This window comes from Prochlorococcus sp. MIT 1303 (assembly GCF_001631965.1).
In the GTDB taxonomy this organism is placed as follows: domain Bacteria; phylum Cyanobacteriota; class Cyanobacteriia; order PCC-6307; family Cyanobiaceae; genus Prochlorococcus; species Prochlorococcus marinus_D.
In genome coordinates, this window is the sequence record NZ_LVHK01000028.1 from 1 (window position 1) to 40904 (window position 40904).

Sequence of the window (40904 nt, forward strand, 5' to 3'; positions counted from 1 at the left end):
CATCAATCTTGCGAAAGAGTTGTTGATTTACCAAGAAAAAGCCACCCCTGCGGGTGGCTTTTTTGATGTGCAAGTCAGTGTGATTTTTAAAGAAGATAATCAAATAGACACCAGAGCTCTTTGATTGGCTGGCGCTAGCGTTATTAGCAGTAGATGAATGTCAAGCGTGGAGCTTCGTTGGAAACGTTGGGCTAGATGGTTGGTCGCAAGTTTGTGGCGGGCTTACCTTCGCTGGATGCGTTGTGATTGTGTAGATCTTAGTGCTGCTTTTGCTTATTACACGTTGCAGTCATTTTTCCCAATTCTGTTGATCTCGCTGTCTGTGGCCTCTTGGTTTCTTGGCCGTCAGCATGGTCTTGATCAGCAAATTGTTGACTTTACTGCGCAGGTTCTCCCACCTTCTGTTGTTGGTTTGGTGGAATCAACATTGGTCAAACTTGTCAAGCAAGGCTTTGGTGCAGGATTGCTCGGAGCTGTGTTTCTGATGGTGACTGCTGGTAACGCCTATTTAACTTTGCAGCGTGGTGCTGATCGTCTTTGGCGAGACCTGTTGCCCCTGCCTTCAACACCTGCACCAGTTGTTGTTCAGCTAACCCGCTTCCTGCGTGCTCGAATTGAGGCTTTTGTGGTCGTAATCCTGGTCGGGCTGCTTGTTGTTGTTGATCAGGTCAGCGTCAATGTACGCATGATCCCAGGTGCTGTTTGGGATGAGCTGATTAGCACGACACCATGGCTTGCCGCTTTGTTGTCTCGAGTGCCTGTGCTTCAGGTAGGTCAGTTCGTTGTGCCATTACTTGGCCTCTCTGGGATGGCGTTGTTGTTGCAGGCTTTGCTACCTAGTAGACGTGTCCCACTGCGACCCCTTGTGCCTGGGTCTTTTTTGATTGGTACGCTTTTGACGATCCTCAACCTTGTCGTTAGCCGCAGCATTCTTTCGCTGGGCACGCGTTATCAGGCTTATGGCTTCATCGGTGGTGTTCTGGTGCTCACCTTTTGGGTTTGGATGGTCGGTGTGATCCTTTACTTTGGGCAGTGCTGGAGCGTGGTTCTTGCCAGTAGGAGTCGGCATCAATGGGGAGAACCGAACCCGCTAAAAAGCTGATTTCACAACGTCTTCAGTCAGCATAAAATTGATTTTTAATTGATTGTTGTGCCTTCTCTGATGCGAGCACGCTCTGCCCGGTTGCCGCCGGCCTTTGCAGGCATGGCTCTATTGAGTATGGCGATAGGTGCGGTTGTGCTGATTACAGGTCTTACTCTTTTGGCCGTGCCTGTAATGCTGCTGATCGGATTTGTGGTAGCCCTGGTTGCCGGACTCTTTTTTGGAGGCTGGGCTTTGATCGAAGTCTTAGCAGCCTTGGAGTCTTGGATGGAGCGGGATGCCCGCTTCCAACGTTGAAATGGCCAGGCCTTCTCCTCTGATTTGGTTGGCCCTTCTGCTGATCTTGCTGTTGCCCACTGCAGCCGGGCGGATTTTGCTTGATCTCGCTGGTGGGTTAATGCTTGTTGCTTTGGTCTTACCGTTTTTGCTAGCTGGCTTTGGTTGGTTGGGTTGGCGTGTTCTTCAGTCCCGCATGGTGACTTGTCAGGCTTGTGGAGTGCGCACTTTTGGGAACTCTGGTCAGTGTCCTGTCTGTGGTGCAGGGCTGTCTGATACTTCAGAGTTAGGTGATTTTAAAGATGATGGAGGGATTTCTACCCCTGCTAGTGCGGCCACAATTGATATTACGGCTGAAGATGCTGGTTCAGAGGGTTGATGATCTTTAAATACTAATCAGTTTGTCTATCCGCTCCTATTTAGGAGCGGGCTTTTGTTGAATAGGAGGTTGAAAAAATAAATTAGAGCTATCAACAGTGTATTTCTAGTTCTCGGCATGATTTCCCATTTCTTGGAGCCGACGTTCACGCAGGAAGAGAAATAATGGTGCGGCAAATGCGAAGGCAATTGTGATGCTACTTAAAAGCACGATCCATAGGTGCCGCATTTGAAGTCGTCGACTCTCTACAACGATCCAGATGGTTATAGCACTAGCACCTATGATCAGATCTCGGGATAAAGATTGTGCTGCAGGATTTGCATTCGATAGTGCTACAAATAAGCTGATATCAAAGTCTGGACCGTATTGCTGCATAAAGTCGATGTTGGCTAGTGTAGGAAGGATTGCTCCAGTGATTGCCAGGATCAAGTAGACCCATTGCAGCAAACTATTTGGTGCTTTCATGCCACTCGTGAGGTGATAGTCTCAACGCTAGTGAAGAAGCCATGTGAAACCACTGATTAGTTGTATATGTATGATTACTGATCTGAGTGTCGCCAGTGTCTTCATAGAGGCGAACTGCTGTTCAATGCGCTGGGCCTGAAGAACAAGTGGCAAAGTCTTGGAAATATCCTTTTTGCTTTGCTTGAATAATGGCCCTAAGATAACCAGCCATCACCTTAACGAATAGTGGTAACAATATATGGCTTTGAAGTGGTTAGAGCTGCTTGTTATTTTGGAGTTTCAATCAAGTTAGGGTAGATGCTTTTTGTCAATTGTCTTTATGGAATTGAAGTTGGCATTTAGATCATATTTCTCTAGTTGAATTTTGGCTGAAAGATTTTCTTGGCCCATAATTTTCAGCGTAAACAGATGACTTTCAATGATTACAGATGTCTGTTCTCGATGGCTAAACTCAAAGCGAATGCTGCCTCATGATTATGTTTTTAAATGGCGTTGCCAATCAAAGCAGAGATCGAATTGTCTTTGATTCTCAGCAGTCGTTAACGAAAGGCATGAAGTTGTTTCTTTACAGGCCTAAACTTGAAGGCTGGCTGATGAGTGGTAAATCGATGAAGCAGGCAATTGCTGAGAGAACAGCAGAGATGATGAGCGATCGGGTGGCGAATGTTGTACGGCCACTATTTCTTTGTAAGTCGAAGGCCTTGTTATTTGGAAATAATGGTTGGCAGCACCAACCTGCTACCAGTGCTACAAATGGCCAACTGATAAATGTCAGGAGTATGTAGTTGAGAACCATGCCCATTGATTTGCTTCGGCTGAAACCATTGTAGCGATACTTTATAGGTACTATTGATTTTGACATTTAAGAATTTTTGAGTGAAATAATTTTGAGCAAGATTTTCTTGATAGAATCTGTTCCTTGCTAGGTGCAAACAGCATCATTGGAGTGATAGTCTCTAGTGCTCGTCAAGGCATTTAGATCGTTTCTGATTTGAACAGATGAGCAATCATGCCAGGCAATGGGAAGCATGATTCATTGGCGATTGCTAGAAGTTGGCTTCAGTGATTGTGACTAGCCTTGTTAAGGAATCATGTCTTGGCTTATGGCTAAGTGCGTAACTGTTACCTCTTCAAAGTATTAATAATAGTTTTTTATTTCCGAATTATTCCGGGCCGTCTCTGACGACAGCCTTCAGTAATTGCAGGCTAGTCAATTAGTGATTTACTGAGGCATTGTAAGCATTGATACGCGATGTTCACTTTCTAGGGCTCCAATAGGTGCTTCTAATGCGATTGAATTTAAGCCTACAAACCCATCAGATAGCCTATTGCTGCTAGTTGATGATATGGTTTTGTTTGGCTTTATTGGTGATGCGTTGATTGATTGTGGGTCGCATGTCGCTTGCTCCCGTATTAGGTTTTACTCACAAGACATCATTTGCGGAATCAGTTTACTAAGCTAGTCGTAAGACCTGTGGGGAAATGTTAGTTTTCTCGAGCACGTGAGAACTCGTTCTTGAGCCTCGCTTTTTTGATTGGGTGGTGATTATTCCTGGCTCTTGCTATACTAAAGGCCATGGAATATGCATCATTAAGTCTGATCTCCCAGGTTTTATACGGATCAGTTGCTTTAAAGATAAGAGAGGACACTGGCATACTATTCGCATCGCTTGATGCATAGCTCCAAAGGGTAATATTGTGGCTGTTGAATCAGCTCCATTGGGTCGGGGATGGACTGGAATTTATAAGGTCAAATTCTTAAGAGATCGCAATAGACTTGTAATTTCTTTGGGTCATTAGGCTCTAGAAACTTGGACTCAAGACTTGCCTAAAGTGTAAACTGCTGATGAATTATGTGTCTGAATTAGGCTTTAGGTTGCTCGCGTCGAGCTGCAGCACGCTTTGTTCGACGGTATTAAGCAGTGATTCACAGTGCTCAAGGTAGACCTTCCCTTGTAAGTAGTGTCTTTGGAGATCTTCTACAGGAACGCTGTCATTCTGTAATTGAGTAAGGAGTAAATCGAGAGCTTGCAGAGATTCTTCGTAGCTGAGTGATTTCGCATCTTGGCGCCATTCTTTCAGCATGCTATCTAGCGTTGATTGCGCAGTATTGATGGCGTGCTTTTGCTGTTTAGAGCCGGAATCTCTCGGCGTCTTCTCAGATGATGAAGTGGCTTTTATCATGTCGAGGGCCTTTGCTGATTAATTTCTTCTGCGGTGGCATTGATCTGGCCATCACTGAGTTGGATGGTCAAATTGTCGAGCAGAGATACATCACCCACGCTTCGCAGAGTTTTGCCTTGCTTGTTCTTCACGATGGCAAAACCGCGCATCAACCAGAGTTCTGGTGATAGAGCTTGGAGCAGCTGATGCTTCTGGCTTAAGTGAATGCGCTGAAGCTCTATCTGTTTCAGCGGTTGTTGACACTCCAACGCTTTGCCTCGATCTACAAGCCGCTCACGTTCTTTGCGAATGAGCCAATTGCAGTGGTCTTTAAGTCGATGACGGCGTTGGATCAGCACATTTTGAGCTGACTCCCGACTGGGCAACAGGGCCACCATCGCTGCTGTTGGCGTCGCGGCTCTATGGTCAGCAACCAGATCAGCCACTGTTTGGTCATCCTCATGCCCTAGTCCAGTCACCACCGGTATTGGGAAACTGGCCAGGTCACGGCACAGGTCTTCATCATCAAACACCATCAGGTCTTCACGACTGCCACCTCCTCTGGCCAGCACGATCGCTGCAATCCTCAGCTCATCATGCTGATTAGCCAGAGAACGTAAAACGGATTGGATTTGTTTTGCTACACCACCTTGGACTGGAATTGGAATGATCAGCAATTGAGTGAGAGGCCAGCGCTCTTTTGCTGTACGCAGCATGTCTGCTAGGGCGGAACTGGGCACGCTGGTCAAGATGGCTACAACCTCTGGATATTTTGGTAACGCTCTCCGTTTCGATTCGTCGATGATGCCCTCTTTCAGTAGCAGGGCTTTCACAATTTCGAACTGACGTAACACCGTCGATAGGGACGGACGCAGGTCTATGACCTGCACGGCCAGGCTTGCTCGGGTTGCCCAGAAGTTGAGCTTGCCGACAATCGTTACCCCATCCCCTTCTGCAGGCCTGTAGGTGAGTTGCTGCAGCTTGGAAGCCCAAGCCACTGCCGTGATACTTGCGTTGCCGTCAGTCAGAGTTAGCCAGAGATGCCCTTTTTTGATCTGTGGCTTGGAGACTGACGCTTCCACCAGAAAGCGAGGTGCAAAGCCACGTTCCAGCAGAGTGCCAATAGCCGCGTTGAGATCGCGGACTGAATAGTTGGGAAGGGATTCAGCGGTCAAGGCGTCGGTAGGCCATGCCCCAGTAGAGGCAGATCACGACGCTAAGCGCAGCAACAGCTTGCCCCCAGGCATGATCCAGTTGGGTGGATGCGATTGTGAAAATCACCAGGGCGCTGCTTAGCAGCCTTGCGCCATCGCGTCGGTTGTTGACGAAGAGTGGGGGCAAGTTAATCACTCCAACGTTTCTCTACTGTGGCCCATCGTTATTGCAGGGCGCGCTTTACGCAAACTTTGTCGATTTACAGTGATCACCTCATATGGCTGCTACTGCTTGAAGGGTTGCAATGAGATTCAGCCAAGGCCCATCTGAGAGAGAATGCTTTGGCCGGTCAGAAGTTCGGTGCTGAGGCCGATGACGACGCCCATCATGGCTAGACGGCCGTTCCAGGTTTCTGCGAAGTTAACGAAGCCGAAACGGGGCTGATTTTTGTCGGCCATTTGTAACTCCAAGTTCTCATCAATGTAACAAAGCATGGAGATGGCTTGACCGTCTCCATGGCAATAGATTCCCATTTTTTAGGCAATTTCCCCCTTGTAGTCATCTCATCCGCCCATGCGCTTTTTGATGCGGGCGGTTGCTTGGGCTTCTCGCGGGTTCTCTGGCCAGGGATGCTTCGGGTAGCGACCGCGCATTTCGCGGCGCACGTCCTGATAGCTATCACTCCAGAAGCCTGCTAGATCTTTTGTGAGCTGCAGAGTACGCCTTGCTGGAGAGAGCAGTTCAAGGGTCACGGGAAGCTTGCCATTGATCAGTTTTGGACCGTCTTCGCAGCCAAACATTTCTTGAAGCTTCACCGATAATTTCACCTCTCCATCGCCATAGTTGAGTACAGCAGACCGACCAGAGGGAATGGTTAGCTGGTTTGGCAGCAGGATGTCTAGTTTCTGGCGCATCTCCCAGGGAAGCTCTCCCCAGAGAGCTTCTATTAGCCCTTCTTCACCCAGCTCATCCAAGCTATGGCAACCCAACAGCGGTTGATTGAGCCATGAACTTGGCTGATGGCCAAGGAATTTAAGGTCGCGAGGTGGCCAGGGGGTGCCTAGGTGGCGGTGGGCGAGTTCCAGGCGTGCACGCAGTTGTTGGCTGCGACGGCCCCAGGGGAGTTGCCCTAGACCCTGATGGCACAAGACATCGAGCAGGATCTTGCGGCAGTGTTCTGGTTCGGGCTGTGGCAGGCGTTCCCTTTGGATTAGTAGTTCGCCGATCTTCAACAGTCGCTCTGCGCGTATTCGCGAGCTTTTTTCATCCCAGCTCACTGATTCACTCCATTCCCCATCTGTTTGGCTCAGCGTCTCTACCCATTGCATCGGGAGGGGGATTGCGAGCTGGATGAGTGTGTTGGCCTGGCCAAGATCCACCCTTGCAACTGCTAGGGCAGGAGAAGATCTGAGAGGGTCATGCTGGCGGAGAATGGCGCCGCGTCCTTGTCGCAATCGATAGTGTCCGGCTTTTCCTGGTCGTTCCAAGGCCAACCATTCCGGGAAGGCTGTGGCAATGAGTTGTGCAGCGAGGGCATGTTCTGAGAGGTCTTTATTTGTTTGTTTGCTGTATTGATCGTCTGGCCTAATGGTCTTGAGTTGACCAAGCAGCCTTTGACTGAGACGGCGCATCTGTAGATGGCCTTGTCTGGCAGATCGATGAATGTCTCGCTGGTCCTGACGTAACCAATCCAGACGAGTCCTCAGGTCTGAGCCAACCTGATGGCTGTTGAGGGGATCTCGATCACCAAGTAAAGCGGCTAGTTCGGCTCCCAGGGCTTCGCATCCCCATCCTTTGGCTTGGAGCAACAGGATCCCTAGCCTGGGGTGTATGCCTAGTTTGCAGAGATGGCGGCCTAGAGTTGTGATCCGTCCGTCATGGGTGAGGGCGTTCAGATTGATCAGTTGTTGCCTTCCCTTCTGCAACGCTGATTGAGGTGGGGGGTCGATCCATGGCAGGGTTTCTCCTAAGCCAGCGCCCCAGGCCGCGAGCTCAAGCACCACGGGCATTGGATCGGCAACAAGTACTTCTGGAGGGGCATGTTCGGGCTTGCGCAGTTGTTCTGCTAGCGACCAAAGTCGAACGCATTGGCCTGGACCTTGGCGTCCGGCTCGCCCTTGGCGTTGATTAGCGCTTGCCAGGCTGGATGGCACTGTCTCAAGCCCCTCCATGCCAGTGTTGGGGTCAAAGCGACTTTGCCGACTCAGGCCGCTGTCGATGACCAGTCGAACCCCTTCGAGGGTGAGTGAGCTCTCCGCGATAGAACTTGCTAAGACGATCTTGCCTATCCAAGGCGATTCAGCCCCCAGCAATGCACGCGCTTGCACATGCAGAGGCTGTTGCCCGTGAAGATAGGCAAGATTCCAATGCGAAAGACTTTCTTGAGCCGCCAGTAGTTCTTGGGTGCGTTTGATCTCACGTTGTCCAGGCAGGAACACCAGCACGGTGGGGCGTGAACTGGTGCGATCGCTTGCTTCGGTGAGAGGTAGGGCATGGGCCTTAATGGCCCGCATCACCTGATGGGGTAACGGTTCGTCTGGGCGGGGTGTCTGATGATGGGTGGTGACGGGGAAGGCTTTCCCCTCGCTCTGTAGAAGGGTTGCTTCTGGTAGGCGATCTTGTAATTCGCCAAGATTGAGAGTTGCAGACATGAGCAGAAGCCGTAGCTCTGGATGGAGCAGCGGTCGGGCTTCAAGCAACAGGGCTAGGGCGAGGTCGCTGTCTCGCCGTCGTTCGTGAAATTCATCAAAGATCACGCAATCAATGCCGCTTAGGCTTGGATCACTCTGAAGGCGACGTAGAAACAAGCCGTCTGTAATGACCTCTAATTGAGTTCGTTTTGAGCGCAGTTGTTCATGTCGTATAGCGAAGCCCACGCGCTCCCCTAATGGCTCTTTCAAGCTTGCGGCTAGTCGCGAGGCTGCTGCTTTGACAGCTAATCGTCGGGGTTCCAGCATCCAGATTCGGCCTGGAAGAGGGGTGTGACCATCAAGGGCACCAAGAAGCGCAAGCGGAACTCTGGTGGTTTTCCCTGCCCCTGGTGGCGCTTGCAGCAGCACTGTGGCACTTGCAGCAAGGCTGTGGCAGAGCTGCGTTAGCAGCGAGTCGATCGGGAGATCTCCCAAGCTGCAAAGAAAGAGTTAGCTGATCAGATTGAGAAGAGCTAGCAGCATCAGACTGCTTAGGGCTCCTATTGCAAAGAGAAGCCTCACTAAAGGCGCCGTCGAAAGCTGCAGGCTGCTCATGAAGAAAACCTTAAGAGCCGGAACTGTACTGGTCTAGCCCCTTGCCCCTGTTTGTAGCCCTGGTAGTTCGCAGGGCTTCACATCCTTCACAGTCAGCGCACGTGGCGGGTGCCGTCAACGGGGTGATAGTCCTCGCCTGTGAGTTCTTCGTAAACGATTGCTGGTAGCCCTGTTTCAAACATGGTTTGTAGTGCTTCCTTGAGAAAGGGATTCCACCCCCCGGTGCTTACGTCGCCGTGTCGGACCGTCCAATCCCATGTTCCCTGCAAGTCTCTAGGGATGCGTCCTTCCCGGTCGCGCCGAGCCACCAGGTCAAGAGACTCCACCAATCCCACTTGGATCGGCTGTTTGCCGTAAGCAGGGGTGAGGCTTAGTTCAAGCCGAACGGGATCTTCTTTGACCAGCCGCAGTCGAAACCGCGGAGGCAACTTCACTGCTTTGATGACTGCAGCCACGATGCGCGTTCTTTGATCCACCAGGGCTTCCCCAATCGAGTCCAATTCAGTGCCGGCCTTTGACACTGGATTTCTAATTTATTCAGCAGGAGTTTCTGTTGACTGGGGTGGCTCGTTGTCTCCTGAGAAACGAACTGTGAGGAGCTCTTCTTCTGTGAGGCGGCCTTCCTGGTCTAGTAATTCAGGGTGAACGGTCACCAAACCGGTGCGATCACCTTGTGAGTTCTTCCTAATTGGTTGGCTACGTATTGGTTGCTGGGCGGCGCCGAAACCCTTCCCCATCACGCGGAAGGCTTGCCACAGCAGGATCAGGAAGGCAGCGCCGTAAAGGATCGGGAACAAGGAGTTCTCCATGACGTCTTCATGGTTTGCGATAAAGGCGATTGGGTGGTCGCCACGTTGCGTTCATCATTGCTTGCCTTTGAATGATCGTGCTAATCACGAGGCTCTGGCAAAGCTCAGGCCTTTCAAAGTTCACGAAACTCAGGCAAAGGGCTGGTTAGCACCCAGGATTTGTTGCAACAGTTCATTCAGTTTGGAGCTTGTTGAGCTGTTCCGTGGGGGAATGAAGCTTCATGAAGACGAGCTCAGGCGTATTTGGTCACAGCTCTGTCAAGGATTGACACTGTTGTTTGAGAGAGCTCTGTCTACGGTCAAAGTCATCAATTGATTGTCTCTTGGCCAATGTCTGCGTTGCTTGAGGAATCCTCCGCAGAGTTGCGGTTATCCAGCCAATCTTCAGGTTTGAGCAGGGTTTTCCGTGGTGGTCTTCTGCTTGGCACTGGATTGGTTTGTCTGCCTGTGTTGTCGAGCCTTTCCCCTCAACCGCTGCAGGCGGCATCAGCCGCGACAGCCTTATCCAGGCAGTCGTTTGTAGCGGATGCCGTGGCTCGCAGCGGCCCTGCTGTGGTGACGCTTGAGACGAGTCGGACGGTCCGGTCTATGGGCATGGCTGGTCTGCCTAAGGGACTATTAGCAGACCCGCTGTTCCAACATTTCTTTGGTTTGCCTGGCAGGGTTGCTCCCCGCGCGCGGATAGAACGAGGGCAGGGAAGTGGTGTGATTTTTTCGGCGGAAGGATTGGTTCTCACCAATGCTCATGTCGTGGAGAAGACCGATCAGCTGATGGTGGGATTGCCAGATGGTCGAAGGGTGCCTGGGCGACTGGTTGGTCAGGACAAGATTACGGATCTGGCTGTAGTGCAGTTGGATGGCTCGGGGCCTTGGCCTACAGCTCCATTGGGAGACTCGGACCAACTTCGGGTCGGGGATTGGGCCATAGCCGTTGGCAACCCCTTTGGTCTTGAAAATACGGTGACGTTGGGGATCATCAGCAACCTCAACCGCAACGTCTCTCAGCTAGGGATCTCTGGAAAGCGGTTGGATTTGATTCAGACCGATGCTGCTATCAATCCAGGCAACTCAGGAGGACCGCTGTTGAATTCTGAGGGCAATGTGGTGGGTATCAATACACTCGTTCGCTCTGGGCCAGGAGCTGGGCTGGGTTTTGCTATTCCTATTAATCGGGCCAGGACCATCGCCCAGCAGCTGGTGGAGCGAGGACGGGCCAGTCATCCGATGGTGGGTGTAGGTCTCTCGCCGGTGCCATCTGCCCGTTCTGGGGAAGCCAACTCTCCTGGTGCTGTGATTCGTTCCGTGGTGCCTGGTGGGCCTGCAGCGCGTGCAGGTTTGAAGGTTGATGATGTGATCGTTTCGGTTGAAGGGTTACCGATTGATGGGCCTGCTGAGGTAGTGAGCGCAATTGATCGTCATGGAGTTGGGCGACCAATCACTCTTGGATTAATCCGGGGCGACAGTCGGATTGAGCTGGCGGTTACACCAGTGGAGTTGACTGCGATGCAGGCACCTTGACCCTGTGATGTGCACTACTCCCGCCTAGACCAGTCTCAGGCTCTGCAAAAGTATCTAAGACATCTTCAGCCCATGAGCGGGGTAGGGATGCAATCTCATTTTGCGGCTGGGGCTAGAAGCTATTTAGTCGTCAGTGTCTCGTAACTGCTCCACGCAACGGGTGATGCATTCACCGTCATCCAGCGAGCAGGTGGTGATGCATTCGAAGTAGGTCTCAACGGCATCCCAAGTTTGCTCGTGCTCATGGTTTACGTCGCTAGTCGAGGTGGAGATATGAAGGTCTTCGGCACGTTGGGTAGGGACGCTTGTCATTAAGTACACATAGCTGTGAAGTCAGCTTATGCACATATTTGCTGTACTCAAAGGAAAATGAGTCTTCCTGCCTAACCTTCTTTAAAGTTTTTTTGCCAAACGGATAGATTTTGGGTTTAAGCCGCGCCTTTTTTTCTGGCTTGACGCTTTCTTTGGCGATCGCGATTGGCGAGGCGTTTGACTTCTTGTGCTGCCAGGGTCATTGCCGCAGCGGCTGCGGCTTGCTCCTCTGCTTTTTTTTCCTGGAAATAAGCGTAGTTGCCTCGGTAAAGGATCAGTTCTCCATCGCGTAATTCCACGATGCGATTGGCTACACGGGAAATGAAGTAGCGATCATGAGAGACCAGCAGGGCAGCGCCTTTGTACGCCTGCAGTGCGTCCTCCAGCATCTGCTTGGCAGGGATGTCGAGGTGGTTGGTTGGCTCATCTAGCACAAGCAAATTGCAGGGTTGGACCAGCATTAGGGCCAGGGCTAATCGAGCTTTTTCACCACCACTCAGATTCTCGACGTCTTTGAAAACAGCATCATTACTCAAGCAGAAACTGCCGAGTAGAGAGCGCACCTGGGTTTGGGTCCAGTCCGGGACGGCTTCAAACATTGTGTCGATGACGGTTTTCTGCAGGTCCAGAGCTTCTGCTTGGTTCTGTTCGAAATAGCCAGCTATCACGTTGTGTTCTCCCAGGTAGGCCTTGCCGTCATCTGGAGATTCCAAACCCATGATCAGACGCAGCAGAGTTGATTTGCCTGCGCCATTGGGACCAATGAAAGCAATCCGATCGCCGGGTTCCACCTCCAGATGGGCGCCGAGGAAGAGAATCTTGTCTCCGTAGCTGTGGCTGAGGTCTTCGATCACAGCCACCTGTCGGCCGGATCGTGGACCGTCTGGGAATCGAAAGCTGGGGCCGCTGACACTCTTAAGTGGAGCTTCGATTCGCTCTACTTTCTCGAGCAGTTTCTCTCGGCTTTTGGCTTGGGTGCTTCGCGTGGCACTTGCCCTGAATCGATCGACATAGGCCTGTTGGGCGGCGAGATCTTTTTGCTGGCGTTCAAACGCAGCTTGAGTTGCTTCCTCTTCGAGTGCCTTCTGCTCAAGATGTGCTGTGTAGTTACCGAGATATGTGCGCGAAACGCCTCTCTCAGTAATCACGATTTGGGTACAGATCCGATCGAGGAACGTCCGGTCGTGGCTGATCACAACCATGGCGGCGGTCTGTTTGATCAGATAGTCCTCCAACCATTTGATGGTGTCCACGTCCAGATGGTTTGTGGGCTCGTCGAGCAGGAGCAGATCAGGATCTTGAAGAAGGATCTTGCCGAGAGCAATTCGCATTTGCCATCCTCCGGAATAGTCCCCTACCCGCTGATCGGCCCCCTCAGATGTGAAGTGGAGTGTTGGCAGTAGTTTTTCGATTCGAGCTTCAAGCTCATAGCCGTGCAGGGCTTCAAAGCGATTCTGTAAACGGCTTAGGTCCTTGATCAGGCTGTCGAGAAAAACAGTGTCTTCTGCAGCCCGCTTTGTAGCCATGGATGTTTCTACTAGTCGCTGTTGATGGACAACGGCAGCGGCCTCGCCAAAGGCTTGAAAAAGCTCTTCTCGCACTGTGCGGCAGGGATCAACATCAAATTCTTGTTGTAAGTAGGCGATGCGTGGGTTCCCCTGGCGCACAATCTGGCCACTGCTGGCTTCTTCGAGTCCCGCGATTAATTTGAGCTGTGTGGATTTGCCAGCACCATTGACTCCTACCAGTCCGATGCGGTCTCCGGGCTTGATTTCCCAGGTGACATCCTTGAGGACTTCATGCGTGGGGTAGACCTTGTTGACGTGCTCAAGTCGCAGCACCGAGGGAAAGCAACCGCAAGAACATCATCCCGCTTCGTATACGGGCAGACTGGAGGATATCCATTCCGGATCACCGGCCATGGTGAAATTCGAACAAATTACTGCTGTTGTGCTTGCTGCTGGCCTGGCGATCCCTAGTTATTGGTTTTTTTGGAGTTTGGCAGGGGGTGGCGGTTACGACCGTCGAGGCATGCAAAACGTCAATCCCGCACAAGTAGAAGAAAGTCGCTCGCGTGAATTAGATCCTGGCCTTAAAGCCCCCCCCGGGCCTTGATGAGCCATTGCTTGGTGTCAGCGTCATCGAGGCTGGCCAAGTGCGCTTTTACTTCGTCAAGCGTGACAGGGAGTCCCATGCTGTGCCCTAGATCGCAGATTGCCTTCAAGGCTCCCTGAGGATCTTGGAGTGCCTGGCGAAATAGGGCTTTGGTGTGTTCGGGATCGTTCTGAATACGTTCGTAGAGCACTGCAGCGTTGCTGCTCATCAGAAGGGAAGTGTCTGTTGCAACTGTATTCAGCCTGAAGTGATTTGACCTGATTCTTGGTTCATGCTGCTTGCTCTACATCAACTTCTGTCATGCCTGTTGCTGATGCGTCTTTCATGCTGCGGGCATCCATGCAGAGGACTTTGCGCAGTTGGGCGAAATTTTTGGCCTGGTATTCGCGTCCGTCCTGAGCGGCGCCGTATTCCGCCCTTTGCAAGACTTGATGGAGATGTGTGAGCAGATAGCTGCTAATTACAGCTGATACCAGCACGTCGCTATTTTCTTGGCTTCGGCTTAAACGCCGACCCTTGCTTGATTTGATACGGCTGTTTGGCTTGACAGGGCTGTTGGATTGGCTAGGGCTGTTGGCCTGTTGAGTTGGATTGAAGCGAGTTGAAGTTGGAAGTGTGGGTTTGTCCATGGGGCAATCCTGATGTCTGGTTGTTAGTCGAATGAGATTGGTACTTGAGCTTTAGGGCTGAAAAAGCATTGGGTATTTCGACGGGCCATGGAATTGTTGAACTGGGTCATCGGAATAGACCATTCCGAACTGTGGTCTCAGCATAGTGCTGGATACTATCCTTGCACACCTCTGTACACTTATAAGTAAGAGTTACTTTTTTAGGGTCGTGGCTACCCGTCAAACCTCATCCAGTGGGAAGCCCAAGTCTCCGAGAGTCCAGGTTGTGTTGCCTGAAGAGCTTTGTGTGCGCCTAACAGCTCTTGCCGAGCTTGAGTCCCGCACCGTTAGCAATATGGCCAAAGTGCTTATTCAGCAGGGTATTCAGCGTTACGAGCAGGAGCAGAGTTCGGTCGTTTCAGCCCCATCGTTAGCGAGTACAGAAGGCTTTCGATCGGCTCTTGAAGCTCAACAGCCCAGGCGTTTAAGAGGCGCTCCGCGCCGTCTCCGCCTCTATCGTCCCTCTTGAGTTTGGTGGTCTTCGTAGTTCTTCAAAGAACTGCTTGGCCAATCAGGCTGGATCAGCCCTCACACCAAGAACTGCCGCACGCTTGGCCCCTGTTATGGCCGGGGCGTTGCCTGGGTGCTGGAGGCAATGCCACCAGGCCAGTAATGCAAAGGCAAGACCTTCTCGGGCTTCAGCGCTGAGGCCAAGCTCATCGCTATTTCGGAGTCGCATGCCACGGCAGCGTTGTCTTAGTTCGTTCATCATCACAGGATTTCGGCTTCCTCCACCAGCAACAATGAGTTCCAGGGGACGAACCAGATTTCTAATGCGCAGATTATCCAGATCCTGTGCCACAACGGCTGCGCTGAAAGCGGTCAATGTGGCGACACGATTGGCCCTCGACAGCTTGGGGAGTTCCTTTAGGCGCTGCTCTAGATCGGCAAGCCCAAACTGCTCTCGGCCTGTTGATTTGGGAGGAGGGAGTTGGAAGAAGGCTTCCTTCAGCCAGCGTTCGATCGTGGTCGTATGCGGATGCCCACTGGCAGCGATGATTCCATCATGATCAAGGGCAAGCTTGCCTTTGCTGATTTGTTGTACAGCAAGATCTATCAGGCTGTTGGCTGGGCCGCAATCCCAGCCCATAACTGAAGCAAGGCGATCCGGACCGCTGCGGGGAGGAATCAGGGTGAGATTGGCAATCCCTCCAAGATTGAGCACCCCACGCCAGCCCCCTACTCGACCTAGCAGTGCGGCATCAGCCATAGGTACCAAAGGTGCTCCCTGGCCTCCTAGTGCCAGGTCTGCGGCTCGGAAGTCGTGAACAACAGGGCGCTTGAGTAGTTCAGCCAGTAGAGGGGCTTGCAGGATTTGCCAGCTGGCGCCGCGATGATTCTTCTGAGGAGGACGATGCCAAACAGTCTGACCATGCGAACCTACGAGCTCAGCTTGTGCGCTGGGGTCACACGCCAGAGCTGCTTGAGCATGAACCTCGGTGATCGACTCAGATAGCTCGAGCCATTCACAGCTATTGAGTCTGATGCCTTGTCCTGCGTTGACAACTGTTTGGCGAAGATCCTCTGGGTAGGGGATGCAGGCAAGATTGAGTAGAGACCATTTTGGTTCAGATGGTGAACCACTGAACTCAGCGAGTACTGCATCAACACCATCAGCACTGGTGCCGCTCATCAGCCCCAGTACGCGCATTGAAGTCAGGTTTTGGGAAGTTTCTTGAGGTCGTCAACCAATCCCATGACGACAAGCACATGCTCTTTTTCGAGCACATACGTTGCGGGAGGGTTGACGTGCAGTCCCTTGGTTGGGCCAGCTGCCAGAACGTTTACCAGGTAGTTCTTGCGGAGGTTGAGGTCTCGTAGGGAATGTCCAACAAACAGATCGGGAACCTTGATTTCTTCGATGCAGGTTTGGTCATCAAGTTGCAAGCGTTCCATCAGGTTGGGCCGCACTAATTCAAGACCTAGCCGCTCCCCCTGCATCCTCGAGGGGAACACCACCCGATCAGCGCCAACCCGCTTCAACATCTTTTCGTGTAGGTCACTGGTGGCTCGGGCAATCACCTGTTGCACTTTGCTGCCCTCGCTGTCCTTGGCGATCAGCGTGGTTGTGATGCTTGCTTCGATTGGTTCGCTGATGCCCACGACAACAGTGCCCATTTCGAGCACACCTGCTTCTCGCATCGATTCCTCGTCAGTGCAGTCCACAACTCTTGCTTCGATCGACGGCTCCAGTTGTCGCAGTTCTTCGATAGACCGTTCTGAACGGTCAACCGCCAGCACGTCTGCACCGTTTTGCATGAGTTCACGACAGACGGCGCTCCCGAAGCGCCCTACTCCCACTACCGCAAAGCCAAGCTGAGGGGTGCCTTGTTGGGGTGACCAGTTCCACCACTCTTTCATTGTGTTTTCTCAGCAAACCAAAGTTCAGACATAAAGATCTTCTCGCGGATAGCCGATGCGATTTTGACGGTGGAGCCGATCTTTGTTGACGGCTTCCCAGATTGCGCTGAGTAGCAGAAGGATGCCGAGTCGTCCCACAAACATGCCGACGATCAGAACGAGTTGTCCGAAATGACTCAAATTCTGGGTGACGCCAACATCGAACCCCACAGTGGCAAAGGCTGAAATGCATGTGAATAACATTTCTAGAAAGGTGAAGGCTTGCTCTCCATTCAGGCTGCTGGACATACCCAGTAATAAGGCCATCACAAGCACGAAAAGCAGTGATGCCACTGTGATTCCGACGGCTTTCAAGACCACCTTGTCGGAAATCTGACGATTACGGATGACGACATCGTCCTGGCCACGCAGGGTTGAACGGGTGGCGGCCATTAAGGCGGCCAGGGTGGTGGTTTTGATGCCACCGCCAGTACCTCCGGGACTAGCTCCAATGAACATCAGCGCCATTAGCAGAAGTAGCCCTGAATCGGAAATGCTCTCGAGAGAGAGGTTCACGGTGGTAAATCCAGCGGTTCTGGCACTGATAGAGCCGAATAGCGAGCTCATCAGTCGATCAGACCAACCGATGCTTGAGAGGAAGTGGTCTTGGCTTAGTGATTCAGTGATCACTAGCCCCACGGTTCCGATCAGGATCAGGATCAGGGATGTGCGAATGACCAGACGGGTATGCAGGCTGAGGTTGCGGCGTGTTAGCTGTTTGCGATTGCTCCAGAGATCACTGGTGACTCTCCATCCCAGTCCACCAAGAACGATCAGGACGATGATCACGCTATTGACTACCGCATTGCTGCGGTAGTGCTCCAGGCTGTCAGACCAGAGGCCGAAGCCGGCGTTGTTGTAGGCAGAGATGCTGTGAAAAAGTGCAGCCCACAGTCGCTCTCCATGGTTGGTGATGTCATTGAAGCCAAAGATGTAGAGCACGATCGCGCCAATCAGGATCAGCACTGTTGCGGTGAGGGCAATGCCTCGAAACGTCGTGCCTACGCCGCCAACCCCGAATTCATCGAGGGTTTTGCCTCGATCAAGCCTGCATCTCAGTTCAGTTCCGCGAACCACAAAACCTTGTAAGAAGGTGGTGATAGCCATCAGCCCAAGGCCACCTGCAAGGATCATCGCTGCAAGAACCCCCTGGCCGACGTTGGTTAGATCTTGACCGATATCAATAATGCAAAGTCCAGTCACGGTTACTGCTGAGGTCGCCGTGAACAATGCTTCCCACAATCCCACCTTGGCGTTGGAGCAGACCGGAGTGGCGAGAATGAGAGTCCCAGCGATGATCACCAGTAAACCTGTGACCACAGTGAATTGAGGAACCGTTAGCCGACGGTACAAATCCTGAGTGCGATGGACGGATTTAGGAAATGGCACCGATGGGTTCCCGCTTTATCGCGACGAGAGTTAAAGGTTGTCCTGAGGATTCTCCCCAGACGGATAGAACCAGATTCTGCAAATGCTGGCACAGTTCTGGTGTATTCAAGATCCGCCGAAATGCCAAAGGATCAGCCCAGGAATCATCACGGTCATCAGGGCCGTTAGGCCAGCTCCGTAACGGGTGACATCCAGAAATCGATAACGCCCAGGACCGAACACCATCAGGTTTGTCTGATGCCCCATTGGTGTCAGAAAAGACTGGCTTGCACCAAATAGCACGGTGAAGACCAGTGCATTGGGTAGAAGGTCTAGTCCAGGTGCGAGTTGGATGGCCACTGGGACAAGTAGTGCAACGGATGCGGCTGGGCTCATCACCTGGGTGAGGAGCGTGGTGGCCAGAAAGATGACTAGTAAAGCTAAGTAGTTGGACCAGTCATTCAGCAAGGTTTCAAAGCTGCTTGCCAGAGCATCTGCCAGGCCGGTTTTCTGCATTGCCACGCTGAAGCTGGAGAGCGACCCCAGCAGCAGAATCACATCGAGACGAATTGATCGCTGAAGTTCCCCTGGACGAAGGCATCCTCCTGCCACCATCGCGACTGCAGCAAGGAGGACCGCTGCCACCAGTGGCAGGGCAGTCACTGTCGGCATGATCAGCATGGCCAAAGCAATGGCGATCGTCAGTGGTTTGCGGCGCACTGTGGGCAGGTCGTTTTCCAGCTGATCAAGGACCAGCAAATCATTGCTGGCTTGCAGGCCGCGAATGGAGTCCAGTGGGGCTTGCAGCAGCAAGACATCGCCTTCGCGTAGTACAGCTTGTCCAAGACGCTCTTGCACTGTTTGCTGACCACGCCTGAGAGCAAGAATTGTGGCGTTGTGGCGTTGTCGAAATCGCAGTTCACGCAGACTTGCACCAGCCAAAGTTGAGCCTGCCGGTAGGAGGACTTCCACAGTTCTTTGCCCTTCGCCTAGGCCAGATGGGAATAGTGAGGACGGAGCGATCGACTCTCTGGTTGCTAGCTGTACGTTGTGTTCTTGTTGGAGACGTAGTAGGTCTGCGCGGGTGACCCTGAGAAGCAGTCGGTCGCCAGGTTCAAGTCTGCGATCAGCCAGGGGCGGTAGGAGTCGTTCTCGACCTCTTTGCAGTTCCAGCACGTCTACATCAAAACGACGTTGTAAACGACTGTTGTGCAGGGATTGTCCTACCAGTTGCGAGTTCTGAGGGATGGTGACCTCTGTGAAGTAACCGGTCTGGTCTTTGTTGTCTCCTAGTTCATCGCTGTTGCTGCCACGGTCTGGCAACAGGGCCTGAGGGGCAAGCATGAGATAGGTGGTTCCGGCGAGCCAGATCGGCACGCCGATGGCTGTGAAGCTGAACAGTTCTAGAGATCCATTGCCCAGTTGCTCGCTGATGTCACTGACCAGCAGATTCACTGAACTCCCCAGCAGTGTGAGTGTGCTGCCGAAAAGCGCTGCGAATGATAGTGGCAGCAGGACTTTAGACGGAGAGATCCGGCGTCGATGACACCAGGCTTCGATGACAGGTAGCAACGAGGCGACGACGGGTGTGTTTGGGAGGACACTCGAAATGGGAGCGACCACTAGGCCTAACAAGGCAATCAACCGGCGTGGGCTGCGAATGCGCTCGGATGCGATTAGTTCGCGCACGCGATCCAGAGCACCACTGCGGAATAAGGCTGCAGAGACGGCGAACAGGCCCATTAGCGTAATCAGGGCAGGCCTGCCAAATCCAGCCAGGGCTTGTTGGGGAGTTAGGACACCTGTGGCCATCAGCAGTGCCATGCTCAGCAGGCCAGTGAGTTCAGGTGCAAGGGCACCGCTGATGAAGAGCACCACCGCCAGCAACAACACCGCCAGGGTGATGAGGGCTTGGGGGTTTTGAATAGCGGTGCTCAGCACAGCCATAGTTAGGTATTTGCAGAATGCAGAGGGGCCGATTCTGCTCTGTGACCCCAGAATTGGTCCTTCAGCCAGTGTTTGAGTCCTTGCAGCCCGGCACCTGAGGCCGCGGAGAGATAAATCACCTTCGGGTCGATGCTGCGGATTATCTCAAGTGCACTGCTATCACAGCGATCAATTTGATTGGCTATCACCTGCCGGATTGATTCGGCGCCAAGGGAATTAAGCAACTGCTGCACTGTGTCAAGTTGGGCTTGCCAGTCTGTGTCTGACAAGTCCACAACCACTAGGAGTAGATCGGCTTCAAGCGTTTCCTCCAGAGTGGCCCGAAAGGCTTCCACTAATGGCGCTGGCAGTTCACGGATGAAGCCCACAGTGTCTGTGATTAGAAGCTCAAGGGGTTTTCCACCTGTCTGAGGAATCAACAATCGTCGGGTGGTTGGATCCAAGGTTGCAAACAGTTTGTTCTCTGCCAGCACTTTGCTGTGCTCGTTTCGACTGCAGAGAGCATTGAGTAGGGATGATTTCCCCGCATTTGTATAACCCACGAGTGCAACCCTTGGCAGACCTTCCCTGCGGTTGCGGAGACGGGCGCGATGGTTTTGCAGTTGCCTTACCTCACGTAACAAGTGCTCGATGCGTCGTGTAATCGCACGCCGGTCTTTCTCGAGTTGGGTCTCGCCGGGCCCGCGTGTGCCGATGCCACCTCCCTGACGGGATAGGCTGCGACCTCGCCCCATCAGCCTTGGCATGCGATAGCGAAGTTGGGCTAGTTCCACTTGAAGGCGGCCTGCTGCACTAGAGGCGCGCTGGGCAAAGATGTCTAGGATTAATTCACTGCGATCCATGACAGGGCAGTCGAGATATCGCTCCAGATTCCTGACTTGAACAGGACTGAGCTCACGGTCTGTGATCACTAGAGAAGCGCTATGTCGCCGAACTTCCAAGGCAGTCTCTTGTAGCTTCCCTTTGCCCCAGAGGGTCTGAGGGTTAGGAGCCCCCTGCTTTTGTCGCACAACTGCTACAGGATGCCCCCCTGCACTGCGCACCAACCCCTCGAGCTCAGCAAGGTCGCGTTCGCTGCGGCTTTGCTCTGGTCCCGTAAGGGTCAGTAGTAGGACCCGTTCCCTACTGTCCTTTGACGGTACGGGGTTGACTTCTGGCTTGGCGGTTGATCCTTGGCTGTGTTGGCACAGCTCGCTTAGTCCGTTGGCTTCGATCAAGCTCCATCCCGATATCTCCTTTGGATCTGGTTGCCAGAGGGCAGCAATCCTGCGACCTCCTCGATCTGCTGTGGGGGCAAAACGTAGCCAGGAGTTTGGTGCTAGATCGAGTGCCACGATTGCATCATGTTGTTCTGGCCTGAGGTTGTTTCGCTGAAGCGTTAGAGAGCAGCTGATCAAGCGCCATCCAGCGGTCTTGCGACGGGGTGATTCAGGAAGATGGGCGAGAAGTTGGTCGGATCCATCGAGAGGACCGACCCAAAGAAGGCGGCACAATCCACGGCTATCCAGCACTAAATGGAGTGGTTGGCATAGCTCAATCACCTGTTCAGCTAGCCGTTCCAGGGTTAGCTGATCGGCGCCTTCCCTTTCGGGATGCCGGCGGTGGCTGAGGCGTTCTAATTGTCTTTGTTGTGAAGGGCGTAGTCCCTTGGTGCGGCCAGCTAGGTGGGCTTGTCTCAATGTCCGAGCAACCAGGCCCCGCCTGAGCGCAGGCCTAGAGACAATCCAGGTAGTTTTGTTAGATAGGCACCCCGGCGTATTTGGAAAGCCAGAGGACCTGCGAGTGTGAAACCCATGCCGGTGAGGGAGGCTTCCCCTACTCCCAGGCTGAGCATTTCGCCAAAATCCTTAAATTCAAAAGGCTGGAGAGGACTGCTTGCTCGTAGTGCCATCACGTTTCGAGCCGCGATCTCCCCTTGTTGAAGTGCGACCTGGGCTGTGGATGGCCAGGAGTGGTCTTTGTTGTAAGTGGCATCGCCAAGGCCAAGTACATCACTGAGTCCGATCACTTGTAGACACGAATCGATAGGCAGTCTTGCTTCGGTAAGGACAAAGTCGGGGCTGAGTGCTGGTATGACTGGTCTTGTGCCGGCTGTCCAAACAAGACCACTGTGCGTTATTGCTGAACTTATGGCAGGTTCCTTTTGTTTGCTTAGAAGTTCAACCTGGTCTGTCGAGATTGATCGAACTTGCGTGAGCAAATGAACGTGAACACCACGTTTGCTGAGTGCTCGCTCGGCTTGTTCTTGGTTGAAGGCTTTCGCACTGGGCAGAACCCTTTCGCCAAGCTCAATGAGGTGGAGTTCAGCAGCACCGTCAAGGAGATCTGCCAGCTTGCAGGCCAGTTCCACGCCCGTTGGTCCCGCTCCAACAATCACAAGGTCCTGACGAGGATTTCTACGTAATTGAAGTTCTTTAATTCGTTGTCGCAGCACTTCAACGTCGTTTAGACGGTGAAACATCAGGGCGTGTTTACGGACCCCTGGAATGTCGAAATCTGTTGGAGCTGAGCCAGTGCTGAGTACCAGTTGTGCGTAGTTGAGCTTGAGCCCTGAGCTGGTGGAGACCGTTTTAGCTTTGGTGTCGATGCTTTCAACCCGGTCTTCGAGAAGGGCAATACCGCGTTGACTGAGGAGAGAGTGATACGGAGGTGCGACTTCCCAAGCCTGAAGCTCTCCACTCAAGAGTTCGTAAAGCAAGGGGAGAAAGATGAACCGCTGGCGCGGTTCAATCAGCACGATGGGGGGGCGAGGTTGGCAGTGGCTGAGAGCGAGCGCGGTCGTTAGCCCTGCAAATCCGCCTCCGACAACCACCACGGCATTGGCGTTTGACGGGTTGGGGATCATGCGCGACGAGCCTGGGATGATTCTCGAACCTTAAACACTCTGTTGTGGACGGCGACATTGGAGAATGGGGAGATGACTGATGGCTCCATTGATACGGTGACCACTGCCACGTCTAATGCGGCAGGCCAATCTCCGAGTGTGCAGGTTGCCTCGCTTCTCGAGATGCCTCTGGAGGATGCTCGGATACACCTTGCCAAACTTTCTGCCCAGAAACGTCTTGAGTGGGCACTGAAGCAGTTTGGTCAAGGCTTTGTTCTGACAACGAGCTTCGGCATTCAATCAGCTGTTCTGCTGCATATGCTCCATGGTCTTGATGGTGGTTCGGTGGTCCCTGTGGTCTGGGTGGATACGGGCTATCTACCAGCTGAGACCTATTTCTATGCCGATCAGCTCACGCGTCAGCTTGGGTTGGCTTTAAAGGTGGTTCAAAGCCCAATGTCTCCCGCTCGGATGGAGGCTATCTATGGCCGACTCTGGGAGACAGGCTCGGTGAAGGATCTGGAGACATATCACCGTATTCGCAAGGTGGAGCCCCTCGAGCATGCTCTGGATGATCTCCATGTGCATTGCTGGGCCAGTGGGGTGCGCAGTGATCAGACCGACTATCGGCGCTCAATGGCTTTTTTGGACCTGATTCGTGATCGCCTTTCATTGAGGCCTTTACTCGACTGGACTCCCAAGGAGGTTTTCTATTACATGCAGGAGCATCAGTTGCCGCATCATCCTCTGTTTGAAAAGGGTTACTCCACGGTCGGCGATTTGCATTCCAGTGCTCCCGATGGGGGGGAGGCGTCTGGACGGGAGACACGCTTTGGAGGTCTTAAGCAGGAATGCGGCCTTCATCTCCCAGGTGTGTTGGGCGAAGGCATCTAAAGGTGGAGGTTGTTAGGCATTGCCTGTTGATTGGCAACAGTCGCTGGCATTGGGCCGAGTATCAGGCTGATGCATGGCAGTTTTGCCATAGCGTTCCCAATCCGCTCAAGCTTCAAACGCTTGAGGCCCCTCTTGTGGCATGGGCTGCTGTTGGTCCGATCCCTGCTGGAGTTGTCTTGGATCCGAACCTGCGCTTGGGGTTGGGGGATGTGCCCTTAAGCCGAATGCCTGTATGGCTCGGCATTGATCGAGCTTTGGCGGCCTGGGGTGCGTTAAGAAGAGCTCACACCAGCGGGATTTCGTCTTCAGGCCTGCTTGTGGCCGATGCCGGCACAGTGTTGAGCTTGACGCGAGTGACGGCCGCTGGTGATTTCGCTGGTGGACAGTTGGTGCCGGGTTTACGTCTGCAGCTACGTGCCATGGCGCAGGGGACCCAAGGTCTGATTGATCCAGGCATTGGCTCAGTTAGTGCTGAACCATTTCCTTTCGCAACGGCCGAGGCCATGCGTCGGGGCAGCCTCCAGGCACTGCTTGGCACTCTTCTAGAGGCTCAGCGTGAGGCGGCACTACCGCTTTGGTTATGTGGAGGTGATGCCTCGGTTCTTAAGGAAGCACTCAGTCAGAGGGGTCTTGATGTGGTGCATCATCCGAATCTTGTCTTGGAGGGGATGGTTGACGTGCACGATCGGATTAGTCGAGCCCCAAGTCTTTGAGGATTTGATCGGCCATGGTTGCGGCTTTCACCTTTAGATAAATCAGTTCCAGATTGCCCTTTGGATCTACGACAAAGCTATGGCGCATCATGCCCATGTATTCGCGTCCCATGAATTTTTTGAGCCCATAGCTTTCGTAGGAGCTGGCCACTGGGCAGGGTTCCGTGTCGCTAAGAAGGGTGAAAGGAATCTGATACTTGTTGATGAATTTGGTGTGGGATGTAGCACCGTCTTTGCTGATACCAAGCACCTTGATGTCATTGGCCTCGAAGCGTTCCCATTGGTCTCGGAAATTGCAGGCTTCCTTCGTGCAGCCAGGGGTGTCGTCCTTCGGATAGAAGTAGATCACAACCCGTTGACCTCTTAGTGATGCCAGCTGAACGAGGGTGCCGTCTTGATTGGGGAGATTGAAATCTGGTGCTGGATCACCAATCTGCAGGGTCATTGATGCCGCTTCAACTCAATAGCCGAAGCGTACTGGCGTTGTGGTTATTTCCGATGCAGGCTCCCTTGATGCCTATCAGTACGGAGGAGGAGCAATGGGCTGGGAGATTGTCTGCGCGGAGATCAAGGCAGTTCAGACAATCTCGTGGCTATGTACGTGATGCCCTCGCTGACCTGTGGCAAGTGTCTGCACTTGAGATTCCATTGCAGGCCCCTCCAGGCAAACCTCCAGAGCTGGCAAATGGTTGGGGATACATCAGCTTCAGTCACTGTCAAGATGCACTGCTGGTGGGTTGGTCGCCGCAACGGGTCGGGGTGGATTTGGAGCGTAGTGACCGTCCTATTGCTGCTGAGTTGCTTGCACGTCGTTATTTCTGTGCTGACGATCAGGCAGCTCTCTGCCATTTGAGGGGTGCGGCTTTGCGGGATGCCGTGCTTGAGCAATGGCTAAGTAAAGAAGCAGCGATTAAATGGCAGCGGGGCAGCCTGGCGGCGGATCTGATTCATTGGCGTTGTGGGGTCGACTCTGCGTTTGCTGTTCATGAGGTATTGGGGCATCAGGTCGATGTTCATCGAATTCATCACAACATTTGGAGCATGGCGGTGGTGAGTGATTTAAGTGCGATGTCTAATTCCCCAATGCTCTGCTTAGTTTGAGGGTCATTGTTGAGACGCTCATGCTCGGCATGCTGAGCTCACAGAAAGCCCCATCGCTTGTGGCCGCAGTCCTTTTGGCAGTGATGGGTTTGTTGGGGATGCATCAGGAGCAGGCGCTCATGGTTTCTGGAACTTGGTCGAGTGGTGAAGATGTGACGTCTCGCTTGGCGGAACGGGAGGCCACTCTCAACCTGCGCAGCGAGGCCGAAGCGTTGTTGTTGTCTTTCACCCGAGCTCAGATGACACGTTTCTATTGGGGTGAGTTTGCCTCGTCGTTGGATGAGCTGGGCCTGACTGTCGGAGAACCTCTCATCGCACATGTGCAACGATCAAAAAAACTCACCATGTTGTGGCTGGCTCCTCAACATGGTGAGGAAGCCTATTTAGCCATTGTTCGTCGTGACAGCAGCGGCACTAGGCTCGAGAGACTTCATTGCAGAGGCAATGTTTCCAGGTTGAAGAAACCCTTTTTGGGTAGTTGCCCAGATGGATGGAGTGCATTTTTGCCTTTAAAAAACATTTGAATATTGCGACATCAACTTGATTGGGCTTCTTGATTATTGGGGCACGAGGAGATTCGCGATCTTTCAGCCTTGGGGCAAGGCCAGTTTGATTACGGCCTGAAGTGCTGCCAAAAGTGTGATTTTGGAACAGGGCAATCAGATGTGTTGGCGAATCTATCTTTTGCAGCTAGTTTAGTTTGGATACCTATTCTCAATCGTCCGTGTTCAATCGTCTTGCCGCCGGTTTGCTTGCCGGTGCCTCTTTGTCGGTCCTAGCCGTCCCCGCGCAGGCAGGTACCAATTCACCCGTTCGCTGGAACTCCGGTGGTGCTGTTTGGACCACTACCTCCAACGACTTTGAAACTTTCTTGAGCACTGGTGAGACTAATCTTGATCGGGCTCTTGATCAAGGAATTGACCGTTCAGGTTGGTCTGCTGATGAAATTCAGCAGGGTATGACCAAAACCTATGACGTCGAATTGATCGACGTGACTCGTTTCCTCTACTCCGATGATGGGGTTGTCTTCCTTAAGAATCAGACCAAGAGCTACTTCCCTTACTGGAAGATGACCTCTACGGCTGTGCAGGGCCTTCGTGCAGCCATCATTGCTGATTCTGCTGATGGCAGCATCTCTTCACAGGGGATTATGGCAAACCTGCCTGTTGCTTTCCGTCTTGCCGACACCTGTAGCACCTATGACGGCAGCCAGAATGTTTGTGCAGATGGCAAGTGCCAGGGCGACGCTCAGTGCACCTCCCTGTTGTCTTGGTACGTATTTCTTCCTGCTTGTGTGCAGGCCAATCAGCTTGCTCCCAGATGGATTTATGGCGGCAAGACAACAGGTCAGACTTCCTCTAACGACTTGTCGTCCTACAGCTCGTCCCCCATTCGTGGTCTTTGGTGATCAGTTTTTGATCACAACTCTCAAGCCCTGGCATCGCCGGGGCTTTTTTTATTGCTGTTGGTCTTCCCGATGGCTTGGCAGTGTTAGTGGAGTCTGCGGCTGCCGATGATGCGTTGATGGATCAGGCGTTGGGGTAGTTGTTGTCCTCGCGTGCGCTTGAGCATGAGCTTCAGGTTTTCCAGAACCTCTAACGATGCATTGTTCGCTACTAGGTCTCGGTAGGGTTTCCCTTCACTGAGCCAGCGATGCTCAAGGCCCTCATCCACCTGCAACGTCAGGAGTTCCTCCCATCTCTCCCAGGTCAGCTGCCAGCCGCACTCCTTCAGGTTTTGTGCCAGGAGGGAATCGAGGCGCTGGCTTTCAAGCCAGATCTTTTCGCGAGTGATGAGTGGTGTTAGCAGGTTTCTCTCCGCGGGATTGGCTCCTTTGCTCTCTAGTAATTGCAGTAGGGCCTCGGCCGGCCCGATGTCTGCATGGCTGATCAGGAGCCTTAGACCGGTTTCATCGGTGCATCGCTGGCTGATCAGGCTCCAAAGTTTCTTCTGTTCTGTACCTGCAATGTCTTGGCTGGAGAGACGTCCCCCAATCCATTCGAACTGATGTTCTGCTGGTAATTCTTGGAGTGCATCGCTGCTTCCATCGATCAGTTCAGGGCGGATGATTGGGTCGAGCAGATCGAGTTGAGCTATTAGGCGCGCCTGATCCTGCGCTGTTGCGCAGAGGATTGTTACACCGCCTTCAGGCACTGCTTGAAGCGGATCGAGTGCCCAGAGCAAGGAGCGTCCGCCGATCATCAGAACTCGATGGTGGCGTTGGCAAGTCACTCCAGACCAGAGGCGTTCGCGCAGGTGGTTGAGGCGTTCTCCATCTTGGCTGAGCTGGCGTTGCACCCATCTCTCTAGTTGAGGGGTTTCTGGACCACTGCTAACGAGCAATGGGTTCTCCTGGGCTGATTCGCTTGCTGCGGCGAGCTGTGCTGCCCTTCGTTCCAGCATGAGCAGGCGCCGGTGCCCTTCCCAGCCTTTTTGGCTCGGTTGCCAGAAGACTTCTCCTTGCAGGGAGGTGGGTAGGTATTGCTGTGAAACCCAGTGTTCCGCAAAAGCATGGGGGTAGCGGTAGCCGACACCATCTCCAAATGCTGCTCCGTCACGATGGGCATCGCGGAGATGGCTGGGGACGTCTTGATGCTGGGCCTCCCGCACCGTGCGTAGGGCTTCGAAGAAACCCAGCACACTGTTGCTTTTTTCGGCGCAGGCCAAGTAAAGGGTGGCTTGTGCCAGGGGGTAGAGACCCTCCGGTAGGCCGATTCGCTCGAAGGCTGCAGCACAGGCTTCTACAATCACGATCGCCTGGGGATCAGCGAGGCCAATGTCCTCTCCAGCGGCAATGAGCATGCGTCTGAAGATGAAGCGTGGGTTTTCACCAGCCTCCACCATGCGCGCTAGCCAGAACAGAGCTGCATCGGCATCTGAGCCTCGTAGGGATTTGATGAAGGCACTAATGGTGTCGAAATGGGCATCCCCATGCTTGTCGTAGAGAACTGCCCGCTCCTGAATTGATTCTTCAGCGATGGCAAGGTTGATATGGATTGAGCCCTGTTCATTGGGACGGCTGCTCTCCACAGCGAGCTCGAGAGCATTGAGCAGACTGCGAGCATCGCCGTTGGCGACATTGACGAGATGGTTTGCAGCTGCTGTGCTGAGCATCACCTGACGATCGCCGTAGCCCCGCTCGCAATCTTGAAGAGCGTGTTTCAGGAGGCGATGGAGATCTTCACTCTCGAGGGCTTGTAGTCGGAACAGCCTGGAGCGGCTTACCAGCGCTTTGTTGACTTCGAAATAGGGGTTTTCCGTGGTGGCACCGATCAGTGTCACGGTGCCGTTCTCTACCCAGGGCAGCAGGGCATCTTGTTGGGCACTGTTAAAGCGGTGTACTTCGTCGATGAACAGAATGGTGCGTAAGCCATGTCGCTCTAGCCGCTGCTTAGCTGCATCTACTTCTTGGCGAAGTTCTTTAACCCCTGCCAGAACAGCATTGAGGCTGCTGAAGTTGGCACGGGTGTGGCCAGCGATAATCCTGGCCAGGGTGGTTTTACCAACACCTGGAGGACCATGTAGGAGCAAGTTGCCTACACGATCGGCAGCAATGGCTCGGCGTAGGAGACGTCCTTCCGCCAGGATCGAACCCTGGCCAACAAATTCCTCCAGGGTTCTAGGGCGCAGGCGATCAGCTAGTGGGGCATGGCGCTTTAGCTCCTGATCTCCCTGGTATGTGAACAGATCTTGATCCAATGAGCTCTGGCACTGGTGGACAATTCTTGCGCTAGGGGGTGACTTGTTGTCGTGAGCTGGAAACTTTCCATAATCAGGCTTGTTGAACAAGTCTTTAGTGCCGAATCAGCAGCGCGCTCTTGTCGTTTTTACGGTGCTGTTGCTTTGCGCCTGTGGCAAGGCGAAAATACCTTTCTCGCCGATTACCGTCAGCCAGATACCTGTGACGACGGCTCAATTTACGGACGATATCGATACGGTGAGCACCTTGGAGGCGAAGGATGAGGTGCATCTTGCTGCACAAGCTTCTGGTCGAATTATTGAGTTAAAGATTGATCAGGGTGATCAGGTTCAGCCTGGTCAGATGTTGGTTGTGCTTGATCAAGCTCAGATCCGTGCGGAATTGGCAGATTTCAAAGCTCAGGAGCAGAAGAACAAACTCAATTGGCAGCGATATGAATTCTTGGTCCCTCAAGGAGCTGCTTCGGCATTGGATCGAGATGAATACAAGGCCCAGTACATCGCCTCTCGAGAAAAGGTAAAAGCCACAGAAGCAACGCTTGCATATAGCAATTTGCGTTCTCCAATTTCAGGAATTGTGGCTGATGTTGATGTCAAGGTTGGAGATGTTATCCGTTCTGGTGATCCATTCACCAAATTGATCAGAAACAACTGGCTTTTTGCTCGAGTTGAGGTGCCTGCCATATTCTCTGATCGGATCAAGATTGGCTTGCCTGTCTTTTTAAGCAAGACTGGATCGTCAGATGTGATGGCGGCTGGTGAAATTAATTCTGTGGGCCCGACTGTAAATAGAACTACCCAGGGCTTACTAGTGAAGGCAGCCTTTGAGAATGGTAATGGATCGTTGCGAAATGGCCAGCGCTTGCGAACGCGGGTTCAATTGGATACTAGAGAGGAGTTGTCTGTTCCGTTTGCTGCGGTAACACAAACTTCGGGCCAGAGCTTTGTTTATCGAGTGGGAAGCTTCCAAGAGCTTGAGGCTTTTTCTGGCAATATTTCTCTTGATAAACTTCGTAAGTTACCCCCCTCCACACGTTTTGCTTTGCAGACCCCTGTGACGTTGGGAAAATTACAGAAGCAGCATTATGCAGTTACAAAAGGGCTCAAACTTGGCGAGCAGGTGATCACAACAAATCTTTTGAAATTGAGACATGGCATGCCTATTTCTGTTAAAAACTGAGGTAAATAGATGTCTGCATCAAATAACTTTATTACGCGACCTGTTTTAGCAACAGTTTGCAGTTTGTTGATTGTCATTGCGGGACTAATATCTATCCCTATTTTGCCAGTTGAAATGCTTCCGGATATTGCTCCGCCAACAGTAAAAGTAAATTCAATTTACACCGGTGCCGATGCTGAATCGGTTGAGCAGGGTGTGACCAGTGTGCTGGAGCAGCAGATTAATGGTGTGGAGAATATGGACTATTTAACTTCCTCAAGCTCGGCTGATGGGGTTAGCTCGATTGCTGTTGCGTTCGAAAGTGGTAGTAATAGCGACATTAATCAAGTTAATGTTCAGAACAGGGTTGCGCTGGCAGAGCCACAGTTGCCGGAAGAAGTGCGCAAGGCAGGGGTGAGTGTTAATAAGGCTTCTAATTCCATCTTGCTTCTTTATAATTTTGTTAGCGAAGATCCAAGTAATATTGAATATAGTATAGAAACGATTAGTGGGCTGCTAGATCTGGGCCTAACGGACGAGGTTAAGCGGGTTAAGGGAGTAGGTGAAGTGACCTACTTTGGTAATCGTAAGGTTGCTTTTAGGCTTTGGCTGGACAATGAAAAGCTTGAGGTTTTTGGCCTGACTTCAGCTGATGTAATGGGAGCGATTGAAAGCCAGAACCGTTTGGTTCCTGCTGGGAATATAGGAGGTGAACCATCTGCAGAAGGGCAGATATTTACTTTTTCTGTGCAATTAAATGGCCGCCTTGTGAGCATTGGAGACTTTGAAAATATGGTCGTTAGAACCACAGAGGATGGTGGATTAGTGAGGTTCAGTGATGTTGGTCGTGTTGTGCTTGGTGGTGAAAGCTATTCCAACAGCGCTACGGATTTGCAGGGAGTCCCTTCTGTGAGTATGGCTGTTTATCAATTGAGTGGCAGCAATGCTCTTGAGGTTTCTAATGGAGTAAAAGATGTTCTTGAAGAATTTACCGCCAAAATGCCTGTCGGCATGAAGATGGAGAAAATCTATGACAATACAGACTTTATTAATGCATCAATTAATGGAGTGACCAATTCGCTTAGAGATGCGATCATTTTGGTGGTTCTTATTCTGTTTGTATTTTTACAGAATTGGAAAGCTACTTTGGTGCCTGGTATTGCCATCCCTGTTGCGCTTGTAGGCACATTCTCTCTGGTTTTAGGGTTTGGCTTCTCGCTCAACCAGCTCACTTTATTTGGATTGGTTCTTGCTACAGGATTAGTGGTTGATGATGCAATCACAGTGATTGAAGATACCTCAACCAAGAAAGCATCAGGGATGACTGCCTTGGAAGCTGCGAAGTCAACAATGGATGAGCTTTTTTCTGCAGTTATTGCTACATCCTTGGTTCTTTTCTCAGTGTTTTTGCCAGTGTTGTTTTTTCCTGGCGCTACGGGTTCGATCTACAAGCAGTTTGCAGCAACGATTATTTTCGCTATCGCGATTTCTACCTTTAATGCTTTAACTTTTTCTCCCATGCTTTCTGCCTTGCTTTTGGGCCGGGAAGGCACAGCTCCGGGACGTAATACATATGCAATTTCTGGTGCAGTCATTGGGTTTATCTACGGACTATTAGTTGTTGGTGGTGGTGCGGCGCTGGCCTTGATCCCTACGGCAATGGCTGCAATTCTTGGATTTGTGCTTTCTCGCTTGACTGGCGGTTCGTTGAGGCTGCCATTTTCTGTTGCAGGGGCTGTGATTGGCCTTCTCATCGCAGGAGTTTCAAATCCCTTGCCAGTCGTTTTATTCGCTGGCCTTGGCTTGACCTTGGGTTGGTATACACCATGGATTTTTAGTCATTTCAATCGCATTTATTCCGTCTTTGAGCAGCGCTATGCCGATCTGCTCGAGTGGGTTCTTGGCCGCCGTTCTCTTGTGATGGGAATTCTTGCGGTAGGCGTTCTGCTTACCGGGGTTGCTTTTACTGCGATTCCAGGTGGATTTGTGCCTACTGAAGACCAGGGCTATGCCATCGGCGTGTTGCAGGCCCCAGAAGGTGTGTCTACTAAGGTCACCGAGAAGATTAATCAGCAAGTTGCTGAGATATTGCGCAGCGAACCCGATATCACTTCAGCAGCAATTTTTAGTGGAGCAAGTTTTGATGGCAATAGCCCTAATAAAGGATTGTTTTTTATTGGGATGCGTAATTGGGATGAGCGCAAAAATCGTGATCAATCTGCTGATGCAATTGTTGGACGGCTCAATCAGAAGTTCTTTGGGGCTATTGATGGCGCGAGGATTTTTGTTGTAGAGCCACCTGCGATTCCTGGCTACGGCATTGGCAGTGGATTTGAGTTCCAATTACTTGATAAGAGTGGAGGTGCTTATGGCTTAAACAACTTCTTTGCCTCGGCTGGTCAAATTATTCAGCAGGCGAATGCAAATCCATTGTTGAGCAGTGTAAGGACTTTATTCTCTCCTGAATCTCCGCAGCTACGAGTTGAGGTCGATAGGGATATTATGGCCTCTCTTGATGTTGACTTCAGCTCTGCAATGCGTGTGTTTAGCGCTAATTTTGCAGGCGCCTATGTTAATGATACCTTCCAGGGAGGCAAGGTTCGCCGTGTTTATGTTCAGGCCGATGAACTGGGTCGGTCTGCTCCTGAAAAGCTAGCTTCAATTTACGTTAAGAATCGTGCGGGTGAGCAGATTCAGCTCTCGGAGTTTTTAACAGTTGAACCTTCTGTTGGGCCAAGTGTGATCTCTCACTTTAACCTTTACAGATCGATAAAAATAGAAGGATCACCTGCTGCTGGTAAGAGCTCGGGGCAGGCAATTAATGGTATGAAGGAGCTTTTTGCAGCTCAGAATCTTAAGAGCCTCGGATTTGACTGGACAGGGATATCTCGAGAGGAAGTAAAAGCTGGTGCACTAGCTGTTGTGATTTTTGCATTGGGAATTTTGGTGGTTTATCTCGTGCTTGCAGCTCAATACGAGAGTTATGTAGACCCTCTGATTATTTTGATGACAGTTCCTACTGCAATGCTTGGAGCCTTGTTGTTTCTGGCATTGCGTGGCGAGGTTCTCAACATTTATGCACAGGTTGGCCTTGTGATGTTGATTGGTCTAGCTGCTAAAAATGGGATCTTGATTGTTGATTTGGCTAATCAACGCATGGCTGAGGGAGTTACGGCTCTTGAAGCAGCAAGGCAGGCAGCCAAGTCGAGACTTAGGCCCATCATTATGACTGCTATTTCGTCTCTTTTTGGCTTTATGCCGTTGGTCTTGGCTAGCGGAGCAGGAGCCCGCAGCCAAGCTTCTCTTGGCACGGTTGTATTCGGTGGCCTTTTGGTTGCCACTTTCCTTTCGCTGTTTGTTGTGCCTGTCTTTTATGTCGTTGTTAAAGCTCTTGTAGGCACCTTTAGTGATACAGAACAAGGCAACACCAATTTACTTGATTCGGGAAACTCCTCTGGGTAGGGATAAACCAATGAACCGCTCTCGCTCAATAAGAAATAAGCCCTTCAGCGGTACGAGGGTATTGATAGCGCTGCTGGTGGGGTTCTTACTCGGAGGTCTTGTTGCCCTCTTTTTGCGTACGGTGATCTCAAACACTCCTGCAGACATTCACAGTCAGAGGCTGAACCTTTTTTTCATCATGGTCACGCTATCTGGAGCTCTTGGAGCAGTGGTCATTGAGAGCATGCGCCAGCTGCAACAAAGCAGCACCGAGGCGGAGTATCACCGCCGCCAACGGGAGTGGTGGCTGCGCTGAGATCAAGTGATCACCGTTGGTCGTTGCATCCCAGTGCGCTTTTGAATTTCGGCAAGCGCATCGATGCCATTGATGAGATCGGCTAGAGCATGCTGGGGATCTTGGTTTAAGTTGCCATGACTCGGTTCGTACCGTTCTAGATAAACGCGCAATGTGGCACCTTTGGTGCCGGTGCCCGAGAGTCGAACCACGACTCTGCTGCCGTCTTCCAGCAGGATGCGTAGACCCTGAGATTGTGTCTCTGAGCCATCCACAGGATCGCTATATCTAAAATTGTCTGCCTGGCTCACTTGGCGCCCGGCGAATGGTTGACCGATTAGTCGAGGAAGCATGCTCTCCAACCGGTTGTACAGACCATGAGCCTTTTCATTAGCAATCGCCTCGTAGTCATGACGGGAGTAGTAATGGCGTCCAAAACGACTCCAATGCTGTGTCATCACATCAGCGACGCTGCACCGTCGCGCTGTCAGGATCTGAAGCCAGAAGAGCACTGCCCATAGTCCATCCTTCTCACGCACGTGGTTGCTGCCAGTGCCGAAGCTTTCTTCACCACAGAGGGTGATTCGACCTGCATCAAGCAGGTTGCCGAAAAACTTCCACCCGGTGGGAGTTTCAAAACAGTCGATATTGAGTTCTTTGGCCACAACATCCACTGCGGCGCTCGTGGGCATGGAGCGGGCCACACCAGCTAGCCCATCGGCATAGGCCGGTGCAACGTTGGCATTAGCAGCCAGGATTGCAAGGCTGTCACTTGGGTTAACGAAGCAACCTCTGCCCAGGATCATGTTGCGGTCGCCATCACCATCGCAGGCGGCACCGAAGCTGTAGGACTTGCCATTGAGGAGGAGGTCTGCCAGTTCAGCGGCGTAGGTGAGGTTGGGATCTGGGTGCCCTCCACCAAAATCCTCAAGCGGAACTCCGTTGCGCACAGTGCCAGTCGGGGCACCGAGAAGTCCTTCCAGTAGCCGTTGTGCATAGGGACCAGTGACAGCATGCATAGCATCAAACACGACTGGGAAGTCGGTTTTGATGAGGTCTTTGATGCGCCCGAAGTCGAACAACTTCTGCATCAGCTCTACATAGTCTTCAACGCCGTCGATCACATCTACAGCCATGGCCCCGATGGCATGGTGGCCGGGGGCTTCAAGTGGGATTACGTCTGCATCGACAAGGCTGTATCTCTCTAAAGCTTGGCTACATGCGTAGATCGCGTTTGTGAGTGATTCGGCTGCTGGCCCACCATTGGCACCGTTGACTTTGACGCCGAAGTCGCCATCTGGACCACCTTGGTTGTGGCTCGCGGAAAGGATGATTCCTCCGATGGCCTTATTGGCACGGATGAGATGGGATGCTGCCGGCGTGGAGAGAATGCCGTTTGTGGTGGTGATCACTCGGCTTAGGCGATGAGCAGCACCCATACGCAGGATCACATCAATGGCGCGGTGATTGCCGTAGCGACCATCTCCCCCCAAGATCAGAGTCCCCCCCTCAACGCCAGGAAGGGTTTGGAAGATTGCTTCAATGAAGCTCTCCAGGTAATTGGTTTGTTCGAATTGCTTGCTGCTTTTGCGTAGGCCGGAGGTCCCTGGTTTTTGGTCGTTGAAGGGTGTGTTCAGATGTACCTGGCGCTGTGTGGGTCCCGTCTGGGCCGAGCTGGTCATCAGAGACGAAGGCAGTTCTTCATCGAACCTAATCAAACGCAATCATCGATTCTGTTTTGGCCCCCTCCAGTTCTCGCGGCTAGTGTTCGCAAAGATCATTGAGAGGAGCTGAGATGCAGCTCAGTTGTTGGGGAATGGGCCGCCAAGCCTATGGGCTGGCTTTGGCTGGGGCCATGCTGTTTTTAACAACTCCGTCGATGGCGTTTAAAGGAATTCGTCAGATCCCTTATCCGCAAGCCGAACAGGTCACGCGTACAGCTGCTGAGGCTGTGATTGTGAGGTCGGGCAGTGAAAGCTGCTTGCGCGGAAAGCTAACAAATGCCCTGCTCGATCTCACCATGAGCTGCAGCGCAACAGGTCGGTCGTCCTCATTGTGCAAATTGGCGACTCAAGTTGCCTCTCAAGAAGGAGAGTTCAGTCTTGCTCAGATGACGACAACAGCAGAGACATTGTTGGATTTACTCGGCACTGATTCTGTCGAACCTTGATTGTTGAGCTTAGGTATGACTTCAGGTTCATGACAGGGAGCCATCACCTGAATGTTCAGGATTTGGGGTTGCTCTTACACAGCCTCAAACAGGCCAGCAGATTCGCATTTCATTGAGGCAGTAGGTGATCAAGATGATCTCCACATCAATTGCTTGCTGCGTGCTTGCTGGTTCAGCTTTGTTGGGGGGCTAGACCACCTTGTTGGGAAGGCTTAGGAGCTGTTTGTTTTGCTGGATTGATGCAAATGATGGAGAGTCGTTTAGCGGGCTGATCGATGGCATCCCTGCGCTGGAAGTTGTTTTTAGGGACCTTGTTGGCCACCTGAAGCAAATCCCAGACGACATCCTTGCAAGAGGATGGCAAACGGGGGTGGTCTAGTAAAGGATCGATCAATTCTCGGGTGCTGCTGCAGGCTTCCGCATCATTGTCTCGAGAGCAGGCATAGGCCTGAAGCTGGATGCTGCGCAGCTCCTCTCTGGTTGGGAATGGAATGTATTCCACATCACTGCGTGCAGCAGGTGCAGACATGGCAAACAGGCTGAGTATGGCCAATGCCGGATGGATTTTGAGCGGGCTCATGGGGACATTCTGCCCTGGATGAGTTGATTGTGGCTCAGGCTTTGCGATCGGTGAATGGGTTGTTATCTGGATCTTGCAAGCTTATTTGTAGGTAAACTAATCTTTTGCTCCCAAATCTTCTGCCCATTCGATTGCACCGAGATGCGCTCCGAGTGCAATCAGGCCAGCAATGACTGCGATTACGTAGTTGGCACCTTCCTGATCGATCGCCTCGCCGATATGGAAGCCGGCCACGGCCCATAGCGCCGTCATGGCAATGCAGAACAGGATATTCAAAATAGGGGTGACCATCACGATCACTCCTCCCAGGAATATTCCTCCTCCCCACCACCAGCTCTGCATTCCGATGTCGAATGCAACGGCTATCACGATGATTTCAAAAATGACCAGAGATGAGGCATCGTCATTGAACTTGGCCTGTGTGAAACCTGCTCTTGTTGTCTCAGGCTTCATTTTGTTGAATGCCGTTAGAGACACATTCGACTAATGCCACTATTGTTCCTATTCAAAAATTATGTATATCACTAAGATGTCTGCTACCAATGTTTCTTTCAATCGTCGAGAAGTGAATGCTTTTCGCCAGATGGAGGATGCCTTAATGCATAAGACCAGGCTTGCGAGGTCTGGTTGCTGCAAGGTTGCAATGGAGGATTTTTACTTTAAACACTTTCCAAGACGATGAATATCAAGCTGGCAAGGACGAATGAGGCTCGCTTAAGTGAGATGCTGAGCAAGAACTCTCGCTATGGGTCGGTAGAGAATATAATCAACGAAGCATTATCAATGTTCTATCTCGCAGAGAAGAAAAGAGGATTTAGATAGCATTCACGCATGTAACGTTAGGTTCACGCATTGTTGTTTGCAATCACGAATAGCTTTTCTGTCTTTTACTTAATCTTTCGACAATGCTGGTTGAATCAGTCTTGTCCTGACATCGCGCAAACTCATCCTTTTCAAGGGCTGTATTATGGTTTCAATTCCAGCATGACAGTGGATAAAGGCTTGCAGGTCTACTTGGAACGCTTTGTTGCCTTGGGAGGCATTGCGGAAAATGTTTGCCAAAGAGAAGGAGAGTTTGGACGTGGCATATTTCCGATTGATCCCTCGCGTAGCGCAAAAATAATGACTCCGAGGAGCCTTTTGATTAATCATGCAAACATAAGTATTCATGACGGTGAAATTATTATAAAAGATAAAACATGCTTTACGGCTGAAGAGAGTGTATTTATTGAGTCATACTATAACAATCATTCATGGGGCAGCAATGGCAATGTCGATTCAATTAACTATTTAAATTTTATTTCCAAGGCTTGCGAGTCGGTCAAGAACGCACTCGTTAACTTTGCATTTGTTGACAAGAATCTCCTGAGCCTTGGCGTTAGTCCGCAATCCATTTTCAAGAGGTTTGTAGATGAAAGAGTTTTTGTGTTTGAGGGTAATAGTGTGCTTGCGCCTTTGATGGAGCTAATTAACCATAGTGCTTATGCGTTGCCATTCCGCGTTACTGCAAGCGGACTTCACTCTCCTGCCTTTGAAAGAGGTTCTACAGAGTTATTGAGTAAATATAGTCCAAAAAATAGTTCTATGAGTATTTGGAAGAAATACGGATTTGCATGTAGATGTATTGTTGCCTATAGCATTCCATTTGAAATCAGTATAAATAATGAATCTGTTAGCGTTCGCTGTTTTGGGCAGCTTGGCTTGGGTCACAGGGAAAATAAAAGTTTCTCTTTGGTTGCTGATGCGCTTTCAATTAAATCGCTCCCTGTTGGATGCTTGTCTGCCAGTCTCCCATTTGCAACCTTTAATTCGATTTTGTGCTCTGCGGGGTTGTCAGTAGATGTTGCGAAGAGCTTATTCCCAAAAGTGCGTGAGATTAATATAAAAGCTAGGAGTAATCTCCTTAGTACTCTTCAGGAGCCTGGTTTGGGTGCACAGGCTGAATTGTATAAGGCTTTGGAGTATGAGATTGAACTAATCGAAAGTTCATTGGACGGATGATTTGTCAGCTGTAAGGGTCTCGAGGGCAAATTTTTTGCCCATCGAGGAGATCGTTTCTACGAAATTCAAGTCATTCAAGTTGTCATTATTTTTTTCGAGGACTTGAAGAGCGATGCTCTTTAAATCCTTAAGGTCTCCGTCTACATGAATATTCAACAGGTTTGCTAGTGCAGTAGGGTTATCTGGTTCGAGCTCTAGAGATTTGAGAGTGGAGGTAAGAGCTTGATCAAGGTTGCCGAGATCTATATAGATGCTGCCCAGATTCATGTGGGCAGTGGGGTTATGGGGCTGGAGTTCTAGACATTTAAGGGTGGAAGCAAGAGCTTGATCGAGCTCACCGAGATCTTTGTAGATGCCGCCCAGGTTGATGTGGGCATCGGGGTTATCAGGCTTGAGGTCTATAGATTTGAGAGTGGAGGCAAGAGCTTGCTCAAGGTTGCCAAGATTTTTGTAGATGCCGCCCAGGTTAATGTGGGCAGTGGGGTTATCAGGCTTGAGCTCGAGAGATTTGAGGGTTGAGGTAAGAGCTTGCTCAAGGTTGCCGAGATCTTTGTAGATGTTGCCCAGGTTCATGTGGGCAGTGGGGTTATCAGGCTTGAGCTCTAGGGACTTGAGGGTGGAGGCAAGAGCTTGATCAAGGTTGCCGAGATTTTTGTAAATGTTACCCAGATTCGTGTGGGCATCGGAGTTATTAGGGTCAAGATCAAGAACTTTTTGTGTCGCTGGCAATGCTTCTTGATATCGACCTTCATTCATAAGAGCAGTCCCTATATTTCCCCACGCCTCAACAAATGCCTCGTCAATCTGAATGGCTATCTGGAATGCCTCTATGGCTGCGTTGTTTTCACCAGTTTCAAGCAAGCAGAGTCCAAGATTGAATGGAATGAGCTTGTTCTTTGGTCTATTGATATTCAATTTTTTGTATTCAACAATTGCTTCATCGAATTGCCTGAGATTTTGATATGCCTGTGCTAAAAGAAATGAGCATTGTTCGCTGGGCGCAAGAGCTGATGCTTTTTCGAGTGATTCAATGGCTGCTGCTTCCTGCCCTTTCTGTAGGAGCAAATGCCCTAGATTGAGAAGCGAGTTGCTTGCTTTTGAATTAACTTTTAATTCCTTCTGATAGCACTTAATGGCTTGGTCGAGCTTGCCTTTATTCTGAAAGACAATTCCAAGAATTTCGTTGAGTTTTGGAGCATTTGCGTTGATTGCTAGGGCTTTTTCTGCAAATGATGCTGCTTGATCGAGATCTCCTAGTGCCAGAAAGCTTGCTGCTGCTCCCACGTATGCCTGGATAAGGTTTGGGTCTGCCTGTATAGCGCGCTTGAATAGATTGATTGCTTCTCGATAGCTGCCTGACTGCCTCTTGAGGTTGGCAATGTTGTTGATGGCAGGCGCATAGGTTTTCTTGAGTTTCAGTGCTTTTTCGTACCATTGCAGAGCATTATCGGTATTACCAAGATTTGAAAAGATGTTGCCTATGTCTTTCGCGATTTCTGGATCGCTCCCGTCAAGTTGATTGGCTTTGACCAGGAATTGCTGTGCTTTGTCAAGTTGCCCTAGAGCGAGTAAGGATTTTCCTGCGTACTTATATGCATATACCTCCTCAGGATTTCCCTGTAGAGCATTTTGGCAAGCCTGTAGGCATTCCTTATGGCGACCAGCGGCTGAGAGCTCTTGGATGCGTTCTCGGTCTGCCACTCGTTCAAGAGCTTGGCGGGAGCATCATATTTTAAGAGTCTTCGAAGCCATTTCTCAAGACATTCTCACTCCCGCTCGATTCCATTCCCGCAGCGAGCCTGCTGCCGATCCAGCTTGTGTTGTATTCGTGGTGTGATTCCCAGCTCAGCACTTCGCCACATCCGATTCATTTCACGAGTGGAATGGGCGGCAAGCTTGGGTGAGTGAATCACCAGCAGTGTTTCGTCATTAGTGTGTGCGGCAGCGGGCGACCAGTTGAAGTTGCCTGTGACCACTGTTTTGTTGTCGATCACTGCGAACTTGTGGTGCAGCTTGTCTCCGTTCGACAGTCTCGGTGTACCTACCCCTTGTAGAGGGACTGCGAATGGTTTGTTACCTACTTCCAGCTTGCAACGATGATCTGG

At 51.5% G+C, this 40904-nt stretch carries 43 protein-coding genes; 18 read left to right on the plus strand and 25 right to left on the minus strand.

The window, feature by feature from the left end; all coding sequences use genetic code 11:
* Nucleotides 1-157: 157 nt before the first annotated feature.
* Genes PMIT1303_RS01350 through PMIT1303_RS01360 form a run of 3 tightly spaced genes read left to right on the plus strand, consistent with a single transcriptional unit; the run spans nucleotide 158 to nucleotide 1757 of the window.
* Nucleotides 158-1102, plus strand: a complete 945-nt coding sequence (locus PMIT1303_RS01350; protein WP_063397213.1) for a YihY/virulence factor BrkB family protein — start codon at nucleotides 158-160, stop codon at nucleotides 1100-1102.
* A 60-nt stretch (nucleotides 1103-1162) separates the two neighbouring features.
* A complete protein-coding gene (locus tag PMIT1303_RS01355) occupies nucleotides 1163-1399 on the plus strand; it encodes a hypothetical protein (protein ID WP_063397245.1) in 237 nt (78 codons plus the stop codon).
* Between the two features lies 1 nt (nucleotide 1400).
* Nucleotides 1401-1757 (plus strand): hypothetical protein, encoded by a 357-nt coding sequence (locus tag PMIT1303_RS01360; RefSeq protein ID WP_063397214.1) that lies wholly within the window; start codon nucleotides 1401-1403, stop codon nucleotides 1755-1757.
* A gap of 105 nt (nucleotides 1758-1862) precedes the next feature.
* Here the strand turns inward: PMIT1303_RS01360 and PMIT1303_RS01365 are convergent, their stop codons facing one another.
* On the minus strand, nucleotides 1863-2222 hold the full coding sequence (locus PMIT1303_RS01365; protein ID WP_041374659.1) for a DUF2834 domain-containing protein: 360 nt from the start codon (nucleotides 2220-2222) through the stop codon (nucleotides 1863-1865).
* Between the two features lie 470 nt (nucleotides 2223-2692).
* On the opposite strand from PMIT1303_RS01365, the gene PMIT1303_RS01370 reads away from it, so the two are divergent.
* Nucleotides 2693-3007, plus strand: coding sequence for a hypothetical protein (locus PMIT1303_RS01370; protein WP_063397215.1), 315 nt, complete (start codon nucleotides 2693-2695; stop codon nucleotides 3005-3007).
* A gap of 1066 nt (nucleotides 3008-4073) precedes the next feature.
* Here the strand turns inward: PMIT1303_RS01370 and xseB are convergent.
* From xseB to PMIT1303_RS01405, 7 genes are all read right to left on the minus strand, one after another.
* Nucleotides 4074-4406 (minus strand): exodeoxyribonuclease VII small subunit, encoded by a 333-nt coding sequence (xseB, locus tag PMIT1303_RS01375; RefSeq protein WP_063397216.1) that lies wholly within the window; start codon nucleotides 4404-4406, stop codon nucleotides 4074-4076.
* A complete protein-coding gene (gene xseA / locus PMIT1303_RS01380; protein WP_063397217.1) occupies nucleotides 4403-5560 on the minus strand; it encodes an exodeoxyribonuclease VII large subunit in 1158 nt (385 codons plus the stop codon). Before xseA ends, xseB begins: the two co-directional genes overlap by 4 nt.
* The gene (locus tag PMIT1303_RS13685; protein WP_041374662.1) at nucleotides 5550-5735 is read right to left on the minus strand and encodes a hypothetical protein; all 186 of its coding nucleotides are present in this window, start codon (nucleotides 5733-5735) and stop codon (nucleotides 5550-5552) included. The genes xseA and PMIT1303_RS13685 overlap by 11 nt, the downstream gene beginning before the upstream one ends.
* 116 nt (nucleotides 5736-5851) lie before the next feature.
* The gene (locus PMIT1303_RS01390) at nucleotides 5852-5998 is read right to left on the minus strand and encodes a high light inducible protein (protein WP_063397246.1); all 147 of its coding nucleotides are present in this window, start codon (nucleotides 5996-5998) and stop codon (nucleotides 5852-5854) included.
* Nucleotides 5999-6103: 105 nt separating this feature from the next.
* Nucleotides 6104-8665, minus strand: a complete 2562-nt coding sequence (hrpB, locus tag PMIT1303_RS01395) for an ATP-dependent helicase HrpB (RefSeq protein ID WP_063397218.1) — start codon at nucleotides 8663-8665, stop codon at nucleotides 6104-6106.
* 212 nt (nucleotides 8666-8877) lie between these two features.
* Nucleotides 8878-9261, minus strand: coding sequence for a hypothetical protein (locus PMIT1303_RS01400; RefSeq protein WP_036911765.1), 384 nt, complete (start codon nucleotides 9259-9261; stop codon nucleotides 8878-8880).
* Nucleotides 9262-9318: 57 nt separating this feature from the next.
* Nucleotides 9319-9594: a DUF2973 domain-containing protein gene (locus tag PMIT1303_RS01405; RefSeq protein ID WP_036911701.1), complete on the minus strand. Its 276-nt coding sequence runs from the start codon at nucleotides 9592-9594 to the stop codon at nucleotides 9319-9321.
* Between PMIT1303_RS01405 and PMIT1303_RS01410 the strand changes: the two genes are divergently transcribed.
* Together PMIT1303_RS01410 and PMIT1303_RS01415 are read left to right on the plus strand one after the other, a co-directional pair.
* The gene (locus tag PMIT1303_RS01410; protein ID WP_156486867.1) at nucleotides 9593-9910 is read left to right on the plus strand and encodes a hypothetical protein; all 318 of its coding nucleotides are present in this window, start codon (nucleotides 9593-9595) and stop codon (nucleotides 9908-9910) included. The genes PMIT1303_RS01405 and PMIT1303_RS01410 overlap by 2 nt on opposite strands.
* A gap of 14 nt (nucleotides 9911-9924) precedes the next feature.
* Nucleotides 9925-11112 (plus strand): trypsin-like peptidase domain-containing protein, encoded by a 1188-nt coding sequence (locus PMIT1303_RS01415; RefSeq protein WP_063397220.1) that lies wholly within the window; start codon nucleotides 9925-9927, stop codon nucleotides 11110-11112.
* 123 nt (nucleotides 11113-11235) lie between these two features.
* Here the strand turns inward: PMIT1303_RS01415 and PMIT1303_RS12715 are convergent, their stop codons facing one another.
* Together PMIT1303_RS12715 and PMIT1303_RS01420 are read right to left on the minus strand one after the other, a co-directional pair.
* Nucleotides 11236-11424, minus strand: coding sequence for a hypothetical protein (locus PMIT1303_RS12715; RefSeq protein WP_074159184.1), 189 nt, complete (start codon nucleotides 11422-11424; stop codon nucleotides 11236-11238).
* Between the two features lie 116 nt (nucleotides 11425-11540).
* Nucleotides 11541-13265, minus strand: a complete 1725-nt coding sequence (locus PMIT1303_RS01420; protein WP_063397221.1) for an ABC-F family ATP-binding cassette domain-containing protein — start codon at nucleotides 13263-13265, stop codon at nucleotides 11541-11543.
* Between the two features lie 79 nt (nucleotides 13266-13344).
* On the opposite strand from PMIT1303_RS01420, the gene PMIT1303_RS01425 reads away from it, so the two are divergent.
* Entirely contained in the window at nucleotides 13345-13539 is a 195-nt protein-coding gene (locus PMIT1303_RS01425; protein ID WP_063397222.1) for a hypothetical protein, read from the plus strand.
* Here PMIT1303_RS01425 and PMIT1303_RS01430 read toward each other — a convergent pair.
* Together PMIT1303_RS01430 and PMIT1303_RS01435 are read right to left on the minus strand one after the other, a co-directional pair.
* Nucleotides 13517-13747 (minus strand): hypothetical protein, encoded by a 231-nt coding sequence (locus tag PMIT1303_RS01430; protein WP_011131000.1) that lies wholly within the window; start codon nucleotides 13745-13747, stop codon nucleotides 13517-13519. The genes PMIT1303_RS01425 and PMIT1303_RS01430 overlap by 23 nt on opposite strands.
* Before the next feature lie 61 nt (nucleotides 13748-13808).
* Nucleotides 13809-14168, minus strand: coding sequence for a hypothetical protein (locus PMIT1303_RS01435; protein WP_063397223.1), 360 nt, complete (start codon nucleotides 14166-14168; stop codon nucleotides 13809-13811).
* A gap of 208 nt (nucleotides 14169-14376) precedes the next feature.
* On the opposite strand from PMIT1303_RS01435, the gene PMIT1303_RS01440 reads away from it, so the two are divergent.
* Nucleotides 14377-14676 (plus strand): hypothetical protein, encoded by a 300-nt coding sequence (locus PMIT1303_RS01440; protein WP_011130998.1) that lies wholly within the window; start codon nucleotides 14377-14379, stop codon nucleotides 14674-14676.
* A gap of 42 nt (nucleotides 14677-14718) precedes the next feature.
* On the opposite strand, the gene PMIT1303_RS01445 is transcribed toward PMIT1303_RS01440, so the two are convergent.
* The 6 genes from PMIT1303_RS01445 to PMIT1303_RS01470 form a co-directional block, all read right to left on the minus strand.
* Complete coding sequence (locus tag PMIT1303_RS01445) at nucleotides 14719-15858, minus strand: anhydro-N-acetylmuramic acid kinase (RefSeq protein WP_063397224.1); 1140 nt, start codon at nucleotides 15856-15858, stop codon at nucleotides 14719-14721.
* A gap of 5 nt (nucleotides 15859-15863) precedes the next feature.
* Entirely contained in the window at nucleotides 15864-16568 is a 705-nt protein-coding gene (locus PMIT1303_RS01450; protein ID WP_063397225.1) for a TrkA family potassium uptake protein, read from the minus strand.
* 24 nt (nucleotides 16569-16592) lie between these two features.
* Nucleotides 16593-17996, minus strand: coding sequence for a TrkH family potassium uptake protein (locus PMIT1303_RS01455; RefSeq protein ID WP_063397226.1), 1404 nt, complete (start codon nucleotides 17994-17996; stop codon nucleotides 16593-16595).
* A gap of 105 nt (nucleotides 17997-18101) precedes the next feature.
* On the minus strand, nucleotides 18102-19922 hold the full coding sequence (locus tag PMIT1303_RS01460; RefSeq protein WP_063397227.1) for an SLC13 family permease: 1821 nt from the start codon (nucleotides 19920-19922) through the stop codon (nucleotides 18102-18104).
* A gap of 2 nt (nucleotides 19923-19924) precedes the next feature.
* Nucleotides 19925-21601, minus strand: a complete 1677-nt coding sequence (hflX, locus tag PMIT1303_RS01465) for a GTPase HflX (protein ID WP_063397228.1) — start codon at nucleotides 21599-21601, stop codon at nucleotides 19925-19927.
* Nucleotides 21598-22767 (minus strand): NAD(P)/FAD-dependent oxidoreductase, encoded by a 1170-nt coding sequence (locus PMIT1303_RS01470; protein ID WP_063397229.1) that lies wholly within the window; start codon nucleotides 22765-22767, stop codon nucleotides 21598-21600. The genes hflX and PMIT1303_RS01470 overlap by 4 nt, the downstream gene beginning before the upstream one ends.
* A gap of 72 nt (nucleotides 22768-22839) precedes the next feature.
* Here PMIT1303_RS01470 and PMIT1303_RS01475 point away from each other — a divergent pair, with 72 nt between their 5' ends.
* The gene (locus tag PMIT1303_RS01475; RefSeq protein ID WP_063397230.1) at nucleotides 22840-23640 is read left to right on the plus strand and encodes a phosphoadenylyl-sulfate reductase; all 801 of its coding nucleotides are present in this window, start codon (nucleotides 22840-22842) and stop codon (nucleotides 23638-23640) included.
* Nucleotides 23598-24353 carry a type III pantothenate kinase gene (locus PMIT1303_RS01480; protein ID WP_063397231.1) on the plus strand — a complete coding sequence of 252 codons (756 nt, stop codon included), beginning with the start codon at nucleotides 23598-23600 and terminating at the stop codon, nucleotides 24351-24353. The genes PMIT1303_RS01475 and PMIT1303_RS01480 overlap by 43 nt, the downstream gene beginning before the upstream one ends.
* Here PMIT1303_RS01480 and bcp read toward each other — a convergent pair.
* Nucleotides 24331-24798 carry a thioredoxin-dependent thiol peroxidase gene (gene bcp / locus PMIT1303_RS01485; protein ID WP_011824944.1) on the minus strand — a complete coding sequence of 156 codons (468 nt, stop codon included), beginning with the start codon at nucleotides 24796-24798 and terminating at the stop codon, nucleotides 24331-24333. The two genes, PMIT1303_RS01480 and bcp, sit on opposite strands and share 23 nt — an antisense overlap.
* A 2-nt stretch (nucleotides 24799-24800) precedes the next feature.
* On the opposite strand from bcp, the gene PMIT1303_RS01490 reads away from it, so the two are divergent.
* The 3 genes from PMIT1303_RS01490 to PMIT1303_RS01500 all read left to right on the plus strand — a co-directional run bounded on the left by PMIT1303_RS01490 (nucleotide 24801) and on the right by PMIT1303_RS01500 (nucleotide 26862).
* Nucleotides 24801-25454 (plus strand): 4'-phosphopantetheinyl transferase superfamily protein, encoded by a 654-nt coding sequence (locus tag PMIT1303_RS01490; protein WP_063397232.1) that lies wholly within the window; start codon nucleotides 24801-24803, stop codon nucleotides 25452-25454.
* Nucleotides 25455-25483: 29 nt separating this feature from the next.
* Nucleotides 25484-25978 (plus strand): thymidylate synthase, encoded by a 495-nt coding sequence (locus PMIT1303_RS01495; protein ID WP_231901206.1) that lies wholly within the window; start codon nucleotides 25484-25486, stop codon nucleotides 25976-25978.
* 200 nt (nucleotides 25979-26178) lie between these two features.
* Nucleotides 26179-26862 (plus strand): protein phosphatase, encoded by a 684-nt coding sequence (locus tag PMIT1303_RS01500; protein WP_231901208.1) that lies wholly within the window; start codon nucleotides 26179-26181, stop codon nucleotides 26860-26862.
* A gap of 83 nt (nucleotides 26863-26945) precedes the next feature.
* Here the strand turns inward: PMIT1303_RS01500 and PMIT1303_RS01505 are convergent, their stop codons facing one another.
* Nucleotides 26946-29153 carry an AAA family ATPase gene (locus tag PMIT1303_RS01505; protein WP_063397235.1) on the minus strand — a complete coding sequence of 736 codons (2208 nt, stop codon included), beginning with the start codon at nucleotides 29151-29153 and terminating at the stop codon, nucleotides 26946-26948.
* Between the two features lie 97 nt (nucleotides 29154-29250).
* On the opposite strand from PMIT1303_RS01505, the gene PMIT1303_RS01510 reads away from it, so the two are divergent.
* Genes PMIT1303_RS01510 through PMIT1303_RS01520 form a run of 3 tightly spaced genes read left to right on the plus strand, consistent with a single transcriptional unit; the run spans nucleotide 29251 to nucleotide 34069 of the window.
* On the plus strand, nucleotides 29251-30333 hold the full coding sequence (locus PMIT1303_RS01510; RefSeq protein ID WP_063397236.1) for an efflux RND transporter periplasmic adaptor subunit: 1083 nt from the start codon (nucleotides 29251-29253) through the stop codon (nucleotides 30331-30333).
* 9 nt (nucleotides 30334-30342) lie between these two features.
* Complete coding sequence (locus PMIT1303_RS01515; protein ID WP_063397237.1) at nucleotides 30343-33774, plus strand: efflux RND transporter permease subunit; 3432 nt, start codon at nucleotides 30343-30345, stop codon at nucleotides 33772-33774.
* Nucleotides 33775-33784: 10 nt separating this feature from the next.
* Complete coding sequence (locus tag PMIT1303_RS01520) at nucleotides 33785-34069, plus strand: hypothetical protein (protein WP_063397238.1); 285 nt, start codon at nucleotides 33785-33787, stop codon at nucleotides 34067-34069.
* 2 nt (nucleotides 34070-34071) lie between these two features.
* Here PMIT1303_RS01520 and PMIT1303_RS01525 read toward each other — a convergent pair whose 3' ends face one another.
* On the minus strand, nucleotides 34072-35730 hold the full coding sequence (locus PMIT1303_RS01525) for an alpha-D-glucose phosphate-specific phosphoglucomutase (protein WP_063397239.1): 1659 nt from the start codon (nucleotides 35728-35730) through the stop codon (nucleotides 34072-34074).
* A 134-nt stretch (nucleotides 35731-35864) separates the two neighbouring features.
* Between PMIT1303_RS01525 and PMIT1303_RS01530 the strand changes: the two genes are divergently transcribed.
* Nucleotides 35865-36218 (plus strand): hypothetical protein, encoded by a 354-nt coding sequence (locus PMIT1303_RS01530; protein ID WP_231901209.1) that lies wholly within the window; start codon nucleotides 35865-35867, stop codon nucleotides 36216-36218.
* 172 nt (nucleotides 36219-36390) lie between these two features.
* Here the strand turns inward: PMIT1303_RS01530 and PMIT1303_RS01535 are convergent, their stop codons facing one another.
* Nucleotides 36391-36798 (minus strand): hypothetical protein, encoded by a 408-nt coding sequence (locus tag PMIT1303_RS01535; RefSeq protein WP_063397241.1) that lies wholly within the window; start codon nucleotides 36796-36798, stop codon nucleotides 36391-36393.
* A 96-nt stretch (nucleotides 36799-36894) separates the two neighbouring features.
* Nucleotides 36895-37251, minus strand: a complete 357-nt coding sequence (locus PMIT1303_RS01540; protein WP_063397242.1) for a hypothetical protein — start codon at nucleotides 37249-37251, stop codon at nucleotides 36895-36897.
* A 399-nt stretch (nucleotides 37252-37650) separates the two neighbouring features.
* On the opposite strand from PMIT1303_RS01540, the gene PMIT1303_RS01545 reads away from it, so the two are divergent.
* The gene (locus PMIT1303_RS01545; RefSeq protein WP_231901211.1) at nucleotides 37651-38799 is read left to right on the plus strand and encodes a hypothetical protein; all 1149 of its coding nucleotides are present in this window, start codon (nucleotides 37651-37653) and stop codon (nucleotides 38797-38799) included.
* On the opposite strand, the gene PMIT1303_RS01550 is transcribed toward PMIT1303_RS01545, so the two are convergent.
* Together PMIT1303_RS01550 and PMIT1303_RS01555 are read right to left on the minus strand one after the other, a co-directional pair.
* Nucleotides 38785-40500: a tetratricopeptide repeat protein gene (locus PMIT1303_RS01550; protein ID WP_063397244.1), complete on the minus strand. Its 1716-nt coding sequence runs from the start codon at nucleotides 40498-40500 to the stop codon at nucleotides 38785-38787. The two genes, PMIT1303_RS01545 and PMIT1303_RS01550, sit on opposite strands and share 15 nt — an antisense overlap.
* Before the next feature lie 65 nt (nucleotides 40501-40565).
* A partial coding sequence (locus PMIT1303_RS01555) for a phospholipase D-like domain-containing protein (RefSeq protein ID WP_231901213.1) occupies nucleotides 40566-40904 on the minus strand: 339 nt, incomplete at its 5' end.

What these genes read in the sequence shown, in the direction of transcription:
- PMIT1303_RS01350 (WP_063397213.1), top strand. Translation starts at nt 158, where the DNA reads ATGTCAAGCGTGGAGCTTCGTTGGAAACGTTGGGCTAGATGGTTGGTC.
- PMIT1303_RS01355 (WP_063397245.1), top strand. Translation starts at nt 1,163, where the DNA reads ATGCGAGCACGCTCTGCCCGGTTGCCGCCGGCCTTTGCAGGCATGGCT.
- PMIT1303_RS01360 (WP_063397214.1), top strand. Translation starts at nt 1,401, where the DNA reads ATGGCCAGGCCTTCTCCTCTGATTTGGTTGGCCCTTCTGCTGATCTTG.
- PMIT1303_RS01365 (WP_041374659.1), bottom strand. Translation starts at nt 2,222, where the DNA reads ATGAAAGCACCAAATAGTTTGCTGCAATGGGTCTACTTGATCCTGGCA.
- PMIT1303_RS01370 (WP_063397215.1), top strand. Translation starts at nt 2,693, where the DNA reads ATGATTATGTTTTTAAATGGCGTTGCCAATCAAAGCAGAGATCGAATT.
- xseB (WP_063397216.1), bottom strand. Translation starts at nt 4,406, where the DNA reads ATGATAAAAGCCACTTCATCATCTGAGAAGACGCCGAGAGATTCCGGC.
- PMIT1303_RS01390 (WP_063397246.1), bottom strand. Translation starts at nt 5,998, where the DNA reads ATGGCCGACAAAAATCAGCCCCGTTTCGGCTTCGTTAACTTCGCAGAA.
- PMIT1303_RS01410 (WP_156486867.1), top strand. Translation starts at nt 9,593, where the DNA reads ATGACGTCTTCATGGTTTGCGATAAAGGCGATTGGGTGGTCGCCACGT.
- PMIT1303_RS01405 (WP_036911701.1), bottom strand. Translation starts at nt 9,594, where the DNA reads ATGGAGAACTCCTTGTTCCCGATCCTTTACGGCGCTGCCTTCCTGATC.
- PMIT1303_RS01415 (WP_063397220.1), top strand. Translation starts at nt 9,925, where the DNA reads ATGTCTGCGTTGCTTGAGGAATCCTCCGCAGAGTTGCGGTTATCCAGC.
- PMIT1303_RS12715 (WP_074159184.1), bottom strand. Translation starts at nt 11,424, where the DNA reads ATGACAAGCGTCCCTACCCAACGTGCCGAAGACCTTCATATCTCCACC.
- PMIT1303_RS01425 (WP_063397222.1), top strand. Translation starts at nt 13,345, where the DNA reads ATGGTGAAATTCGAACAAATTACTGCTGTTGTGCTTGCTGCTGGCCTG.
- PMIT1303_RS01430 (WP_011131000.1), bottom strand. Translation starts at nt 13,747, where the DNA reads ATGAGCAGCAACGCTGCAGTGCTCTACGAACGTATTCAGAACGATCCC.
- PMIT1303_RS01435 (WP_063397223.1), bottom strand. Translation starts at nt 14,168, where the DNA reads ATGGACAAACCCACACTTCCAACTTCAACTCGCTTCAATCCAACTCAA.
- PMIT1303_RS01445 (WP_063397224.1), bottom strand. Translation starts at nt 15,858, where the DNA reads ATGCGCGTACTGGGGCTGATGAGCGGCACCAGTGCTGATGGTGTTGAT.
- PMIT1303_RS01450 (WP_063397225.1), bottom strand. Translation starts at nt 16,568, where the DNA reads ATGAAAGAGTGGTGGAACTGGTCACCCCAACAAGGCACCCCTCAGCTT.
- PMIT1303_RS01460 (WP_063397227.1), bottom strand. Translation starts at nt 19,922, where the DNA reads ATGGCTGTGCTGAGCACCGCTATTCAAAACCCCCAAGCCCTCATCACC.
- PMIT1303_RS01470 (WP_063397229.1), bottom strand. Translation starts at nt 22,767, where the DNA reads ATGATCCCCAACCCGTCAAACGCCAATGCCGTGGTGGTTGTCGGAGGC.
- PMIT1303_RS01475 (WP_063397230.1), top strand. Translation starts at nt 22,840, where the DNA reads ATGACTGATGGCTCCATTGATACGGTGACCACTGCCACGTCTAATGCG.
- PMIT1303_RS01480 (WP_063397231.1), top strand. Translation starts at nt 23,598, where the DNA reads ATGCGGCCTTCATCTCCCAGGTGTGTTGGGCGAAGGCATCTAAAGGTG.
- bcp (WP_011824944.1), bottom strand. Translation starts at nt 24,798, where the DNA reads ATGACCCTGCAGATTGGTGATCCAGCACCAGATTTCAATCTCCCCAAT.
- PMIT1303_RS01490 (WP_063397232.1), top strand. Translation starts at nt 24,801, where the DNA reads ATGCCGCTTCAACTCAATAGCCGAAGCGTACTGGCGTTGTGGTTATTT.
- PMIT1303_RS01495 (WP_231901206.1), top strand. Translation starts at nt 25,484, where the DNA reads ATGCTGAGCTCACAGAAAGCCCCATCGCTTGTGGCCGCAGTCCTTTTG.
- PMIT1303_RS01515 (WP_063397237.1), top strand. Translation starts at nt 30,343, where the DNA reads ATGTCTGCATCAAATAACTTTATTACGCGACCTGTTTTAGCAACAGTT.
- PMIT1303_RS01520 (WP_063397238.1), top strand. Translation starts at nt 33,785, where the DNA reads ATGAACCGCTCTCGCTCAATAAGAAATAAGCCCTTCAGCGGTACGAGG.
- PMIT1303_RS01525 (WP_063397239.1), bottom strand. Translation starts at nt 35,730, where the DNA reads ATGACCAGCTCGGCCCAGACGGGACCCACACAGCGCCAGGTACATCTG.
- PMIT1303_RS01530 (WP_231901209.1), top strand. Translation starts at nt 35,865, where the DNA reads ATGGGCCGCCAAGCCTATGGGCTGGCTTTGGCTGGGGCCATGCTGTTT.
- PMIT1303_RS01535 (WP_063397241.1), bottom strand. Translation starts at nt 36,798, where the DNA reads ATGAGCCCGCTCAAAATCCATCCGGCATTGGCCATACTCAGCCTGTTT.
- PMIT1303_RS01540 (WP_063397242.1), bottom strand. Translation starts at nt 37,251, where the DNA reads ATGAAGCCTGAGACAACAAGAGCAGGTTTCACACAGGCCAAGTTCAAT.